46 protein-coding genes, 2 tRNA genes and 1 pseudogene (2 of these 49 running past the window's edge) are annotated in these 57,671 nt (G+C 47.1%); 25 read left to right on the top strand and 24 right to left on the bottom strand.

Annotated features, from left to right (window positions below; genetic code table 11):
* Both COV52_07335 and COV52_07330 read left to right on the top strand, forming a co-directional pair.
* Positions 1 to 505: the 3' portion of an N-formylglutamate amidohydrolase gene (locus COV52_07335; GenBank protein ID PIR10845.1), read on the top strand. It extends 200 nt beyond the left edge of the window; 505 of the gene's 705 nt are visible here — the last part of the coding sequence; the start codon falls outside the window, past its left edge; the stop codon is at positions 503 to 505.
* A 2-nt stretch (positions 506 to 507) separates the two neighbouring features.
* Positions 508 to 1,311: a hypothetical protein gene (locus tag COV52_07330; GenBank protein ID PIR10844.1), complete on the top strand. Its 804-nt coding sequence runs from the start codon at positions 508 to 510 to the stop codon at positions 1,309 to 1,311.
* 18 nt (positions 1,312 to 1,329) lie between these two features.
* On the opposite strand, the gene COV52_07325 is transcribed toward COV52_07330, so the two are convergent.
* The 16 genes from COV52_07325 to COV52_07250 all read right to left on the bottom strand — a co-directional run bounded on the left by COV52_07325 (position 1,330) and on the right by COV52_07250 (position 14,369).
* A tRNA-Glu gene (locus tag COV52_07325) sits at positions 1,330 to 1,405 on the bottom strand.
* A 27-nt stretch (positions 1,406 to 1,432) separates the two neighbouring features.
* A tRNA-Ala gene (locus COV52_07320) sits at positions 1,433 to 1,508 on the bottom strand.
* Between the two features lie 153 nt (positions 1,509 to 1,661).
* Positions 1,662 to 1,868, bottom strand: a complete 207-nt coding sequence (locus COV52_07315; GenBank protein PIR10843.1) for a hypothetical protein — start codon at positions 1,866 to 1,868, stop codon at positions 1,662 to 1,664.
* A gap of 24 nt (positions 1,869 to 1,892) precedes the next feature.
* Positions 1,893 to 3,689, bottom strand: coding sequence for a hypothetical protein (locus tag COV52_07310; protein PIR10842.1), 1,797 nt, complete (start codon positions 3,687 to 3,689; stop codon positions 1,893 to 1,895).
* Positions 3,690 to 3,767: 78 nt separating this feature from the next.
* Entirely contained in the window at positions 3,768 to 4,145 is a 378-nt protein-coding gene (locus COV52_07305; GenBank protein PIR10841.1) for a hypothetical protein, read from the bottom strand.
* 95 nt (positions 4,146 to 4,240) lie between these two features.
* On the bottom strand, positions 4,241 to 4,771 hold the full coding sequence (locus COV52_07300) for a hypothetical protein (GenBank protein PIR10840.1): 531 nt from the start codon (positions 4,769 to 4,771) through the stop codon (positions 4,241 to 4,243).
* Positions 4,772 to 4,786: 15 nt separating this feature from the next.
* Complete coding sequence (locus COV52_07295) at positions 4,787 to 5,269, bottom strand: pantetheine-phosphate adenylyltransferase (GenBank protein ID PIR10839.1); 483 nt, start codon at positions 5,267 to 5,269, stop codon at positions 4,787 to 4,789.
* A gap of 151 nt (positions 5,270 to 5,420) precedes the next feature.
* Entirely contained in the window at positions 5,421 to 5,882 is a 462-nt protein-coding gene (locus COV52_07290) for a 23S rRNA (pseudouridine(1915)-N(3))-methyltransferase RlmH (protein ID PIR10838.1), read from the bottom strand.
* Positions 5,863 to 6,213 carry a ribosome silencing factor gene (rsfS, locus tag COV52_07285; GenBank protein ID PIR10837.1) on the bottom strand — a complete coding sequence of 117 codons (351 nt, stop codon included), beginning with the start codon at positions 6,211 to 6,213 and terminating at the stop codon, positions 5,863 to 5,865. The genes COV52_07290 and rsfS overlap by 20 nt, the downstream gene beginning before the upstream one ends.
* A 30-nt stretch (positions 6,214 to 6,243) precedes the next feature.
* Positions 6,244 to 6,840, bottom strand: a complete 597-nt coding sequence (gene nadD / locus COV52_07280; protein PIR10836.1) for a nicotinate (nicotinamide) nucleotide adenylyltransferase — start codon at positions 6,838 to 6,840, stop codon at positions 6,244 to 6,246.
* Positions 6,837 to 7,835 (bottom strand): DNA polymerase III subunit delta, encoded by a 999-nt coding sequence (holA, locus tag COV52_07275; GenBank protein PIR10835.1) that lies wholly within the window; start codon positions 7,833 to 7,835, stop codon positions 6,837 to 6,839. Before holA ends, nadD begins: the two co-directional genes overlap by 4 nt.
* On the bottom strand, positions 7,832 to 8,347 hold the full coding sequence (locus COV52_07270; protein PIR10834.1) for a hypothetical protein: 516 nt from the start codon (positions 8,345 to 8,347) through the stop codon (positions 7,832 to 7,834). The genes holA and COV52_07270 overlap by 4 nt, the downstream gene beginning before the upstream one ends.
* Positions 8,348 to 10,840, bottom strand: coding sequence for a leucine--tRNA ligase (locus tag COV52_07265; protein ID PIR10833.1), 2,493 nt, complete (start codon positions 10,838 to 10,840; stop codon positions 8,348 to 8,350). It abuts the gene before it with no gap.
* Between the two features lie 79 nt (positions 10,841 to 10,919).
* Positions 10,920 to 12,044: a hypothetical protein gene (locus tag COV52_07260; GenBank protein ID PIR10832.1), complete on the bottom strand. Its 1,125-nt coding sequence runs from the start codon at positions 12,042 to 12,044 to the stop codon at positions 10,920 to 10,922.
* A 116-nt stretch (positions 12,045 to 12,160) separates the two neighbouring features.
* Positions 12,161 to 13,660: an apolipoprotein N-acyltransferase gene (lnt, locus tag COV52_07255; GenBank protein ID PIR10831.1), complete on the bottom strand. Its 1,500-nt coding sequence runs from the start codon at positions 13,658 to 13,660 to the stop codon at positions 12,161 to 12,163.
* A gap of 1 nt (position 13,661) precedes the next feature.
* Entirely contained in the window at positions 13,662 to 14,369 is a 708-nt protein-coding gene (locus COV52_07250) for a glutathione S-transferase (GenBank protein PIR10830.1), read from the bottom strand.
* 270 nt (positions 14,370 to 14,639) lie between these two features.
* Here COV52_07250 and COV52_07245 point away from each other — a divergent pair, with 270 nt between their 5' ends.
* From COV52_07245 to COV52_07225, 5 genes are all read left to right on the top strand, one after another.
* Complete coding sequence (locus COV52_07245) at positions 14,640 to 15,122, top strand: YajQ family cyclic di-GMP-binding protein (GenBank protein ID PIR10829.1); 483 nt, start codon at positions 14,640 to 14,642, stop codon at positions 15,120 to 15,122.
* Between the two features lie 268 nt (positions 15,123 to 15,390).
* Positions 15,391 to 16,881 carry a hypothetical protein gene (locus tag COV52_07240; GenBank protein ID PIR10828.1) on the top strand — a complete coding sequence of 497 codons (1,491 nt, stop codon included), beginning with the start codon at positions 15,391 to 15,393 and terminating at the stop codon, positions 16,879 to 16,881.
* Positions 16,878 to 18,407, top strand: a complete 1,530-nt coding sequence (locus tag COV52_07235; protein PIR10827.1) for a hypothetical protein — start codon at positions 16,878 to 16,880, stop codon at positions 18,405 to 18,407. The genes COV52_07240 and COV52_07235 overlap by 4 nt, the downstream gene beginning before the upstream one ends.
* A 62-nt stretch (positions 18,408 to 18,469) precedes the next feature.
* Positions 18,470 to 19,471 (top strand): hydrogenase expression protein, encoded by a 1,002-nt coding sequence (locus COV52_07230; protein PIR10826.1) that lies wholly within the window; start codon positions 18,470 to 18,472, stop codon positions 19,469 to 19,471.
* A gap of 12 nt (positions 19,472 to 19,483) precedes the next feature.
* Positions 19,484 to 19,813 carry a hypothetical protein gene (locus tag COV52_07225; GenBank protein PIR10825.1) on the top strand — a complete coding sequence of 110 codons (330 nt, stop codon included), beginning with the start codon at positions 19,484 to 19,486 and terminating at the stop codon, positions 19,811 to 19,813.
* 233 nt (positions 19,814 to 20,046) lie between these two features.
* Here the strand turns inward: COV52_07225 and COV52_07220 are convergent, their stop codons facing one another.
* Together COV52_07220 and COV52_07215 are read right to left on the bottom strand one after the other, a co-directional pair.
* Positions 20,047 to 30,747 (bottom strand): hypothetical protein, encoded by a 10,701-nt coding sequence (locus COV52_07220; GenBank protein PIR10824.1) that lies wholly within the window; start codon positions 30,745 to 30,747, stop codon positions 20,047 to 20,049.
* A gap of 292 nt (positions 30,748 to 31,039) precedes the next feature.
* On the bottom strand, positions 31,040 to 32,437 hold the full coding sequence (locus tag COV52_07215) for a signal recognition particle protein (GenBank protein ID PIR10867.1): 1,398 nt from the start codon (positions 32,435 to 32,437) through the stop codon (positions 31,040 to 31,042).
* Positions 32,438 to 32,573: 136 nt separating this feature from the next.
* Here COV52_07215 and COV52_07210 point away from each other — a divergent pair, with 136 nt between their 5' ends.
* Genes COV52_07210 through COV52_07200 form a run of 3 tightly spaced genes read left to right on the top strand, consistent with a single transcriptional unit; the run spans position 32,574 to position 35,885 of the window.
* On the top strand, positions 32,574 to 33,830 hold the full coding sequence (locus COV52_07210; GenBank protein PIR10823.1) for a magnesium/cobalt efflux protein: 1,257 nt from the start codon (positions 32,574 to 32,576) through the stop codon (positions 33,828 to 33,830).
* 55 nt (positions 33,831 to 33,885) lie between these two features.
* Positions 33,886 to 35,349 (top strand): hypothetical protein, encoded by a 1,464-nt coding sequence (locus tag COV52_07205; protein ID PIR10822.1) that lies wholly within the window; start codon positions 33,886 to 33,888, stop codon positions 35,347 to 35,349.
* Positions 35,346 to 35,885, top strand: a complete 540-nt coding sequence (locus COV52_07200; protein ID PIR10821.1) for a hypothetical protein — start codon at positions 35,346 to 35,348, stop codon at positions 35,883 to 35,885. Before COV52_07205 ends, COV52_07200 begins: the two co-directional genes overlap by 4 nt.
* Positions 35,886 to 35,952: 67 nt before the next feature.
* Here the strand turns inward: COV52_07200 and COV52_07195 are convergent, their stop codons facing one another.
* A complete protein-coding gene (locus COV52_07195; GenBank protein PIR10820.1) occupies positions 35,953 to 36,588 on the bottom strand; it encodes a hypothetical protein in 636 nt (211 codons plus the stop codon).
* 304 nt (positions 36,589 to 36,892) lie between these two features.
* On the opposite strand from COV52_07195, the gene pssA reads away from it, so the two are divergent.
* The 14 genes from pssA (at position 36,893) to ftsA (ending at position 52,296) form a co-directional block, all read left to right on the top strand.
* Positions 36,893 to 37,663, top strand: a complete 771-nt coding sequence (pssA, locus tag COV52_07190; protein PIR10819.1) for a CDP-diacylglycerol--serine O-phosphatidyltransferase — start codon at positions 36,893 to 36,895, stop codon at positions 37,661 to 37,663.
* Positions 37,660 to 38,580, top strand: coding sequence for an ABC transporter (locus COV52_07185; GenBank protein ID PIR10818.1), 921 nt, complete (start codon positions 37,660 to 37,662; stop codon positions 38,578 to 38,580). Before pssA ends, COV52_07185 begins: the two co-directional genes overlap by 4 nt.
* Positions 38,573 to 39,349, top strand: a complete 777-nt coding sequence (locus COV52_07180; GenBank protein PIR10817.1) for an ABC transporter permease — start codon at positions 38,573 to 38,575, stop codon at positions 39,347 to 39,349. Before COV52_07185 ends, COV52_07180 begins: the two co-directional genes overlap by 8 nt.
* Positions 39,350 to 39,396: 47 nt before the next feature.
* Entirely contained in the window at positions 39,397 to 40,881 is a 1,485-nt protein-coding gene (mviN, locus tag COV52_07175) for a murein biosynthesis integral membrane protein MurJ (GenBank protein PIR10866.1), read from the top strand.
* A 186-nt stretch (positions 40,882 to 41,067) separates the two neighbouring features.
* Positions 41,068 to 42,504, top strand: coding sequence for a UDP-N-acetylmuramoyl-L-alanyl-D-glutamate--2,6-diaminopimelate ligase (locus COV52_07170; protein ID PIR10816.1), 1,437 nt, complete (start codon positions 41,068 to 41,070; stop codon positions 42,502 to 42,504).
* 2 nt (positions 42,505 to 42,506) lie between these two features.
* Entirely contained in the window at positions 42,507 to 43,592 is a 1,086-nt protein-coding gene (locus COV52_07165; protein PIR10815.1) for a phospho-N-acetylmuramoyl-pentapeptide-transferase, read from the top strand.
* Between the two features lie 10 nt (positions 43,593 to 43,602).
* Positions 43,603 to 44,928 (top strand): UDP-N-acetylmuramoyl-L-alanine--D-glutamate ligase, encoded by a 1,326-nt coding sequence (locus COV52_07160; GenBank protein ID PIR10814.1) that lies wholly within the window; start codon positions 43,603 to 43,605, stop codon positions 44,926 to 44,928.
* Positions 44,897 to 46,105: a putative lipid II flippase FtsW gene (gene ftsW, locus COV52_07155; protein ID PIR10813.1), complete on the top strand. Its 1,209-nt coding sequence runs from the start codon at positions 44,897 to 44,899 to the stop codon at positions 46,103 to 46,105. Before COV52_07160 ends, ftsW begins: the two co-directional genes overlap by 32 nt.
* 94 nt (positions 46,106 to 46,199) lie before the next feature.
* Entirely contained in the window at positions 46,200 to 46,793 is a 594-nt protein-coding gene (locus tag COV52_07150; GenBank protein ID PIR10812.1) for a hypothetical protein, read from the top strand.
* A 144-nt stretch (positions 46,794 to 46,937) separates the two neighbouring features.
* Positions 46,938 to 48,002, top strand: coding sequence for an undecaprenyldiphospho-muramoylpentapeptide beta-N-acetylglucosaminyltransferase (gene murG / locus COV52_07145; GenBank protein ID PIR10811.1), 1,065 nt, complete (start codon positions 46,938 to 46,940; stop codon positions 48,000 to 48,002).
* The gene (locus COV52_07140) at positions 47,999 to 49,432 is read left to right on the top strand and encodes a UDP-N-acetylmuramate--L-alanine ligase (GenBank protein PIR10810.1); all 1,434 of its coding nucleotides are present in this window, start codon (positions 47,999 to 48,001) and stop codon (positions 49,430 to 49,432) included. The genes murG and COV52_07140 overlap by 4 nt, the downstream gene beginning before the upstream one ends.
* 31 nt (positions 49,433 to 49,463) lie before the next feature.
* Complete coding sequence (locus COV52_07135) at positions 49,464 to 50,345, top strand: D-alanine--D-alanine ligase (protein PIR10865.1); 882 nt, start codon at positions 49,464 to 49,466, stop codon at positions 50,343 to 50,345.
* Between the two features lie 18 nt (positions 50,346 to 50,363).
* Positions 50,364 to 51,080 carry a hypothetical protein gene (locus COV52_07130; protein ID PIR10809.1) on the top strand — a complete coding sequence of 239 codons (717 nt, stop codon included), beginning with the start codon at positions 50,364 to 50,366 and terminating at the stop codon, positions 51,078 to 51,080.
* On the top strand, positions 51,061 to 52,296 hold the full coding sequence (gene ftsA / locus COV52_07125; GenBank protein PIR10808.1) for a cell division protein FtsA: 1,236 nt from the start codon (positions 51,061 to 51,063) through the stop codon (positions 52,294 to 52,296). The genes COV52_07130 and ftsA overlap by 20 nt, the downstream gene beginning before the upstream one ends.
* Positions 52,297 to 52,337: 41 nt before the next feature.
* Here the strand turns inward: ftsA and COV52_07120 are convergent, their stop codons facing one another.
* Positions 52,338 to 52,892, bottom strand: coding sequence for a hypothetical protein (locus COV52_07120; protein PIR10807.1), 555 nt, complete (start codon positions 52,890 to 52,892; stop codon positions 52,338 to 52,340).
* Between the two features lie 198 nt (positions 52,893 to 53,090).
* Here COV52_07120 and COV52_07115 point away from each other — a divergent pair, with 198 nt between their 5' ends.
* The gene (locus tag COV52_07115) at positions 53,091 to 54,272 is read left to right on the top strand and encodes a cell division protein FtsZ (protein ID PIR10806.1); all 1,182 of its coding nucleotides are present in this window, start codon (positions 53,091 to 53,093) and stop codon (positions 54,270 to 54,272) included.
* A gap of 212 nt (positions 54,273 to 54,484) precedes the next feature.
* Here COV52_07115 and COV52_07110 read toward each other — a convergent pair whose 3' ends face one another.
* The 4 genes and pseudogenes from COV52_07110 to COV52_07095 form a co-directional block, all read right to left on the bottom strand.
* Positions 54,485 to 55,795, bottom strand: coding sequence for a hypothetical protein (locus tag COV52_07110; protein PIR10805.1), 1,311 nt, complete (start codon positions 55,793 to 55,795; stop codon positions 54,485 to 54,487).
* A 460-nt stretch (positions 55,796 to 56,255) separates the two neighbouring features.
* The gene (locus COV52_07105; GenBank protein PIR10804.1) at positions 56,256 to 56,861 is read right to left on the bottom strand and encodes an alkyl hydroperoxide reductase; all 606 of its coding nucleotides are present in this window, start codon (positions 56,859 to 56,861) and stop codon (positions 56,256 to 56,258) included.
* A gap of 29 nt (positions 56,862 to 56,890) precedes the next feature.
* Complete coding sequence (gene grxD / locus COV52_07100) at positions 56,891 to 57,202, bottom strand: monothiol glutaredoxin, Grx4 family (protein ID PIR10803.1); 312 nt, start codon at positions 57,200 to 57,202, stop codon at positions 56,891 to 56,893.
* Between the two features lie 400 nt (positions 57,203 to 57,602).
* Positions 57,603 to 57,671 (bottom strand): annotated as a pseudogene (locus COV52_07095) (hypothetical protein); it runs 975 nt beyond the window's last position.

Here is a 57,671-nt window from a genome sequence, read left to right as displayed (position 1 = left end):
TTTGCTCATTGATCTCAATCGCTCTTTGAATCACAAGGCCGTTTTTTCCGAGTTTTCTAGCAGCTTATCGCCTGAAAAAAAACTTAGGCTTGTTAGTGAGGTCTATCAACCTTATCGTGATACGGTTTTATCTGAGGTTGTAAGGCTAAAGAACCCTTTGCATATTGCTTCTCACACCTTTACACCGGTTTTGGGTGGTCAGATTCGCGATAACGATGTGGGGTTTTTATATGATCCAAGGTCGATTGGTGAAAAAGCTTTTTGCGAGCGATGGCGCGCGAACCTTTTAGTTTTAGGATCAGATTTAAAGGTTCGTATGAATTATCCCTATTTAGGCACGAGCGATGGCTTGCCCACCGCAATCCGAAAAAGCCAGCTCAATCCAAACTATATGGGTGTTGAGCTAGAGGTGAACCAGCGGCATTTTTCGCGAGATGGGCGCTGTCAAACAAAGATTATCAGCTTGCTTAAGCAGAGCCTGGTTAGCACGATGGAGGAATATTGATTATGGAATGTTTAAGCTATGCTCTTGCGGAAAAATTTGATTTAGGGTCGGTTGAAAAAGCTTTGAAGGAGAAGTATTCCATCATGATCGATCGCCACGATCGAGTGCTTGAGGTCATTTTTAAAGATCGAAAAAGTTCGCTTTATGTGTTTTTTAATGGAACGCTGATCACTTGGGGGTTTAAGCGTTATGAATTGAAACCTATTCTGGCTATTTTACAAGCCGCTACGACAAGCTGGTTTAAAGCCCCTGTGTTTGATGGTTTTAGCTGTCGATTTTCCGATAAAACCAGGATATATCCGCATGATTATTTCAATGTGGAGTGTATTACGATGGAAAGCGATGACGATGATTTGAAGCTCAGTCTTGCGTATGGTATTTCTTTGTCTACTAAACTTAAGGCTTATGAGAATGATCTTGAGGCCGTGATCGAAAAATATAATCCGATCGTGGCAACCTTGAGTGGCTCGGGTGAGCTGGGCTTGTCTCAACGCAAAATTCGCCAAATTATTGGTGATATCTTGATGTTTAAAAGCCGCATTAATCTAAATAGTAGTTTTTTGTATATGCCGAAGTTTTTTTGGCAACACCCTTCCTTGGAAGAATATTTTGTCATGGTAAAACGGTATATGGATATCGTGGAGCGCGCAAAAGTGGTAAATCACCAGCTTGATACCTTAAGCGAGATTTTTATGATGTGTAACAGTTATTCGGAAAATAAACATTCTCATCGCCTAGAGGTCATTATCGTCTTTTTGATTTGCCTAGAGATTATTTTTTACTTATTAAATTTGCATTTGTCTTAATAGGCTTGCGTTTTTAAATGGCGTCCCCTAGGGGATTCGAACCCCTGTTGCCGCCGTGAAAGGGCGGTGTCCTAGGCCTCTAGACGAAGGGGACCCTAGGTTGGTTTCTGCGATCGCTTACTGGTGGAGCTAGGCGGGATCGAACCGCCGACCTCTTGCATGCCATGCAAGCGCTCTCCCAGCTGAGCTATAGCCCCGATCGAGGGTGAGAATACTAAGGCCAAAAATCGTTTAAGTCAATGACTTTTTGCCTGTTTTTTTATTCTTGTCACAGGCCTGCTAGGTTTGTTTCAGCAAAGAAGCAGGGGGCTTCTTCGGGCCTTGCAAGAAAGTGTGCCCCGGTGGCTATCCTAAATCTCGCCTTCCTGAGCTTCACTGTTGAGGATTAATACAGCTTCTTCACAAAGCCCCATCATGGACTCCCTGTCGTCTAAGTTTTGGTGTGTTAGATCGGGCTGCTCTATTTGTATCGATCTAATGGCGTGCCGAAGTTTTTCATTTTGATTGCCGACAATGCTGAGCAACTCATTTTGGATTTTTAATGTGTTTTTTTGCATAAATTAAGATCTTTTCGTTTTTTATTACAAACCCCGCCTCGGTGTTTGAGGCGATTGGGGTGCTGCAGCGCTTGGTGGCGTTTCTGGCACTGCTTGTTCTGGTGTTGTTTCTGGGTTATCCAGTCTTTGTCGCCTTGTCGGATTTTCTTCCGTTCCCTCTAAGTCACTGGCGGGTCTTGCCCAGCCAATCCTCGGCATGTGCTGGGCTTGAGCGTGAGACTGGCTGAACAGAACCCTTGCAACCCTAGCGGCTTCACCTTTTGGGAAGGTGTAATGACGCGGTATTTCAGTTGAGTTTCTTCCGGTAGGAGGCCTTAAATTATCTTGCCTTGGAAATAAAGCGGTGAGAATGGGTCTGTTGTTTGCGGTATTAGCATTTGCTACTGCGACGGTAGATGCTTGCGTGGCTTGAATTAGGCGTGCTTGTTGTGTTGCAACAGCGCTAAGCTCTGCAAGTATACTGCGTTGAGTGGTGACTGTTGCTCGCGCCACTTGCGGCGGTGGAGGTTGTTGTGCTTGCTGCTGCTGTGTATCTTGGGCAATGTCGTCGTCATCGTTGCTGTTTTCAAGACTGCTTTCAAAAGAGCACGGGGATTGAGGGCGATCGCTGGGTGCTGTTGTTAAGGTGGCGGGGGCTTCTTGATGCCTTATTTCAAAATATAAAGTGTATAGTTCGCGTGCCCAGTAGGCGATGAGGTTAAATGCATTAACCAGGGTTTCGCTAGCTGTATTTTTGTAAATCTCAGTGAGTATGTCTTGCATGGCTTTTAGCAAGTCGTTAAGCAGGTCTTTGTAAATATCTAAAGTGTCTGGCTCAAGCAGGGATGCCTGTATTATGATTTCTTGCATTCGACGGCAGTCGTTGATTTCATTATACATGTCGGTAGTGTTCTTATGGCGTTGTATCGCCGGAGGCGTGTCTTTTGATTTTAATCTGATGAATAACTCACTTAGCTCATTATAAATACAAGCTCTCTGTGATTCGGGAATGCTTTTTCTGTTAGCCGTGTTTTTGAGGTGTGAGTGAATAAGGCTAAGAAGAATTTTTTGAAGCGTATTGTTTACGGAGTTAATAATGCTCTCCTGATTTTTCAATGTAAAGACTATTAGCGATGCTCTTGTGATTGAGGCTTGTCTTACTAAGTTACTTCCTCTGTGTCGGTTATCGTCTCTCCATAGCCTTAGGCCCAGTCTATTTTGTTCTAAGGCGGTCAGTTCTTTATGCAGTGCTAAGCTGGCGTTGATATTTTCATTTGGGTTTTCAAAGCGCCTTCGAAGATTGGCTGTTTTAATGGTGATTTCATGGTTTTTTGCCAAAAAATAATCGACAGCCTTGTCTTTAGCCCGCCTGAGTCTCGCTGTAAACGCATTAAGTTTTTCTATGCCTGCATTATTTTTGTAAGCGTTCATTAAATCACTTGTGCTTGTCGTCTTGACGATAGTCAGTAACGCTTCTAGCTCAGCTTTGTCTTCGTCTTTTAAATCGTTAAGTTTGTCTAGTATCATTTGTATTGATAGGCTGTACAGTTTGAGTTTTAGTTCGCAATTTACTGCCAAGACGGCACTCTCGATAGCGGAAAGTTGCCTGTAATCTTCTGAGAGTTTGGTTGAGTGTTTGTCTAGTAAGCCTGCTCTAAGTCGTATAGTTAGGATGTCTGTTTTGAAGCTTTTATATTCTTCGGTGATAGCCTCTATCCGAGCTATATAACCTTCTATGCCGTCTTGTAGCTCAATTTGTTTGCTTAAAGTCTGAAATTCGTTTAGGAGCTTTTCAATATTGCTTTTTACTGCGTTAATAGCATTCGTGGAGGGGTTTGTCATGTCGATGATCCTTTGTTGTATTTTTATTTGAATCAGTTTCTTTTAAGCTAGTCGGGATGAACAGTTTTTGTATTAAATTCACATTGAGTGCGTCGACTCTTGCTGTAGCGTTATCGCCTCGTCGCTTTGTTGCCAAGGGGTGGTGCCTTCTTCTGAGTCGTATGTTTTTAGTCCACTGAGCGCCTCTGCCAGCTGGTCGCCATCAAGCATTTCTTTGTGAACACTTTTTAAGGTTGTTGTGATCGCACTATGCCCTGGAAGACTTCTGAGCCTTGCTTGTGCCGCCATTTGCCTGAGCAAATACGCTTTTTCGAGCTTGAATTTTTCTTTAAACGCACTGTCTTTTTGGGCAAGTGCTTCTAGCGTTTTAAGCGATGTGAAAATGGGCTGTTCTATCAAGGTTTCGATGGCAATAAGCTGATCGTTGATAGCACAAGTATCATGGGTAAAGAACATTATTTTATTATTGTTATTATTATTATTATTTGTTATCGGTGCGCACTCTAACAAACTAGGCTAAAAATGTCTAGCCTCAATTGAGGTTTGATGGGTTAGTTAAGGCTTGCTAACCAGCGCCTAAGGGGTATGAATATTAAGACAAAACATAAGCCCACAAGGATACCTACAGCGGACTCGGCAAGCCTGCCGAGCGCATTAAGCCACACGCTTAAGTCCGGTTGCATGGCGCCAGTGGCGTAGATCACGAAAATAGCGATGCTGGATTGTCGAAATCCCTCTCGAAAGCCGATCAGTGAAATGAGCGCGACATTTAATACCAACACCAGCAAAAGGCTGGCGTAACCGTAGCCTAGGCCTGAGACAATGGCGCCCGATAAAACACAGGCGACTAAGCTTGCCACAAAGCGCAGCAATGCGGCTTCAAAGGCACTTTTTTCTTCAGCGTTGATCACAATCGCTGCTGAAATCGCACACCACATGCCGCCAATTAAAGCCTCTTTTAGGCCAAAAGCGGTGGCAAGCAAGGTACCGAGCCACACGCTGATCACGCCTGCGCCACCGGTTTGTACGCAGAGCACGATAGAAAAACGTTTGATGAGTCGGCGAACGGTCATGAGTTCCATCTCGGTGTTTCCTTATTAACGAGCAAGTTTGCTTTGAATGGCGCTATTGACACAGACGGGTACAAAGCTTGAAATGTCGCCCTGATGGCGTGCAATGTCTTTCACTAAGCTAGAGGCGATGTGTTGATAAGCCGTGTCCGGCAATAAAAATAAGGTTTCAAGCTTCGGTGAGAGTTTCTTATTCATAAAGGCGAGTTGCTTTTCATATTCCCAATCGTCTGTGCCTCGCACGCCGCGCAAAATGACATCGGCGCCGTGCGATTCAGCAAATTCAACTAATAAACCTTCAAAGGGTTCAACTCGCACACCCTTGCGTTGAGATAGCGCTTCGTGGGCTAGGTTGACGCGTTCAGCCAAAGAAAATAGTGGGTTTTTGTGCGTGCCTTGAGCTACAGCCACAATGACTTCGTCAAACAAATGGTAGGCTCGTTCGATTAGATTGATGTGGCCCAGCGTGATGGGGTCAAAGCTGCCGGGGTAGACTGCGATCTTGCTCATTGTAAATCCTTGTGTTGATTCGCATGAAGTAGCCACTATCTTACGTAGCCTGGGTTGAAATGCGAAGCATTGATAACCCGGGTTTTAGCTACATCAGTGCGAGTATTGTAGCAGTGAAGTCTGTGTTGGGGTAGCGAGCCTGCGTGATGAATTATTTATGGTAGGGGTGACCTTGCGTGATGGTAAGGGCGCGATAAAGCTGCTCGGCCAGCACGATACGCACCAGGGGGTGGGGCAGTGTGAGATCTGAGAGCGAAATTTTCGCGTCAGAGCGTTTGAGCACATCGTGGGCCAAACCTTCTGGCCCACCAATCAAAAAACATAAGTGTGCACTTTGCGAATCGGTAATGGTCTTTGCTAGGGCCTCGGTGCTTAAACGTTTTCCGCCAATTTCCAGTGTGATCACAAAGCTATTTTTAGGAATGGCTGCAAGCATCTTCTCACCTTCTTTTTTGATGAGGGCAAGGTTTTCACTGTTTTTTTGGCGTTTAGCGAGGGGGATTTCAATAAGGGTTAAAGGCCAGTCAGACTGTAAACGCTTTTGGTATTCTTCAAAACCTGCTTGGACCCAAGCAGGCATTTTACTGCCGATGCTAATCAGTGTGATCTTCATCGCCTTTCACATTTTCCCAGAGTTTTTCCAGTGCGTAGTATTCGCGGGTTTCAGGCAGCATGACATGAACGATCACATCACCTAAGTCAACCAGCGCCCATTCATTCTGGTCTGTAAAATTGCGGTTAAAGGGTCGAGCGCCTTGTGCTTTTGCCTCTTTGGCCACGTTGTTGGCCAGCGCTTGCAGCTGTCGTGATGAGGTCGCAGAGCATATGATCATGTAATCGGCGATAGAGGTGAGTCCTTGGACATTCAGTACTTTAATGTCTTTGGCTTTAACGTCTTCTAGGGCTAGGGTTGCGATATCGCAAAGTTTTTCGGGTGTGAGCATCGTGTTGTCATTCTTTAAAATTTGCGCCGATTATACCTGGCTGTTGGCGTCCCTGTAAAGCGCGTGATTTTTGATGTAGTCGATCACCGCTTGAGGCAGGGCTTGTTTGAGTCGCGCATCATCTCGGGATAGCTCGGCGTGACGTATATCGGTGGCTGACAGCGTGCTCTCATTGTCATTAATAATGATGGCTTTGTATTGCGCGATCAGTTTTGGGTGAGCCAGTGTGTACCCTGGTCGTTTAATGATAATCAGGGTGTTTTGTTGAATGATTTCCTGCCAATGGTGCCAGCGTGTGAAGTTTTCCCACACATCATAACCCATAATGAAAGCAAATTTTTCGTTTGGGTAGTCCTTGTGTAGGCTTTTGAGGGTTTCGTCCATGTACGAGGGAGTGCTTCGTGTGATTTCGCGGTCGTCAGCTTCAAACAGGGGCTCGTCACGAATGGCGAGTTTTACCATGGCTAGGCGATCATCGGCTTTTGCCATCGCTTCGGCTCGGTGCACAGGTGTTTTGCAGGGGATAAACAAGACACGTGAGAGGTTTGCAGCTTCCAAAGCTTTGTGTGCAATGGCTAGGTGCGCGCGGTGAATTGGATCGAATGTGCCACCTAAGACGCCTATCATACTTGCACGCCTTGTAGCTTTAAACACAGTATAAGTAAGCCTTGCCACACATCGCCGCGCGCCGCGCCTTTGATGCAGGCATCGATTTGCTGGGCATCGCTGATCGCGTCATAGAGCACGCCTTTTTTCGCCTGCTGAAAAAAACGGCGCATCAAGGCTTGTTTTTGGGGCCAAATTTTTTGTGATCTGAAATAGCTATCGATGGATTGACCGGCGTGTTTGGCTTGCACAATGCCAAGCAGTAAATGCACTTCACGATTGATTGCCCAGAGTATCAAGATGGGGTCTTGGCCTTCGAGCTTTAAGGTGTTCAATATGCTGCCCGTGCGGGTAATGTCTCCGGCATATATTGCATCGACCAAGGCAAACACATCAAAGCGTGCATCATGGCTTAATTGCTCTTTAACAGCCTCCGGCGTGAGCGGCGTGACAAAGCTGAGTTTTTGTAGCGCTTGTTTGGCCGCCAGCAGGTTGCCTTCGGTGTGCTCAGCAATCATGCCGATCATGTCGTCGGATAAGTCTAGCTTCAGTGCTCTGGCGCGCGTGCGTAGCCAGGCTTTGAACTCTTCGGGCTTGGGTGGCCAAAGAGTCAGTGAAAGGCCCGCGTTATCCAGTGCTTGGTACCATTTCGCGTTTTGTTGTGCTTTTTCGAGTTTGGGTAATCTCACGATTAAGAAAATGGAGGCTTCGGCTTGCTTGGTGTAATCGCTTAAAAAGCCTTGCCAGCTTTTGTTGGGCTTGTCGTTAAAGCGAAGCTCAACGATTTTTTGTGTGCCAAACAGGCTCAAATTGTTCAGTAATGCATTCGCCTCAGCGATGTCAGATTTGTTGTCTACGCTTAGCTTGTCGTGCTCATCAAAACCTTGTGCACGTGCGAAATGTAGGGCGGTGTCTAGTGCTTCTTCATGAAGGCAAGGCTCATCGCTGCTGATGGTTAACACGTTTGGGGCGTGTGCCTTCAGCGCGGCGCTCAGTTTTTCGGGATAAACCTTCATCGCTTCAGGCTAGCCTTTGCCGCCTTGACAAGGTCGGAAGACTCAAGGTAGAAAAAGAATTGGTTTAGAACACTGCGTCTTAATACAGAGATGGTCGACTGTAACTGCGAAGTGTTATTGATGATTTGGCCTGCGTAGAGTGTCAATGATTGCGAAACACTGAATTCACGTGAATCAATTGTTTTGTGCGTTTTGCTGTTGATAAACGTAAAGCTCGCGTTTTGAACGACAGTGTAGTCACGCGAAATTTGCGACGAGCCTGATGTGGCTTGTGAGTATGTCGCGCTTGGCAGCTCAAGCTTTAGAGTAATCGGCGCTTTGGGGTTGATGTTCACCCCCTGAAGTTTTAAATTACTTCGAACAAGCTTGCTGAAGTCGCCATTCGGGTCATTGCTTTCAAGCTTTAACGTCTTAAAGACAGGCGGCGCTTGTGTGCTATTGGCTAAGTGAAAACCGCAGGCTGCGAGCAATAGGCACGCGCCTGCGATCAGAAACTGCCTGATGCTTTTCATCTAGGCATCTCCCACCACAATGCTCACCAGTTTTTTGGGCACGACAATCACTTTCTTAACTGCTTTGCCATCGATAAACTTTTGCACGTTGTCAGAGGATAGTGCGCAACGCTCGATGGCTGCGTTATCTGCGTCGGCGGCCACCTCGATGGTGTCCCGCACTTTGCCGTTAACCTGCACCGCTAATTTTAAGCTGTCTTGCTTTAACGCAGCGTTGCTGGCTTTTGGCCATTTGGATTTTGAAATGACGCCGTAACCTAATTGTTTAAACAAGTAGTGTGAGATGTGCGGACAGATAGGGCTTAAAATACGCAACAAAATGCTCACGCCTTCCCAAAGGATCGCGTTTTTAGCTTGTGTGTCATCGGTCTCGATATCGGGCAAAGTTTGCAGGGTGTTGAGCATTTTCATGCAAGCCGAAGCCACGGTGTTGATTTGCAGGCGCTGCATATCAAATGTGGCTTGTTTTAAACAGGTGTGCACTTCACGGCGGATATCTTTTAAACTACTATCGATGCCATCCCAATGAATGTCGGTGATGGAATCAGCTTTTTGTGCAATGTTTTCTTCGCTGATCGTGTCCTCGTGCTGATACGCAAATTGCCAGACACGTTTAAGGAAGCGGTAAGCGCCTTCCACACCTTTGTCGGCCCACTCCAGTGATTGCTCAGGTGGGGCGGCAAACAAACTAAAAAAGCGTGCCGTATCAGCACCGTATTGCTCTATGATGGCTTTCGGGTCGACCGTGTTGCCTTTCGATTTTGACATTTTCGTGCCGTCTTTGAGCACCATGCCTTGTGTAAGCAGGGCTTTAAACGGTTCGCTGCTTTGGAAAAAACCTTCGTCGCGCAGTGCTTTGAACAGAAAGCGTGCATATAATAGGTGAAGCACAGCATGCTCAACGCCACCGATGTATTGATCCACCGGCATCCAGTATTTGGCGCGCTCATCGAGCATGGCTTTGTGTTGATCGGGGCAGGCAAAGCGTGCGAAATACCAAGACGATTCCATGAAGGTGTCGAAGGTGTCTGTTTCGCGCTTGGCCGGTTTTTTACATTTCGGGCAGCCGGTTTGATAGAAACTGGGGCTCGCTTTTAAGGCTGAACCGCTTTCGGGCAGTTCAAGGTCTTCGGGTAGAACGACGGGAAGCTCGCTTTCCGGCACAGGCACGGCGCCGCAGCTTTCGCAATAAATGATCGGGATCGGCGTGCCCCAATAGCGCTGGCGAGACACCCCCCAGTCACGCAGGCGAAAGTTGGTTTCGCGCATGCCGGCATGGCTGCTTTCTAGCTGCTTGGCAATAGCGTCTTTAGCTTTTGTGCTGTCTAGGCCGTCGAATTCGCCAGAGTGAATCAGTTGACCTGGGCCGGTGTAAGCAGCTTGGCTGAAGTCGTGTTCTTCGGGCGCTGAGATAACGGGTACGATCTCTAGATTGTATTGTTTTGCAAATTCAAAGTCTCGTGCGTCGTGTGCGGGTACGGCCATGACCGCGCCGCTGCCGTAGTCGGCGAGCACATAGTTAGCGACCCAGATCGGGATATCTTGCCCGGTCAGTGGGTGTTTGGCTTTTAACCCTGTGTCCGCCCCTTTTTTCTCTTGGGTGGCTAGGTCAGCCTCGGAGACTTTGGTGTGTTTGCAGGCTTCAATGAGTTCTGCGACAGCAGGTTGGCTGAGGGCTGCGTGTTTGGCCAAGGGATGTTCTGGGCAAAGGGCGATGTAGCTTACGCCAAATAGAGTGTCGGCCCGTGTGGTGAAGACGTTCAGGGGCGCGTCTTGACTGGCGACGGTGAAGCTGACACGCACACCTTCAGAGCGGCCAATCCAGTTACGCTGCATGGTGCGCACTTGCTCGGGCCAGTCTTCAAGTTCAGATAAATCTTCCAATAATTCATTGGCATAGGCGGTAATCTTAATAAACCACTGAGGTATTTCGCGCTGTTCGACGAGCGCGCCAGAGCGCCAGCCACGGCCATCAATGACTTGCTCATTGGCCAGTACCGTGTTGTCCACCGGGTCCCAGTTAACCACGGCATTTTTTCGATACACCAAGCCTTTTTCATAGAGTTTTAAGAACAGCCATTGCTCCCAGCGGTAATACTCTGGGTCGCAGGTTTTAATTTCGCGACTCCAGTCGTAAGCCAGGCCCAAGCTTTTGAGTTGCTCACGCATATGGTCGATGTTGTCACGAGTCCATTTTGCGGGCGACACGCCGTGTTTTAGGGCAGCGTTTTCAGCCGGTAAGCCAAAGGCATCAAAGCCCATGGGCTGAAGTACGTTTTTGCCCTGTAGACGTTGGAAGCGTGCGATGACATCCGCCAAGGCATAGTTTCGCACATGGCCCATGTGCAAATAACCGCTAGGATAAGGGAACATGGCCAGGCAATAAAACTTCTCTTTGCTAAAGTCCTCGGTGGCTTTAAAGGATTGTTTTTCTTCCCAAAGTGTCTGGATGGTGGCTTCTATGGCCTGGGGGTTATAGTGTTCGTCTATCATGACTTTGCGGCTTGTTAATTAAGAGCTCGCAAGGATACTCTTTTCAAGCCGCAACGACAAGGGGCAGGCGCTGGCTCGCTCAGTCTGAACCGGTTGAGCTTGGCGAAGGTCTGCTGCCTATGGGGGAACCTGTTGTGTGGTTTTGTGCATCCGGTGTATCTGATCTATCTGAGGCAAGAGAGCCGCGTCTCTCGTTAAAAAAACACATGCCTGTAAATGGCGAGAACTCTGGGGGTGGTGTGGTTTCATAGAGCGCAAGTCGTGCTTCAAGTGTACTTAGCCTCCTTTTAAGTTCTTCATTTTTTTGCTGTTCATTTTTCTTGCTCTTGGTGAGTTCATCGACCTGCTGAATCAGTGTTAAAATGAGGCCGTCATAGTTTTCGCTGTTTGAGTTGGCCGGTGGTGGTCGATCAGCAGGTGAAGCAGAGTTATTTGGCTTTGTTTTATGCAGCTCATGATGTGTTGGGTGCGCATTGTTTAAAAGCTTTTTTTGCTCTGAAAAACGTCTTTTTAAAGAGGTGTGCTGACTTTGTAATGTGACGACTTGGAGAATCCACGCCTGGTTTTGAGCGGCGGTGATGGCGAGCTCAGTTGCGTGTGTTTGTTGCAGGGCTGCTGTGGCTTCCTTGTGCTCGTGTTGGCTGAGGCTGTATGCCTGCTCCAGGCGTCTAATTTTGTGTAGTGCTTGAGAGTTTTCTGCTCGGAGTTCAGTTAATCCCTGTTCTAGTTTTTCTATGGTGCTCTGGGCCTGCTCAGTCTGAGCTTGCGCAGCCTGAGCATTGCTTTCGTTCGCGCTGTTTAAATTGCGTTCTACTTGTGCTAACTGAGCTTCAAGCGTGCTGATGCGTTGATTTTTAGCGGTGAGCTCTCTTTTAAGCGCTGAGATTTCAGACAGCTGTCTGTTAGACCTCACTAGGTGCTCGTCTGCCTCGCGAGTTTGTGTGGCTCGTGAATCGTCGAGGCGCTTTTTAAGGTGCTCGATGGTTCTATGGAGCTCGAAAGGGCTTTCTGTATTAGCTTGGACACCTGTCGCGGCCGGTGGAGGCGCTTGGCTTCGAAGCGCGAGGGCTCTTTGCCCGAGCTGTTCTCGCCGTTTTTCTTGCACTAGACGGTCTTGATCCGCTGTGAGGGCCTTGTACCTTTGTTCAGCTTTATTTGCGTCTATTTGTCTGCGTTTTTTGCCCGTCCCACGGTGCTTTGTCATGCTCATATACCTCGTTGTTTTATTATTTTGGATGTGCATCATGCGATTGAAGTTGCAAGGTCATGTTGCTTTTTAGGCTGTGCCCGCAAACTATCTTACGGTTTGGCGTGCTCGGGTCAAGCGTTTTTGCGTTTGCGTCGCGTGAAAAGGCTCGCGATAAATACGATCACAATGAATAACATCACCGGTGAATTGCCCCAAGCCACCCAGGGCGTGGCGCCGCGATAGCCGGTTAATGTGCCGGTGAGAATGGCCGTTTTAAAGCGCGGTGCGCGTTGAGTGATCTCGCCTTTCGGGCTGATCACCGCGGTGATGCCGTTATTGCTCGCCGCGAGCAGCGGTCTTGCCGAGGCGATGGCTTGCGCGCGTGAAATTTCGATTTGTTGGCTGGCCGCGGCTGAATCACCAAACCAAGCATCGTCGCTGATCACCAGTATGATATCGGCGCTTGGTAAGTCGGTGCGTAGCAGTGAGCTGTAGGCAATTTCATAGCAAATGAGCGGTGCAATGACGAGGTTGCCCACAGTCAGCGGTGCTGGGTTGGCAGGCCCCGGCACAAAATTCGACATGGGGATGTTGAAAAAATTGATGAGCCCGCGCAGATAGTTATCGTAGGGTAAGTATTCACCAAAGGGCACCAAGTGGCGTTTGAAGTAATAGCCGGTGTGCTGGCCGAGCATGAGTAGGCCATTGTAATAGTCTTCTTGGTGAGCCACCGGCATGCCCGTCATGAGGGTGGTTTGGTGATCTTTAGCCAGCGTATGGAGCTGGTATAAGTAACCACCCGCATAGCTTGCCGGAATAGGCAGGGCATTTTCCGGCCAAACCACGAGCGTATTGTGCTTGAAGTATGGGGTACTGATGCGGCGGTATTTGGCCAAAATGGCATCGACGTGGTTCGGGTCCCAGCGCAGGCTTTGGGCGATATTGCCTTGCACGAGTGCGAAGTTCATCGGTTTGCCAGGCAGCTGGCCACTCCAGCTGATGGTGCGGCACAGGCCGCCGAGAGCGAATATAATTATAAATAAAAACAATGAAGTAATTCTTGTTTTTAATGTGATCTGTGATTCAATGATTGACACCAATAAGGCGCTGCACAGCGCGACAATACCGCTGGTACCCAAAACACCAAAGAGCGGCAAATAACCCGCCAAAGGGCTTGCGACTTGACTCGTGCCCAGCTGTAACCAGGGAAAGCCTGTGAGCACCCATTCAAACAGCCAGGCAAAAAAGAGCCAGCTTGCTGGAAAAAGCAGCACAAACCAAAGCGCTAAACGGCTGCGGTTCAGCCAGTGAAATAGGACGCCTTGCACACCAAACCAAAAGCCTAAGAAGATCACAAACAGTGCGGTGAGCAGGAAGGCGAGCACGGCATTGGTGTTGCCAAACTCATGTATACTGATAAAGACCCACCACACGCCTACGGCAAAAAAACCTAAGCCAAATAGCCAGCCGCTGATGAAGGCTTGGCGGGCATTTTGTTTAAGCCAGACGTGTAATAAAACCGCAGGGCACACGATGGCCAGCGGCCAGATACCGTGTGGTGAAAAGGCAAAAGGCAAAAGGCAGCCTGCGATCAGCGCAGATAAAACGTGTGAGATCGTCAGGCGTTTCATGCTAAGCCTTGTCTGCCCAGTAACGTTGGTTCATGCGTTGGCAATAAGCCGTTAAATTCGTTTTTGATAGCGCATGGGTTTTGATTTCAGATTCAATGGGTACGTTCATCAGGCCCACTAAGATTGCATGTACGCAAGCGTCGATACTGGAAGGCTGCTCACCCATGAAAAAGGTTTTGTCGCCGAGAAAATCGGCCAGGGCGTCGATGTCTTGCTGGCACAAGGTGATGATTTGCTCGTGGGTGAGGCGACCAAGGCCCGCGCCATTGAGTTGTGCGCGCACATTTTTCTGCAGCTTTTTAGGGATGAAAAGACGCAATGGCCAAGGCAGTACACTAAACCAATCTTGGCAAAGTCGCGAGAAATTCTCAGGCATGATCCATCGGCTATACACCATGCCCCAATATAGATGTTCTTCGATCATGCGGCCAAAAGCGTGCGCCGTGGCTTTTTCGCTGGCACTTAAGTGACCATCTAGCGGCTGGCCATGAGTGTTTTCCAGGTGAGTGATGATCAGGCGACTGTCGACAATCAGCTTGCCGTTGTCTTTGATGGCAGGCAGTTTGCCGTTAGGCATCTTGCGCGGGTCATTGGTGTAGCCGTTTTGATACGGGATGCTCGCCATTTTGAGGTAGGTTTCAAGCTTCATGCAAAATGGACTGGCATTGGGAATATTCCAGGCCGGGTAAAATTGAATGAGTTCAATCATGGGCGACTCCTGTGTGTGGCGAACAGTGTATGTCTGCCGGCAGGTGAGTGCAAGCGGCTTTAAAGGCGTTTCTCTATGGAGAGATTAGCGATGATCAGCTTGAGTCACTGCTTGCTGAAGGTTGGCATGAGCCGTATTTTTACCCGAATACGCAGCTATTTAATCTGATTCATGAGCTGCTTGCTCAAGATCGGGGGCAATAGACCCCCGTCACCTTGATGTTCACGCTATTTCGTTTACACTGAGCGCAGATTGTAAGGAGGGAGCACTATGCCATCATTTGATATTGTGTCAGAAATCGATCATCACGAATTAACGAATGCTGTGGATCAGGCGAATCGCGAAGTGAGTCAGCGGTTTGACTTTAAAGGCACGAATGCGAGTTTTGAGCACACGGATAAAGAAATCACATTGAAGGCGCCCAGTGATTTTCAGGTCAAGCAAATGCTGGATATTTTGGTGGGTAAGCTGATTAAGCGTGGGCTGGATGGTCGTTGTTATGAGGCAGGTGATATCCACACGAATTTAAGTGAAGCCAAACAAGTGTTGACCTTGAAGCAGGGTATCGATCGCGATCAGGCGAAAAAACTCACGACATTGATTAAAGACAGCAAGCTTAAAGTGCAGGCGCAGATTCAAGGTGAACAAGTCCGCGTGACCGGTAAAAAACGTGATGATTTGCAAGATGTGATCGCGATGTTGCGTGAGGCGAAAATTGATTTTCCCGTGCAGTTTGATAACTTTCGAGACTAAACCCGGGTTATCCTCGCTGCTTTTTTTTGCTCAAAATTCGGCACATTTTTTATATCCTTAAGTAAATGGCGGCGCTTGGAGCACGCCGCATCTTCGGGTTGACGGCCTGGTAAAATCTGGTATCGTGTTTTTTCAATCAAGCGGTAATGTTCCAGTGATTCACACAGACGTCCTACAGTCTTATTGTTATTGGTGGCCTGCCAGGGCCTAATTTTTTCGTATCCGCGTTTTCTTTCATTTTTTATTAAACGACTTTGGGACAATTGTTATGTTGCTTAATCTTTTAAGGTCTCGATTGAGGCAAAACCCGCCAGGCTTTTATGTGGTGCTCTACACCGAGATGTGGGAGCTCTTTGGTCGTTTTGGTATCACGGCCTTATTGGTGCTGTATCTTACGCACACCTTTAATATTGCTGACAGCCACGCGTTTAGTGTTTACAGCACCTTTATGGCGCTGATTTTTGGCACACCCATTGTGGGCGGTTATTTGGCTGATCGCTACTTTGGCTCGCGAGTGGCCATTATTTTGGGGGCGAGCCTCATGACGATCGGCAATGCCTTAATGGTATTGCCTGCGCCAGACGTGGTGTATATTGGCCTGGCCATTGTCACCGTGGGGTATGGCTTGTTTTTACCCAGCTTGCCGCCTTTACTGAGTGCAATGTACAAAAATAATGAACATAAGCGTGATGCGGGTTTCACCTTTTACTATTTAGGTAAAAACGTCGGTGCGTTGTTGGCGCCGATTGCTTGCGGCTTTGTGGGTGAGCATTTTGGCTGGAACTATGCCTTTATCTTAAGCAGTGTGGGGATGGCCTCGGGTTTGCTCGTTTTTATCTTGGGGCAAAAACACTTGCAGGCGTTTTTCCGCATGCCCAGTGCCACAGGGCAGGTCACGCCACACAAGCGTTTCAAATCGAAAACCTTGGTGTATGGCTTGCTGGCCTGCATGGTGCCGGTGTGCTATGTGATGTTGTATAAAAATTTAGACACGAGTTTGATGGTGGTCTCGTTTGCCGTTGTACTACTCATGATGGCGCGATTGCTTATCAAAGGTACGCAGGCTGAGCGCAAAAACTTGCTGTTAATATTGATCGGCATTATAGGTGTGATCGTGTTTGAGGCCATGCTGAATATGGGCGGTACCACGTTGAATTTGTTTATTCAGCGTATTATTGATCGCAAGGTGATGGGTACGACGATTCCGACCTCAGCGTTTTATGCTTTGGATCCCATTTTTATGTTGATCATCGGTCCGTTCTTGGCAACACTTTGGGTGAATTTATCCAAGCAAAAGCGCTCACCCTTGGTCACGGATAAGTTTGCCTTGGGTATGGCTATGCTGGGTTTGGGCTTCTTGATCTTCGTTTTCGCGGCGAAATCAGCCTTGGTTCACGGTCATGCTTCACCGTTTTTTGTGGTGGTAGCGTATTTTGTCTTCCCGATGGGTGAGTTGTGCATGGTGCCGATCAGTTTGGCCTTGGTCACGAAGCTCGCGCCCAGGGGCAAGGAGACACTGTTGGTCAGCATCTGGATGTTATCGAATGCCGTTGCCGGATTTTTAACCGGCGTGCTGTCAAAATATGGTCAAATCTCGTTCAAGCTGGACTCTCAAGCGGCCATTTTTAAAGCCTGCCATATCTATGAAACGCTGTTTTTGAACTCAGCCATTGCGCTTTTCGCGTTTGCTGGTATTTTTGTCGTGTCGCGAAACGTGGTGCGGCGTTATCTTTTAAATAATGAGGAGTTAAACCCATGAGAATCAAGGCCTTAGTTGCTGCTATTAGTTTAGCCACCGTGAGTACAGCGGTGCTGGCGGCCGATGGCTCAAGCAAGGATGCGGCCGCCCTAAAAGAAGTGACCCAAGAAATGCAGGCCATGCAAAAGCAAATGGCTGCCTTGCAACAACAAGTGGGTACTTTAAAAGCTCAGCTGAAACATCGGCAACACGTCAACCGTGCTCGACATAACACCACAGATGTGAAAACAGAATACGGTCACCTTAAGGGTGCTCAGAAGCATTATGTGGTGAACACGCCGGGTTATGTTCATTTTGGTAACTCTGTGGTATTGGCGCCAGCGACAGGTGTGCCGGCTCACTACGACGGTTCTAGCTTTATTATTAATGCGCCAAGTATCAATGAAAATATTGAGTTACTTAACCGTACGAAGAAGGCGATGGAGTACTACAAAAAAGAAATGGGTGAATGGCCATCCTTGCCGCGTTTGGTGTTAAGTGGTGACGTTGTGGGTATCGCTCAGTACTCAAACACGTACCAAGGTAAATCCAACAGCGATATCGATTTGACGGGTGCGGACTTAATGGCGCAAGCTGTCGTAACGCCGTGGGTCTCGGGTTTGATGGAGTTTTCGTATGATAACTCTGCGGCTGTGGATACCGATCGTGGTTTAGATAATTCACGCATTTACTTAAATCAAGGTTACGTGACGATTGGTAACTTTATGAAGTCGCCGATTTTTGGCTCCTTGGGTCAGTTGTATGTGCCATTTGGCCGCTATTCAAGTATCATGATCAGCGATCCGCTCACCAAATATTTGGGTAAAACCAAAGCGCGTGCGCTGGAAGTGGGTTACCGTTCACAACATGACAACCGTCCTTACGCCGAAGCCTTTGTGTATCGCGGTGCGGCCTCGACAAGTTCTGACCCGCGCATCAATAATGGTGGTGTGGATGTGGGCTACAATGGAAAAGTCGGCAAGTTTACGGCGAACGTGGGTGTGAGTGCGGTACGCAATATGGCCGATGTTGATGGCATGCAAGACACGGGTTCTTCAGCTGCCTTTACAGGCTTTAATCAAAGTTCAACGGCTGAGAATATTGATCACGTCGTGCACGCGGCTGATGTGCACACGAACCTGGGTTATGGGAATTTCACCGTTTTAGCTGAGTACTTAAGTGCCTTGCGCCGCTTCTCTGCGAATGATATTTCTTATAATGGTCGTGGTGCGAAGCCAAGTGCGTACACAGTCGAAGGCGATTACAACTTCCACATGTTAAATATGCCGGTGACTTTTGGTTTGAGCTACGGTCGTTCATACCAAGCGTTGGGCTTTAATATTCCTGAAGCACGTTATTTGGCTGCTTTGCAGTTGGCGATTCGACGTTACACCTTGTTAACGTTTGAATTCCGTCATGACACTAACTACGGTAAGAGCAGTTCGGCCACACACAACGAAGCCGGCACGATTCAAACCGCCTACGATCCGTCTGCGCTTGGTAAGAGCTCGAATGCGATCACTGCACAGTTAGGTATCTACTTCTAATCTTAGGCAAAACCCGGGTAAGGCCCGGGTTTTTTATGCCTTGATCACAAAAGGAGGTTCGCATGGCTAAAGCATTACCATTAGGCAAAATTCATAGCGATTTTCTCGCGGGTTTGCTAAAGCAAATCCCACGCATTGATGACAGTGTGATATTAGGCCCGCAAGTGGGTTGTGATGCGGCCGGCTTAAAACTTCAAGGTGAATATTGGAGTGTCACCACCGACCCCATCACGTTTGCGCCCGATAAACAAGCGGCGCAATACAGTGTCGCGGTGAATATCAACGACGTGGCGTGTTTGGGTTGTCGCCCTAAATATTTTTTATCCAGTATCTTACTGCCAAAAGGTTACACTGATGTGGCTCTGCAAACCCTTTGGCAAAGCTTGATACATACCTTGCGCACTTATCGTATTCAAGCGGTGGGTGGGCACACCGAAGTCACTCGCGCAGTCAATACGCCGGTGATTATCGGTCAGATGATAGGCAAGCTTGAAGCCCCCGCGTTTTTTGATGCGCATAATGCTAAGCCGGGCGATCGGGTTTTATTGTGGAACCCCATTGCGATCGAAGGCACCGCGCTGTTGGCATCAGCTTGTCGCGAGCGTTTAGCCGAGCACATTATCGATGAGCAACTCAATACAATGGAAGGTTTGCTCGAGCGTTTTGGCTTGTGTGTGTTACCGGCGGCCGAAAAATTGTTTAATGCCGATGGCGTGGTGAGTTTGCATGATCCCACAGAGGGTGGTTTGGCCACGGCATTGCATGAGCTGGCCGATGTGGCACAGTGCGGCCTAGAAATTGATGAGCAGGCGATTCCCGTGTTGTCAGAAACACGCCAATTATCTGACTGTTTGGGTTTTGACCCACTGGGGTTGATTGCTTCAGGGTGTCTGCTGATTGTGTGTCGAGAAGATAAGGTGGCCGACATTCAAGCTTTATTTCAAGGCGAGCTGTTGGTTGAAATTGGTGTGTTGACAGAAAGCAGTAAACGCTCTTTAATCAAAGGCAAGACGCGACGCGCACTGCCGCGTTTTGATCAAGATGAAATTGCACGATTTATTTAAGGGGTAAGGCTTATGAAACCATGGATGCTTATTTTTACGTTGGCGTTGGCTGCGTCTGTTGCGGTGGCTGCTGCGCCAAAGGATGCAGCGCAAGCGCCGACTTCAGCACAAAGTGCACCGGTTATCACCGAGCAGCCAGCTCAGCAAAACCCATTCTCGTATTCTTGGGATTGGACCAAAGAAAAGGCCAAGACCGTGGGTGAAAACACGAGTGAGGCGAGTAAAACCGGCTGGCAGTGGACCAAAACTCACGCCAAACGCGTGGGTGAGGGCTTCAAGCAAGGCTGGCACGCGTTTTCCAACACAGTGTCTGGCAAGCAAGACAATGATAGTGATAAGTAGCAATCGTCTTGGGTAGCCTGGAGTGAGCGAAGCGATAATCCGGGTTTGATTTCTCCCGGATTATCACGCCTTCGGCGTTCAATCCAGGCTACTTTTTATCGCTAACGTCAATGAGCGCGGCAATCTTTTGAATTAACCTGGAGATTGCCGCGTCGCTTCGCTCCTCGCAAAGACGGTTGCTACCTTACGAAAACGGAAACCCGCTGCCGCCACCTGCAATGTATAGCGAATGTCTAAGGGATAAAATGGTCAACCACGCTCGTACCGATGCGGTTGACGACTTCACCTGCTGCTGCACCGCTAGCAAAATTAACCACGGTCAGCAGCGGACCTTGAGTGGAAAATTGGTGCGCAAAAGTGGCATAAGGCAAGAAGCGCGTTACTCCATCGCATAGATACGCGGCTTTAGAATAACCCTGCGCCTTTAATTTGCTTGAAAACCAGTTGAACACTAGAGCCCCTGCTGAAAAACCGATATTGACGACGGCCATTTGCACCGTGTCACTTAATGCTTTGAGCAGGCTTTCTGTGGGGCCAGCAGAAAATTCATCGCCAAGGTGTGAGCAAACCCTTGAAACGAAGAACAAGCCTAAACCCGCTGTTTTCCCAATAATGGTTGCCCAAGGGCGCGAAACACCTTTCTTTTCGGCGGCGTATCCAGCCACATTTCCTGTGGCAAATAATGCACTGTTGAATCCTGAGCGCGCAGCAGATTGCGCGACGGTTTCAAACATGGTCGGTGGGAGATATTGGCAAATTTCTTGCGCTGATTTTGCTTCAAAATCTAAATCTTCAAATAGGCCTCCAGCCCCTATGATGTTATGACGAGCGCCATCTTCAGAGCGGCAAAACATGGGGTGAGCGTACAGTTTGATCCAGCCTGCGGTTTCTCCCACTTCATCTTGAATATTGACGATAAAAATAGGTTGTCCGGTTCTTGGGTCTTGCCCAGCAAGCGACGTTTGGCTGCGATAGCTTGAAGTATGTTCAGTCCTTGATAAGAAGAGTGTTAAAGCCGTGGTTTGATTCGCAGCGAAACTTAAGGGTTTGCGGGCAGGTTCTAACGCGGTGCTAGCCGGTTGAGGTGTTGGGCGATCCTGCCTTTCAACCAAGGCCGTTTGACTGTCTCCTTGCATCCAAAGTGAATAATCCTCAACAGGTACGGTGGTTGATAAAACAGTGGCAGTCGGTAATTTACTATTGATTGCAAGTGTAGTGTCTATGTCAGGTGCATCAACGAAATCTGGGGCTGCATTAGCTAATGCAGCTAACTCCTGATCGCTAGGTTCTTTCGCGTTAACAAAGCTGCCGTCCAAAAGAGGTGCGACATACTCTTCAAAATGTGCGCTACTTTGTCGTGTTCGTCCAAAGTTACGTGTCAGAAAAGTAATAAATTCTGGGAGCGCATGTCGTGCTTTTACCCAGTTAATGGCTTGAGCCCAGTGCTTTTCAGTGTCGAGGTGCGTTTCACCATAAAACATACGCACAAACAAAAATAAAGCCTCTAATTGTTCTTTTAATGGGTCTGGTAGGCGAAAGCTGTTCGTATGTGAAAAAGATTCAATATTGGTTTGGTGTATTGCGTTAAAGAGCGCTATAGCACGCTGAGAATTCTGCCATTTTGGGGTGTGTAAAAGTGCTCTGAGGACAGCGGCTTCATGGGCCGAAATCAAGGCGACTATAGGCTCATGAGGATTAGTCGCATCGACTAAAACTTCAACACCTGTTTTTGTCAGTTCTTCAGCAAAGATATTGCTAGGATCAAAATAATTAGTCGTCTCTAAAAAACGATTTGAAATATATACATTCTCTGGAAATAAAACCTGGCTTGCGTTACGCATTTTTGTAAATTCAATAGGTGATTCCCAGTAGTCTGGATTGAATAGAGCTTCCATTGCCCAGCTGGTTTCTTCGGCGGCTTGGGTATTGGTCGCAACTTTTTGTTCTTCTTCTTGCTGTTGATTCACCCGAACAGTTTGTCGATTTCTTTGATGTTGTTGAGCACTAAGGTCGTCGTTCAGTAGCGCACCTGCAGGTAGCAGGTCAATACGGGGATTGTTTAAAAGCTTGTCTAAAGCCTCATTTTTTTCTCCTATTTTGTTGCTTTTGTTTTCCGTTGTTGGATTTGTTTTGACACCTTCGTAGCCTGGTATGTTGGGGTTTTTCATCAATGCTCGTGCTTTTCTTGCGGCATGCATCATTTTATTTAAGGCTTTTTCGAGTTCCGGAGGTAATATCGCACCCTCAGGGATTAAGCTATTAAGGGTATCGTCAACTAAAGGATCTTCTATAACCTCTATTTGACTTAAAAACTCAATTTGCTCTTGGGCGCTGTTTAAAAATACCTCGCGCGTTTTAACCCAACGAGTTGGTAAGCCATAACGCGCTTCTGCCGTGAGTGGATTTTCACGATATTGTCTTTTAAGAAGCAGGGCGAGATATTCTTTTCTCTTGGGGTCGAGAAGAGATAACATGTTTTTCTGAAGTTCCTCGAATGACGAACCCTTTCCGACACTTTCAATTTCCTGTTGAATAGCAGAAAATAGGGTATCTTCTTGATTATTGATCGAGGTTAATATGATCCAAACCATTAGGTGGTCCAGTGTGATGACTGTTTCAGGGTATATATCTAAGAAGCGCCGAATTTCTCGCGCAGTTGATTGGTCAATCACTAGATGAAACCCATGCCCGAGCTGGATCTTTTGTGTATTGGTTTCTTCAACCAGGCTCATTAAATAACGGCGCATTCGACCAATTGCTTGTAGTAGATCAGCAATATCATGCACTGATTTAACCACAACTAAAGCTTCTGTGCCGTCGGGGTGGGTGATATCAATTCCACGCACAAAAGGATTGGAGTAAAAGGTGATCGAATTTTCTGGATAATCACCCAGTGCTTTTGGTTCTTTATCAAAACGATATAAAACCATTTTTTCGCCCGTTTCATCATCCAAAAAAATAGCTGCCTGAACATTCTGTGATCCTGTCATGCCGAGTATACGTTGGGCTATTTTTAAGTTGGGTTCATCTAAAATGCCTGCTGCATCAATTAAAACACGTTTGCCAGAAGTGATCTGAGTGCACCAATGATCCAGCAAGGCTTCTGTTGACAGCTCAGAAAGCACATGAGTGGCTTGATTGTTTTTCTGTCGGAGGTAATGAAAAACCTGGCCAAGAATTGTTGGGTTTAAAATGATCTCCATGCGGGTCGGTAAAGGCCCCAGTGTGGCAGAAGCGCCATTAAGTATTGGGTTAACAAGGTCATAGGGTCCGTTATAAAATTCTAAGGGGTAAGTTCTTAACTCAGTGCTGGTATAAGCAAGCAGGAAATGATTAATAACCTCAGCGTTCATCGAGAAAGCATTCATCAGCAAATGAATGTCATCTGGATTGCTTAAATCAAATAGAGATAATTTGAGTTTATGGTTTAGTGTGGCAGTGTCAACCGTGGTTACCCACGTATTAAAAAGTCTTTCTGATTCAACCTCCGCATGATCGGGGACGAGTAGCTTCTCTCTTTTACGTTGTTCTAATAGATCAGTAAATAAACGCACTAGCTCATCTTGACGTAAACCATAATCATAGTGATCCAATACAGTAAAAAGAATCGTAATCAGAGGATCTTTAAAAAAAGTGTCACGTCCTATAGGCTTTGTATCTTCTCGAGGCTGAGATAATGTGCTGTTCTCATCATAAATCACCTCCACTTCAGGGGAGTCTTTTTTTCTGACAGAAGTCACATATCTGCCAAAATCTTTTCCGGGTTGTTTGGAAAGGCAATGAGGTAGGCCAAGGTTGACAGCTGCCTTGCCTAAGGCGAGAAAGGATCGAAGGTTTTCTATTTCCTTTCTTTCTTCTTGAGATGTCTCTGGAGAAAACGATGAGAAAATATCTGTCAAAGTAAAGGCTCTTTCAGTGGTAGGCTTATCATGAAGATATTGAACAATATGGGTTTTGTGTTCAGCTAAGTAAGCTTTCAGCTTTAAAGAGGCATTATCACAAAGGTAATTAAAATATTTTTCGATTAAAATCGGTCGTAAAGTTTCGTGGTAAAAAGCTTTATGTTGAAGATAAAAAACAACGGGGGTATGGTCATTTTTGCGTGTTTTTAACTGAATACCTTGCTCATGCCTTGCTTGTAACAAAGCAAGGATGTCAGGATCTTTAAAGAAGCTTAGGAATGTTTGACTGATTTTCCAGTAATACAAGGGCAAAATCTGTGGCGCCCCATGAGTTAATTTTGTTTCACTACAAGGTGAAAGAAGGCGGTCTATTTCATCGGCAAAGACAACACAATCCCCGAGTAGCTTAATGACTTCTTGATGTGTTTTATAATCACACTCATATTCATCGTGCCCCTGGCAGTCAAAAATAATTTGTGTATAAGCAATTTTTAAAAATTGCCAGTATTCATAACTCATCACAATGGCTTCTTTGCGTAAAAGGACATCCTGTAAGTGTTCGAGCTCTTTTTTGATATCGCTGACGCCGGGGAAAAATTGAAAAGTCGCCGCACCTTTGCCTAATGGGTAAAGCTGTAATCTGAGCTTTGCAATCGTAGAATCTACTAGTGTGTCTGGCACAAGAATAATTAGTGATTTTTGGGCTTGCTGCCGTGTAAGTTCAACTAGAACCGGGAGGAGGGTGGACTTGCCATCACCCGTAACAGCCTGGAAGAACTTGGCATCTTCCTGCCTAACGGCATGAAAGAGCTGATACTGTGCGGGTCGAAGCATAAACCCTTCTCTGGCTTCGAATGCTAAGAGTAAGTGTGCAAAAGGCTCGGTTAATTGGTAGTGGCGTTGTTGTTTAATGATTCCACCAATCTCTTGTATCATGTCTTCAAGTTGCTGTGGATTTTGATTTGTCAATTTATCGAGTTTTTGTGTCGCCAAATTGAGTTGTGCGAGAGTCACCAGAGTATATAGATACTCTGCAATTAAAACATGTAACGCCGGTATTTTTTGGTTAATATTAGGTGTTTTTGGCAAAACACGCTTATAAGTTTCTATGTCTGCTTCATTAAATAATCTAATTAAAAAGGCATCATCCAGTGGTTCATAAAAGCCAAGCTCTCTTTCGAGCGTATGCTCAGTAAGGCTTGGGATATAAGCCTCTCCCGTTTGACGAAAAAATTTTTCAATGGCCTCAAGCAGCTTCTTTCGTGTTTCTTCAAGTTGCGCAGTAAAATCAAGTAGCGTTTTGGCTAGCTCGGACGCTGTGTTTTTTAGTGTCAAGCGAGGGGCTTTTTCTGTTAAAAATCTATGAGTTGATGCTTCAATTTCTTGAAGCTGTGTTTGGGCCATCGGGTGTTCAAGCATAATGCTTTCTGCTTCTGAGCCTGACGTGATCAATCTGGCAAGTGATACTTGACTTGATTCTTCATGAGGGATTTCTTGAAAATGTTCCCTAAAAATATTTTCCAATGGGAAGGTAAAGCTTGGAAAGTTGACTGTAGCCAATACAGTGCCATTAACAGGGCGGCGATGGTTTTGAGAGTGTCCTCTATCAATATCGACGTAAACTATTGAGTGCTTCTTTTCTAGTTGGGTCATCAGAATATTAATACTGCTGGTCCTACCCAAAGGCTGTGGCTTTATATACGCTGCAGGAATGGCTTGTTGGGACTTCAATGCCTCATATCTAAGGCTAAGCATAGGATTTTGAAGTAATAAAATAGAAGCTTTACGCATTGTTGTTAACAAAAAGAGCTCTTCTTCCGCGCTGAGTTTTAAGTCGGTTGAGATATAAGTGATTGAATCAATATAAGCTAAATAAGCCTCTACTAATTTTTGGTCAAATTCATGTTGGTGCTTGTAGTTAAATGAATGAAGAGAAATGAGTGATTGTTGGTTGAAATAAACAAGATAAAGCTTTAGGCGCAAGGTTATTGCTTCTGGCTGCATGAGAGTTGAAAAAGGTTGCTGAAAGAGTCTTGTGAAATAAGGAAGCGCTTCGGTACTAATGCAGGGTCTATCCTGATGTAAATAGACCAAAAGCCTATTTGCTTCAAAGTATTGCTGATCGGCTAAATAGATGGCAAACAAGTGAAATAACGCTTTTATATCGTGAGCTTTATGAAATAACTGGTGATCACTGTTAAGTGAGTAAGCAAAAAACTCCCTTTTTTTTGGCGGGGAGCTTATTAACTTGAGTTCATTGCTTAACTTTTCATATCCGTTTCTTTTTAACAGCGACTTAAGCCAGTATATCTCATCAAATGTAAAACCTAGGTTTTGATAAAGTTGATTTTGGCTGTACTCATGAATATTGATGGCTAAGATTCTTTCAACTGTACCTCGGTAAATATAGTCACGTTCTGGATGCCAAAGATTAGTTAGGATGGCTTGTAAATGCGTTACATAATTTGGTCTGAAATCTGCAAGTGCAAAGATTGGGTCATATTGAATTAATTGCATTTGACCTGTATAGCTAGTTGATTTGATCGAATCATCTGGCATTAATACATAATATTTTCCTGTTGTATTTTTTACGACGAGATAATTAGTAAAAGTTCGGAAAAGAGTTCGAAATTCTTGCTGATTCGAGACCGTTAATGCCTCTGAAAAATAGGGGTGATTTAAAATTACAATTTCTTCGTTATCTTGCTGTGTAACCGTGAACCGTAATCCAAGGTGGGGGAAATACATACGTTTCGCATGATAAATCCCTTCGCCCGGGCAAAAGTTTCTAAACAAAGCATGAGGTTCGGATTGGATGGCAGACCCATCAGGCTTCCCGTTTTCGTCAACAAAATAAACATCGACGTTTGAATTGCCTTTTTCGCCTGACAACAAATGTTCTGTTTCAATTGATATACGTTGGATGTCTTGATCAAGGGAATGTTGGTCTCGTTCAAGACCCAATGCTCGTGATTCTGAAATATTCGGGCTCACCTCAGAAAAGAAAGCAACGAAGTTTTCTCCTCCCATGGTTGAGACAAATCGAACCTCCTTCGTTCCGTCGGCCTTACGCACAGCAAAATATTCAAATCCGCTTTTTAACGAAGGGGGTAATCGACTTTGTGTAATGACTGAGTGAGGGATGACCTGCCAAATGTCTTTTCTTTGACGCTCTTGAATAATCAGCCCTTTATTGGCCTTAAAAGTAATTAACTCCTGAATCGAGATGGGTAGGTTATATAAATGATCATTGATAAATTTTTTTCGTAACGCTGATTTATAATGCCTGCGCCTTTCACTCCAAGGAAGTGTGCTCTGATATAGGTCATCATTATTCCAAAGGAGTTTTAAGATATTTTTTTCTTCATCAGGTTTTAGGGGTTCTTTGAGATGAGTGAGCGCTAACACATATTGATAGTTTTGGATTTTATTAAAAAATTGGCTCACTTTGGGAAAATAATAAATAGTATAACGTTGGTCTGAGTAAATTAAAATTTCCCCATCAAGAAAGCTTTGCGCAGGGGCAATGAGCATATGTGGGCGATGTTCAAAAAACCGCAAATAGTCTGTGTGTGTTGAAATTTCTTGGGGCAACTGTCCAAAAGGAAGGTGATTTCTTGTGAAGCGCCCAGAGCGCGAGTCAAACTCACACGAGGGAACGCTCTCGGTTAATGATTCGCATAAGGTTTCATGTGGTTCGCTTTCATTATACCTAATATTAAACCGCGCATCTGGGCCAAAAAAAGATGATAATAATTGCAAAACTAAGGGTTTAAGCTCCACATTTAAATCGAAATGCTGCTGGTAAAACTCATGCATGACGGTGACTATAGTGAGATTTTCTTCTAAGCCAAGCTCGATATTGCCTACTTCTAAAGCTTGAATCTCGACTCGTTTCAAATAAATTTCTTGATATGATCCCGCATAAACCAACAGAGCCAGTTGATCAATCAGGAAGCTCATTCGCTCAGAACTTGACAATCGTTCGTCTTCTAAAAATCTGGAAATTTTCTGAACCTGACAGAGCGCAAGCGCGTGAAAATTTCTAATATCGTCACCCGAAGAAGCTTTTAATTTTTCGATCTGATCCAGCGTGACTTTTAGCCACCACAGGAACTGCCGATAAATTTCTCTATGGCGACTGTTTTGAGAAAAATCATCTAAGACGTTCTCAAGAAAATCATGCAGAGACGGTAAGAAAGCAGTGGATAAAGAAAGCTCTTGTGCTAAGAGACCGGGGTGTTCACCCGTCGCTAAAATCGGTTGGCGAATTTCTGAGAAAACCGCGGATAGGTACTCTAATAGCCTAACATTTTCACAAGCAATAGGGTGCGATTTAAGAAAATTTAATAGTCTTACCATCTGAAGATTTGGCTCCTGCCGAAGTTGTTGGAGCTCTAAATGCAGGCTGTGCGGCAGGCTGATTTCTTGTCCTGCCAGGCGATACGTGTCCAGAATGGTTTGATTTTCAGGTGGAAGATCTTTATCTATAACTAATCTAGAGGAAAAACGACGCGGAATAATTTTAAACGCAACGGCATCGATTTTGCGATTTTCTGTGCTTTCTTGTTTTAAACCTAACAAAAGATTCGGAGATAAACCACTCAGTTTGTCTAAAAAAAAGAAGCGTCCATGGATGAAAAACGATCCGCTTGGATCATGCTTTAATCCTTGTTTAACCATCAAGGATAAATATAATAATCGTGCATAACGGGGTTGAGGCGTGTCTTCTTTTGTAATGGCTACCGTATGTAGATTGCCAAAGAAATCGCCCAGTGATTTGATAACTGATGTCTCGTGAAAATTAGTCAGCATCCGAAGATCTAAGTTCGTTGCAAGGTCTTCTTGTTTAAGTGAGGTTTCATTGGAAAAATTAAATACAGGCCGGCTGTTTCCTTCGCTTAAAGCTTGTAAAAAATATAGTGATTGATGATAACGTTTGATTAGGGGGGCATCAGTTGCAGAAAAGTTTGCCAAGAAAGATTGAAGTGAGCGTGGGTCTTGATCGGTTTCGATAAGGATGAAAAATACACCCTCTTTAAGATATTGACTCAGTGGGCTTGTTTCGCGCAAGTTTAGACGCACTAATACGGCATAAGCTGATACAAAAATGATGTATTGGTTAATGAGTGGTGCGATCTGTAGCGCGGATAATCCCGTATACTTTTTGACTAACAAACTAATGCGGGCGGAAAAAAATTGGTAGTCACTTAGTATTAGCTCAAATAAAAGCACTTCAATCTCAGCAAGGTTATTTTCCGGAACCTTTGCCCAAAAATCATGTTCATCACCCTTGATGGGCGCTGGGAGTGCGCGAAAAAAATCAGCCAAAAGAATGTGCTGAAGATGTTGGGCGTTATCTGAAAGTTGGTTGCTTAAAATTTCTCGACAAGCTGTTATTTCCTGCAATTTTCGGTGTAAATTCTCTGGAGACAAATCTGAAAAGGTGGGGTAAAAAGGCAAAGAGGGGGCGCTAGGAGCCCTGAGCACTTCTTGAGGAAATTGTATTACGTCAACATAGGAGGGAAGCTGTGGCGGTGTCGTGGGCGCAATGTTAGTGTTTTCCAGAAAATCGAGCTCTTTATTGAACACCTTGATAGCATTCCTGTTTAACCAGGCCACGGTGTCTTGATAAACTTCTGCTGATATTTTTTTATTTGTATAAAGCGCTTTAGTTTCCAGAAAAAATTGTTTTAAGGAGCTTTTGAGTAAAAAAAATGGTGCTTCTTCAGGCGTCTCCTGGCTAACCTGTCCATCATGCGTATTCTCTGCTTTTTGGCTCTCTTGAAAGATGTTAAACGCCTCTGCCAACAATTGTTTTTTTAGCAGCCATAAAATTTGTTCGAAGCACTCCCTGTCAGCGCTTAAAACCTCTGAAAAATAGTAAGCTTCAATAGCTTGATACCAACAATTTCCTGAGAACTGTGGAGTGATTCTTCCTTCGATTAATGCGGAAGCAGAGTCAGCTTGGTCAAATTGATCATGCGAAGCTTCAACCTTTTCACACTTGATATGAACGATTTTTTGGCTGAGAGAGTAAAGGCGGCTTTCGTTTAGCAACTCTTTAAGAAGCCCGGCTTCTTCAGGGGTAAAGGCCATCGTTTTATAGTCATTACGATTAATGTTAATAGCCTGAATTCTTTTAAACAAGGCCTCTTGCTGATTGTTTAATGTTTTTTGTAGTGTTTCGGTGAGTGTTTTTAATGTTTGAATATCCTGAGCGGAAAAGTTCATTAGTGCATATGAAGTAACACCTGGATGATCGCTATTTTTTAGCTCAGTAAGCTCGCTTGGTGATAGGCAGTCATCATATTCGAACTTGAATAATGAAGAAATTTCCGGGATCTGTGGAACAAGATAAGTTTTAAACAGGTGAGTCCTTTCTTTAGTTGAAAAAAAACAACTCGACGGATAGCATTTGATTTCTGAAGAAAGATATTCCCAAAGCGCATCAGGCAATATGTTTTGTACTCTCGAAACCCAGGGTGTTGCATAAATTTCACTTCCCAAAATAACTCGCTCACCTTGCTCAAGGCCCGCCCCAGTGGTTAAATAATCAATCGAAAAAGTGCCGCCAGTTTTTTGAATTCTGGCAAGCATCGTATGACCCGGCAAGCCAACGAGGCTATACCCTGTTGGTATAATTAATTTATCTCCATCTTTTAGCTTTTTCACTTCCTCCCTGATGTTTTCCATCATTTTTTCAAAAAATCTTTTCTTTTCTCTTGGTTGGCTTTGTTGGACGAAAGCGAGCTGGTGCGCGATTTCCTCTGTTGTTTGAATATTTTGTACCGCTGTTTTTATATTAGAATAATGCTTTCCTAATTTTTCGTAAAAACCTTGCGCCGGCGCCTCGATGCGTTCTTCTAATAAGTTTACCAAAAACAAACGCCAGAGTTTTAAAGCAATCCTCGTGTTTCCACCCTCCCAAGAGGTGCCTCTGGTATACATAGGTGCAGTGACACCTGCAAGAAGTTTTGCTATTTCAGAATGGTCAAATTCGTGAGTAAGGCAGGTTTGTATTTTTGTCATAGTGGAAAAATCTTATTTTTAAATGGGCTAGGGTATCCAGAAAAGAAAATGCACCCCCGTGTTTGATTGATTAGCATTAATTGAGTAGAAGATCTCTTTATGTTTATCGCGAAGAGCTTAACAAAAAAAGTTAGGGGGCAATCTTGGGTAGCAACCGTCTTTGCGAGGAGCGTAGCGACGAAGCAATCTCCAGGTTGATTCAAAAGATTGCCGCGCTCACTGACGTTCGCTCGCAATGACGTTAGCGATAAAATGCAGTCTGGGTTGAGCGAAGCGATAACCCGGGTTTCGATCATGAAAACGGAAAACCGCCGCCGCCCATCGGTGGCATGCCGCCACCTTGCCCCATCATGCCTTGCATCTGGCGCATCATTTTCATGGCGCCGCCTTTTTTACTGAGCTTTTTCATCATTTTTTGCATTTGAGAAAATTGCTTCAGCAAGCGGTTAACGTCTTGCACCTCCGTGCCGGAACCCGTGGCGATGCGTTTTTTACGTGAACCGTTGATCACATCCGGAAAGCGACGCTCTTTGGGTGTCATGGAATGCACAATGGCACGCATGCGCGCGAACTTTTTATCGCTGAGTTGTTGTTTGACTAGCTCAGGGTCAATGTTAGGAATGCCGGGCAGTTTGCTGATCAGCGAGCTCATGGAGCCCATTTTTTCCATTTGTTCCATCTGTTCTAAGAAATCTTGCAGGTCAAAGGTTTTACCTTTTTTAAATTTCTTCGCGGCTTTTTGCGCTTTGTCTTTATCGATTTTCTGTTCGGCTTCTTCGATTAAAGAGAGCACGTCACCCATGCCTAAAAGGCGAGAGGTAATACGATCGGGGTGGAACACTTCAAAGGCGTCGGTTTTTTCACCGGTACCGATGAATTTAATCGGTTTGCCTGTGATTTGACGCACAGACAAAGCAGCACCGCCTCTAGCATCGCCATCAATTTTGGTGAGCACCACGCCGGTGATTTCTAAGGCGTCGTTAAAGGCTTTAGCCGTGTTGGCCGCGTCCTGACCTGTCATGCTATCGACCACGAACAAGGTTTCCGTGGGTTTGATGGCTTTATGCAGCGTTTTGATTTCATCCATCATGTCGTGATCGATATGCAGGCGACCGGCTGTATCGACAATCACCACATCGATTTGTTCGCGTTTAGCGCGCGCGATGGCGCGCTCAGCAATCTTCAAAGGCTTTTCGCTGGTTTCGCTGGGCTCAAAATGCAGGTCTAAATCATTCGCGAGCGTTTCGAGCTGTTTGATCGCCGCAGGGCGGTAGATATCCGCGCTCGTGACTAGCACGGATTTTTTATACTGATTTTTCAAAAAACGACCGAGCTTGGCGGATGTGGTCGTTTTACCCGAACCTTGAAGGCCGGCCATGAGGATGACGACAGGTGGGGCGGCGTTGAAATTAATGTCAGCCTGCGTGCCACCCATGAGTTCAGTCAGTTCGTCATTAACAACTTTGATCAGCGCCTGGCCCGGGGTGAGGCTTTGCATCACCTTTTCGCCTAAGGCTTTTTCTTTAACACGTTCGATAAAGTCTTTGGCCACCGGTAGGGCGACATCGGCCTCGATGAGTGAAACGCGCACTTCGCGCAAGGCATCTTTGATATTATCTTCGGTTAAACGGCCACGGCCAGTGAGGGATTTGACGGTCTGGTTTAAGCGTTGGCTTAAATTATCGAACATGGTGCGGCTCTCTTGGCTGAAAAATGAGGCCATTCTACCGGTTTGAGCTTTTGACTGCAATGCGAATGGGGTTCAATCCGGGCAACATTTGTGCCATCATGAGTGCAGTTCATTGGGGGCGTGGCTTGTGGTACACATGGGGTTGGTGATGACATTGCTGGTGGCGATTGTGCTGCTGGTGATTATCTCGGGTTTTTTCTCAAGTTCTGAAACCTGCATGATGGCGCTTAACCGCTATCGCTTGCGCCATTTGGCCAAGCAAGGTAATCGTGCGGCCAAGCGTGTGGAAAAACTCCTGGAAAGACCTGATCGTCTGCTCGGGGTGATTCTCATCGGTAATACTTTTGCCAATATTTTGGCGTCGAGCTTAGCAACTTTCTTGGCGGTGTATGTGTTTGGCAACGCCGGTATTGTGGTCGCCACGATATTACTGACCTTGGTGGTGTTAATTTTTGCAGAGATTGCGCCGAAGACTGTGGCGGCCATGTACCCCAGCCGTTTGGCCTTTTTTTATTCTCTGCCGCTGACCTGGGTGATGTGGTTGATTTACCCGATCGTGTGGTTGGCCAACACGATTGTGAATGGTTTCTTGGGGCTGTTTCGCATTCGCGTTAAAGGTCACTCTGAGGGCGCAGAAAGTTTGGATCCCGACGAGCTGCGCACCGTGGTGGATGAATCCCCCGATGCGATGTACGGCAAATCCAAAGACATGCTCTTAGGTATTTTGGATTTGAATAAAATCAAAGTGGAAGATGTGATGTTGCCGCGCTCGCACATTATCGGCATTGATGTAAACCAATCCAAAGCGGCGATTATCGAAACCTTGATTCGCGCTGAGCACACTCGTTTCCCCTTGTATCGCGATAATCTTGACAATGTGCTTGGTATTTTAAATTTGCGCGATGCGCTGCGTTTGCTAGGGCGAAACCGTTTTACGAAAAAAACGTTGGTGCGCGCTTTGCACCCTTCCTATTTTATTCCCGAAGGCACACCGTTGATCACGCAATTAAGCAAGTTTAAGGGCCGCCGACGTCGTAGTGCCTTGGTGGTGGATGAATACGGCGATATTCAAGGCATGGTCACACTCGAGGATATCTTGGAAGAGATTGTGGGCGAGCTCGATAGCGATGTGGCCGCGATCAAGCAGTCCATTACGCCGATTGAGGGTGATGCTTACATTGTCGATGGTAATGTCTATTTGCGTGAGCTGAATAAATTCATGCAATGGACCTTGCCGATCCGCGAAGCCAAAACCTTAAGCGGCTTAGTCGTAGAAAAACTGCAAGCGATTCCTAAGCAAGGCGATAAGGTCACTGTGGCCGGCTATGAGCTTGAGGTGATTTCAGTGCAGCACCGTAAAGTGGCGCGGGTGAGGGTGGTGAAAACGGCCTAAGGCGTTATAATGAGCAGGAAGTTTATTATTTTAAAGAGGTGTTTTCTTGGCAGGAGTGAATAACCGAAAAGAAGGAAGCCGCGCTATCGTTGCGTTTGATACCGATGATCTAGTGACGAGTATCGCCAACGATTGGGCAAAGCAGCTTGAAAGTGTTGAGGTGCATGTTCAGACTAGTCTGCCCGTTGTTTCTGAAGCTCCGAATTATTCTTGGTCTAAGGCTGATCATTTGACGCTAGTGGGGCATGGCTCGCCTGACAGATTTAGCACAGCTTTCCGTCTGCATCCGGATGAGCTTGCGGGCTTTCTTGCTTTACACTGGTTGCCAAAAAATGATAAAAGTGTTGAAAAAACCCTTGATATTTTTGCCTGCGGTGTGGGGCTTATTATTTCCGGTACTAATTACGCTCGTGAGGTTGCTGAAGGCTTTCGTCAAAGGGGCTATGACAATATCACTGTTTGCGCGGTAACGTCAAAATCCTTATCTGTCAGTTTGGATGCTAACGACGTGAGGGATTTTATACTTCGCCGGTATGAAGACGAAATAGCCGTTACTGCTCGTAAAATCGATGGCGCTGATTCTCTTAGGCAGTTTGATGACGCTAAACGTAAGCTTGGCGTCATGGAGGCTGAATTAAGGCAGCTTAGAACACAACGCTATGAGATTGAAAATGAGCTTGAAATGCTAATGCCGGACTCACCTGAGCTTGGGTCTAAAACATCAGCCCTTGAAAAGGTAGTCTCAGCTATCACGAAGCTGGAAAATGAGGTTGGGTCAGCGAAGCAAGTTATCGATGAAAAGTACCCTGAGACGGTGCTTGCATCGTTTGCTGATCTTGATGCGCCCTTTAAGCTTAGTGCTAATGCTGTAAGCTCTTCGAACCCATTTGCTTCGCAGCAGTTTGGTAACACCTATCACAGAGCAGGGCGTCTTGTAGCCTACCTTGATCAAAAAGCCTCAACGGAAGGTTTGAATGACTCAACGCGTCGTTTTGTTGAGGATTTAAAGCCCAGGCTTGATGCTGCTATGAGAACTTCTCAAAAGCGGGGTGTTGATGCAATCTCTGGCGATATTGGCAAGGCGCTTGCTAAAAATCCCAAGTATCGTCGGCGAGCAGACTCAGAGCTCACTAAAAGGGTAGACGCATATTTCGAGGTTGTATCATTTGCTGTGATGCTAATTGAAGCGCGTATCAGTGAAATCTCTGCGGAAAGGAAGCGTGGCCTCATTAGTCGTGCTCAAAACTATAAGCTTGAAAAGTTGGGAGAGCTAAAAGCAAAAATTGAGACACTTGATATGAGCGGTGATCGGAAAGAAGCAATGAATAGGTTGAAGGCAATTGTTCAAACCGCTCAGAGCAATAGACTTTTAACACGCAGATTGGTGCTGCGTGGGGAATCGCGTACGATGCAAATGCTAAAACGTGTTGAAAGCCGGATCGATCAAGAGCTTAAAAAAAATCCTGATAGCTCTAATCCAGGCCCTAGCTTTATGAACCGAGGAGGCTATCAACAATGAGGATTTTATTTTTAAGGGCAAAAGATAAAGGGTTGGCTGCCAGTCATTTTTCCTCTGTTTCTTTTGTTGTATATACCCGTAACATGGACTTTAGTGGTCTTGAAGACAATGAGCCTTTGTTGATTTTAGCTTTAGGTAATGAGTTCGTTTCTCGAGACATGTTTGATTTTCAGTTTTTGATTAAAGCGTGCTATCGCAACGGTCTTGCTTCCCATGTTGCAAGGGAGGTTGTTGTGTTAATGAACGACGGCGGGGGTGATAGTCATTTTTTGTCATCGCAGCTGGCTAATTTGGCTAATGCCTTACCAGAAGGTAGTCGTGTGTATGGTAGAAAACGCAGTTTACCTGGTGAAGAAAAGTTAGAGTACTGTGCGGAAGGTAATGGCATTTGGGTTCTTCGTGCGACTTATCGGGATCACTCTCAAAAAGAGCTTTTCCGTGGTACGTCTGATGAGTTGGTTCGGTTTTTACAAAACCCCGAAAACTGCCATATCTCAAGCGCTGCCATGCGAGAGCAGTTTGCTGCGTTGAGGTGATTTTTTCGCTCGTCAAATTTTTCAGAAAAAAGCCGGGTTGTTGCCCGGCTTATTTGCGTTGCTGGTGTTAATAACTGCTGGCGGCGGCATCTAGATCTGATTGCGCGTCACCGTCTTCAGAATAACCCGGGTTGTCGTTCGGGCCCCATTGTGTCCCAGATTCATAAGTGCCTTGTGAGCCTTTGGTGTTTGTGTTTTCACCATAGTTACCTGGGTTTTGTGGGTCCACAAAGGTGCTTATCGTGTTGCCGGGTTTTTTCGTCGGCAGGCTAACGTTGAGTAAGGCATTATCTGAGCCACCATCACCTGTGATTGATACATCAACATCGCTTTTGCTTAAGCGCTTATCCATGGCTTTTGTTTGTTGTTGGTCCAGGACCTGACCTTTGGGGCCTAGTGTTGTTTGCACATAAGCGAAGTGGCCATCTTTCTCGAATTTCGGCTCCATTCTAATTTCACCCACAGCCACGTTGTTCTTCAAAATCTTCACGGTTTCAGTGTAAAACTGTTCTGTGACTTTTTTCTTTGTTTTCTTGTCGTAGTAAGTGTAGGGTTTTTGTCCTGCAACGAGTTCAACAGAGTAACCCTTGCCGAAGGTGCTTGTCTGGTTCATTGCTCGAGTATTGTCGGCTGCCATGCTCATCAGCGGTAGTGTGGTGAGCACAGTGGCAAGAAGAAGTTGACGTGTTTTGTGGGTTTTCATGATGGGTCCTGGTGGTGGTAATGATTGCTAGATTATAGGGTAGCTTTCAAAGGTGTCAAAAAATGACCCAAATTAAGATTTCCTTAAGCTTTGTTGCCTAAAATTTAGGCTGGTCAATAACAATAAGGAAAACCGTCATGGCCAGAGGTTTAGCGATTTCTCTTTCAGCGGGCTTGTTTTTGGGTATTATGGTCAGTGCAGTGATGCTCTTTGGCGCCCTGTATTGCCTGGGCTAATCATATTTTACTCGCCCCTAAAGTTTGGTATAGTGAGCGCCTTTCAACGGATCAGTAGAGTGGCGTGAATGACCGATACCCCAGAAGAAAAAAACGACGCTTGGCGAGCCAAGAGTATCTATTTATTACCTAATTTATTCACTACGGCTGCCTTGTTCGCCGGCTTCTATGCCGTCGTGGCGGCCATGAAAGGCATGTTTGATGTGGCATCGATCGCCATTTTCATTGGCATGATTGCCGATGGTTTTGACGGGCGTGTGGCGCGCATGACCGGCACGCACAGTGCTTTCGGTGCCCAATACGACAGTTTGTCCGATTTGGTGGGCTTTGGTGTGGCGCCGGCCTTGGTCAGCTACAGTTGGGGCTTGCATTATTTGGGTAAGCTGGGCTGGCTGTGTGCTTTTTTCTATTGCGCGGCCACGGCGCTGCGTTTAGCTCGGTTTAACTCCAGCACGGCACAATTTGATAAGCGCTATTTCTATGGCTTGCCCTGTCCATCGGCGGCGGCGGTGATTGCGTCAAGCATTTGGCTGCTCGATTTTTTAGGTTGGCATAATTCGCTGCTGTGCGGACTGCTTGGCGCTTTAAATATCGCCATGGGCCTGTTGATGGTGTCCAATGTGCGCTATTCAAACTTCAAGTCACTGAACCTCAAGGGCAAAGTGCCCTTCATGGTTGTGTTGCTCATGGTGTTGGCCTTTGTCATGGTCGCGCTTGAGCCGCCAGGGGTGTTGTTTATCGTCTTTGGTGCGTACGCTTGCTCAGGCCCGGCATTATATTTTTTAAATTTAACAAAAAAATCAAAAGCCGTGAAACCCTCTGAAGGTGATGACGCATGACTTTGGCACTCGATATTCAAACGCTCAAAAAAACCTATGCCAGCGGCACGAAAGCACTCAAGGGTATCAATCTTCACGTAAAGCAAGGTGATTTTTTTGCGCTTTTAGGCCCGAATGGGGCGGGAAAATCCACAACCATTGGTATCATTTCATCCTTGGTGCGAAAAACCAGTGGCAAGGTGTTACTTATGGGCGTGGATATTGACCGTGATGCGGCTAAAGCGCGCCGACAAATGGGTGTGGTCGCGCAAGAATTTAACTTGCCGATTTTCGATCGTGTGATGGATATCATCATGCAGCAAGCGGGTTTTTACGGCGTGCCTACACGTATCGCGAAACCGCGTGCGGAAAAAGTTTTAAAGCAGCTTGGTTTATGGGAAAAACGCAAAGCCGTGGTACGTGCTTTATCGGGCGGTATGAAGCGTCGTGTGATGATTGCGGCGGCCATGATTCATGAGCCGAAATTATTGATTCTGGATGAGCCGACGGCCGGTGTGGATATCGAGCTTCGTCGCGGTTTGTACGAGTATCTGGAAGAACAAAATAAAAACGGGCTAACGATCATTTTAACCACGCATTATCTGGAAGAAGCCGAGCGTTTGTGTAACCAAATTGCGATTATTAACCATGGTGAAGTGGTGATGGATATTCCCAAGCGTGAGTTATCCCAGCGTGTTTGCCAGCAGCGGTATGTCTTGGATGTGGCCGGTGATCTTTCTCAGGCTTTGCCTCATGGGGTGAGCTTGCGTGATGAACACCGCTTGGAAGCGGTGGTGAGCAAAGGCGAGAGTTTGAATGATTTGGTGGCAGCCTTGTCTTCTAAGCATATTGTGGTCGAATCGATTGCGCCGACTGAAAACCGCCTGGAGCAAGTCTTTCTTGAACTTACAGCTCAAGGGGGTTCTACAAATGTTTAATAAAGCGACTTGGCTCGGCATTAAAACCTTGGTGATGCGCGATGTGGATCGCTACCTTAAGCGTATTTGGATTCAAACGTTTTTGCCGCCCGTGGTGACTTCGTTTTTGTATTTTATGATTTTTGGTCGGGTAATTGGCTCACGCTTAGGGCACATGGGCGGTACGCCGTATATTCTCTACATCGTGCCAGGTCTGATCATGATGCCAGTGATCACAAGCGCTTACAGTAATGGCTCCTTCGTGTTTTTCTCATCGAAATTTCAGCGCAGTATTGAGCTGTTGTTGATGTCGCCGATGTCAAACAATGCGATTCTCTGTGGTTTTTTAGCGAGCTCGATGTTGCGCGGCATCATCGCGGGTGTTTTGGTGTTTATCGTTTCGCTGTTTTTTGTGCATTTTACTGTGGCGCATATTTTCTTAAGCTTGTTCATTATGGTGCTGACGTCTTTGTTCTTTGCGGGACTGGGTTTGGTTAATGGTATTTTTGCCAAGTCCTTTGATAGTGTGACCATTATCCCAACCTTTGTGTTAACCCCGTTAACGTATTTGGGCGGTGTGTTTTATTCGGTGGATTTATTACCGCATTGGGCGCAAGTGATCACACACTTCAACCCGATTTTTTACATCGTCGCCTCGTTTAAATACGCTTTGGCCGGTATTCCTGGCGCGCATTTGCTCACATCCATTGTGTTGTTAATTGCGTTGAATATTACGGTTTATTGTGTGGCTTTGAACACCCTTAAAAATCATAGTGGACTGCGTCCGTGAAAAAACGCGGCTTGCTTCGCTCCACATCTTTGGTCTCAGGCAATACCATGCTCTCGCGCATTTTGGGTTTTGTGCGAGACATGATTTGGGCGCAAGCCTTTGGCGCGGGCCCTGCGTTTGATGCCTTTATTATCGCCTTTCGCTTGCCCAATTTTATGCGCCGTTTGTTCGCCGAAGGCGCCTTTGCTCAAGCTTTTGTGCCGGTGCTGGCTGAAAAGCAAACCAAAACCAGCTTGGACGACGTTAAAACCTTTATCTCGCATATGAGTGGTGTGCTCACGGTCGCGCTGGTGATCACAGTGATTATTTTCTTTTTCTGCGCACCCCTGTTGATTTCATTATTTGCGCCAGGCTTCCATTGGGACGGTGTGCGCTATGAGCTGTCCACGCACATGTTGCGTGTTACCGCGCCGTATTTATTATTTATTTCCCTGGTCGCCCTGTCTGGTGCGGTGCTTAATACGTATGGCAACTATGGTATTCCTTCGTTTACGCCAGTGTTGTTTAATGTGTGTTTGATTTTAGCCGCCGTGTATTTGGGGCCACATTTTGCGATACCGGTCGAAGCATTAGCCTGGGGTTTGTTGGCAGCCGGTATTGCTCAGTTTTTCTTTCAGCTGCCGTTTTTGTGGCAAAAGCGTTTGCTGGTGATGCCCAACCCGCGTTTGCATGATCCCGATGTGAGGCGCGTATTAAAGCTCATGGTGCCGGCTTTGTTTGGCGTGTCGGTGGCTCAGTTAAGCGTGTTAATTGATACTGTCTTTGCTTCGTTCTTGCCAAAAGGCAGCGTGACGTGGTTGTATTTTTCTGAACGTTTGATGAACTTTCCCTTGGGCGTATTTGGCGTGGGCATTGCCACTGTGATTTTGCCGTATTTGTCGCGCGGTGCGGCTAGTCAAGATCAAGAGCGCTACAATCAAACGTTTGATTGGGCCTTGCGCCTGCTGCTGCTCATTGGTGTGCCATCCTCAATTGGCTTGCTAATGTTGGCGGGTCCCATGATCGCGACTTTGTTCGGTCACGGTAAGTTCACGCACCACGATGTACTAATGTCCACGCGAAGCTTGATGGCCTTTGCCGTGGGCGTGCAGGCGTTTATGCTGGTCAAGGTGTTGGCTTCCGCGTTTTATGCACGGCAAAACATTAAATTTCCGGTGAAAGTCGCGGCCTTTTCGATGCTGTGCAATATGGGGCTAAATTTTGCGCTGATCGGCCCGCTGGCGCACGCGGGTCTTGCGCTGGCGACCTCGATCTCAGGCTTTATCAACGCCGGTTGCTTGTTGGTGTTCGCACTAAAACGCGGCATTTACACCCCGCAAGCCGGTTGGGCGAAATTTTTTCTTCAATTGTTTGTGGCCAATGCGATCATGATCGCCGCTTTGTTTTTCTTAACACCTGCGATGTCGCAATGGTTAGTTTGGCATTGGCCTGCACAAGCTGAACATTTAACAGAATGTGTGTTTGCTGCGCTATTCATTTATGGTCTGGCCTTATTTTTAAGCGGTGTGCGATTGCGGCATTTTAGAGTTTAAACTTATGAAAGATACGTTTGATTTTTTCGCCGTGCTGAATATTTCCCTCCGGCTTTGCCTTGCCGGGGACGCTTTTCGCCATCCTGGCCGCTCTGTTCCGGCATCCTGCCTCCACAAGCCCCGGCAACGCAAATCCCTCGCGAAATTGCGCACGGCTAAACGCTGTGAACCTAAGCGGATTTTACTGTGAAACTCAGCCAACTGTTTCAACAAGTGTTTGAACACGATCACGATGTGGCATTGTCGCAAATCAAAACGGATTGCCGTTTGGTTGAGCCGGGCGATGTGTTTATTTGCTTAACGCCGAATGCAGAGAATGCTAAACGTTACAGCTCGCATGCGATAAATCGCGGCGCGTTGTGTGTGATGGCTGACCCCAAGCAGGCTTTGGAAAAACAATCTGCGATCATTGAATGTCCGGGTTTAATTGAGCAGGCGGCTGATATTGCGTGTCGTTTGTATGATGACCCTAGTCAAAAACTTAAAGTGCTCGGTGTCACAGGCACGAACGGTAAAACCTCGGTGTGTCACTTGCTGGCACAAGCATTGACCCACCTTGGGAAGAAATCGGCGGTGTTGGGTACGGCGGGCAACGGCATTTGGCCGGATTTAATCGAGTCACCACTCACGACACTGGGCGTGTTTGAGCTTCAGGCTAAGCTCGCCGAGTATGTGGATGCCGGTGTGGATTACGTGGCGATGGAAGTGTCATCGCACGGTTTGGTGCAAGGCCGTGTGCGCGGTGTGCAATTTGCTGTAGGCATTTTTACGAATTTAAGCCGCGATCATTTGGATTTCCACGGCACCATGCAGGCCTATGCTAACGCTAAGCGCTCATTTTTTGATTGCCCCATGCAGCTTGCCGTGATCAATGTCGATGATGAGATCGGGCACGAATGGATAGAGGCTTGGCCAAAGAACGGGCCTAGACTTTTGCGATATGGTTTGGATCGTGAAGCCGACGCGAAACTCAGTCTACAAAACTTGGCAACGCTGCCGCAGCGCTTTGAGTTTGAAGGCTGCACTCAGCGCTTTGCATCACGCACCCTGCTCATAGGCCGTTTTAATCTTTACAATCTATTGTCGGTGATCACTGCCTTGGTGTCCCTCGGTTTCGAAGGCGAAACACTCAGCGAACTCATTCCATCTTTAAAACCGCCTTTGGGTCGTATGCAAGTGTTTCAAGTCGAAGGTAAACCCTTGGCAGTGGTTGACTATGCGCACACACCAGAAGCGCTATCTTCTGTATTGACCGCTTTGCGTGAATTTACACAAGGCCGCTTGTACTGCGTGTTTGGTTGCGGGGGGGATCGCGATGCCGGCAAACGTCCCTTGATGGGGGCGATTGCACAAAAGCAGGCTGATGTGGTGATTTTGACGAACGATAACCCCCGGGGGGAGTCGCCAGAGGCGATAGTCTCTGATATCCTAGCCGGGTTTTCGGGTTTGAAGCCGTCAGTGATGTTAGACCGCCGTGAGGCTATTGCTTTCGCCCTTCATGAGGCAAAAGCAGGTGATATTGTGTTGATTGCCGGCAAAGGCCATGAAAACTATCAAATCATAGGTGATGCGCGTTATGCCTTTAGTGACGCGGCCTGTGTGAGCGCAGCATTGGAGGGGTAGTCGTGTTACTTTGGTTGGCACAGTGGTTGGAACACTATTGTCATTTTTTCTCAGTGATTCATTATTTAACGCTGCGCATGATTCTCTCAAGTCTGACGGCATTGTTTTTTGTCTTGTTCGTTGGGCCGCGCATTATTCGCCAGCTTCGCCATTTTAAGGTGGGGCAAGTCGTCAGAGACGATGGCCCGCAGTCGCATTTATCCAAAACCGGCACACCCACCATGGGCGGCATTATGATTTTGCTGGGCGTCACATTATCGACAATACTCTGGGGTAATCTCAATGAGCGCTATGTGGATTTGTGCTTATTGGTGATGCTCGCTTATGGGTTTATCGGCGGAGTCGATGATTTTCGAAAGCTGGTGTTAAAAAATCCCAAAGGTTTGGCCAGTCGTTGGAAGTTTTTCTGGCAGTCGGTGGTCGCGCTTTTAGTCGCAGCGTATTTATACTTTTTTGTGAAAGCTTCAGCGGATGCCAGTTTGGTGGTGCCGTTTTTAAAGCACTGGCCGGTTGTGTTGGGTGTCGGTGGTTTTTTTGTTTTAACGTATTTTGTGCTGGTGGGCGCCAGTAATGCGGTGAACTTAACCGACGGTTTGGATGGCTTGGCCATTCTGCCGGTGGTGATGGTGGTCGCAGCACTGGGTATTTTTGCCTATGTCAGCGGTAACTTTTATTTTGCCGAATATTTGCATGTGCCGTTTGTGCCCGGTGCGGGAGAGCTTGTCGTGTTTATCGGCGCCATAGTCGGTGCGGGTTTGGGTTTTCTCTGGTTTAATAGCTACCCGGCTGAAGTGTTTATGGGCGATGTGGGCTCACTGTCTTTGGGCGCAACTTTGGGTGTGATTGCCATTATTGTGCGCCAAGAAATCGTGTTATTTATCATGGGTGGTGTGTTTGTGGTTGAAACGCTGTCCGTTATGTTGCAAGTTGGATCATTTAAGTTGCGCGGCAAGCGTATCTTTAAAATGGCGCCGATCCATCATCATTTTGAATTAAAAGGTTGGCCAGAACCGAAGGTGATTGTCCGTTTTTGGATTATTACCTTTGTGTTGGTCTTGTGTGGTTTGGCCACATTAAAATTACGATAAAGTTTTTACCATGGTCGATTTTTGCATTGTTGGTTTAGGCGTTTCTGGGCTTGCAGCGGCAAAGTATTGCCTTCGTCAAGGTTACAGTTTTTCCATTACGGATTCACGTGATCAGCCGCCAGGCCTTGAGACAGTGCAGGCGCTTTCGCCGAATACGCCGTTTTTTTTAGGCGGTTTTTCGTTGGATGCCATGCTGGATGCCAATGAGGTGATCGTCAGCCCGGGTGTTTCATTGAAAGAGCCCGCTTTGCTTGAGGCAAAAAAACAGGGTAAAACCCTATTGGGCGATTTGGAATTATTTGCACGGGTGGCAAAACGCCCCGTGGTCGCCATCACCGGTTCAAACGGTAAAACCACGGTCACGAGTTTGATCGGCGAGATGGCCAGAGCGTGTGGTCAGCGTGTGGTTGTGGCCGGCAATATCGGTACGTCAGTGCTGGACAGTTTGGCACAGGAAACGCTGCCCGATTTGTATGTCTTGGAGTTGTCCAGTTTTCAGCTTGAGCGGATAGAAAGCTTAAAACTGCGTGTGGCTGTGTTTTTGAATTTATGCGAAGACCACATGGATCGCTATGACAGTTTGGCAGATTATGCAGCCGCGAAACAACGCATTTACCAGCATGCACAGATCTGTGTGTATAATCGAGAAGACCCGTGGACCACGCCGCCTGCTGGCAAGCAGACTGTAAGCTTTGCTTGTGATGAGCCCAAAGAAGGTGAGTTCGGTTTAATTGATCATGACGATAAAACCTATTTAGCCAAAGGCACTCAGCGTTTAATGCCGAGTAGTCGCTTGTTTTTAGAGGGTAGGCACCATGTGGCCAACGCCTTGGCTTGTCTGGCTGCAGGCGATGCTTTGGGTTTGGATATTGCCACGATGCTCGATGTTCTGCGTAAGTTTCGCGGTATTCGCCATCGTTGTGAATGGGTGCGCTTAATGCAGGGTGTGACTTGGTATAACGATTCCAAAGGCACAAACGTGGGTGCGACCTTGGCTGCGATTCAAACCTTGGGTGAAAAAACGAAGGGTAAGCTGATTTTGATCGCAGGCGGGCAGGGTAAGGGTGCGGATTTTTCTCCTTTGCGCCCACTGGTTAAACGCTATGTGCGAGAAGTGATTCTCATGGGCGAGGTGGCGGATCAGCTTGAGCGCTTGTTTGCAGATGTGGTGAAAACGGTGCGTGTGAATTCAATGGATGAAGCTGTGCAAGCTGCAGAGCTTGCGGCTGTCCGTGGCGATAGCGTTTTGCTCTCGCCAGCTTGCGCGAGTTTTGATATGTTTAACAATTACGAACACCGGGGTGATGTTTTCTGTGAGTCTGTCAAAGCCTTATAAGCGCGATTTTCGCACAGCAAAGCCAAAGCCGGGTTTGCCACAATTTCATACCGATAAATATTTTGTGTTCGCGATCGTTGCCTTATTGCTCTTTGGATTGGTGATGGTGTCTTCTGCGAGCATGGCCATTTCTGAGCGTTTGTACCATTCACCGTTTCATTTTTTGATGCGCCAGTTGGTGTATGTGGTGCTCGGTGTGTGTGCGGGCCTGTATGTTTTGCGTATCCCGGTCGAGCGCTGGCAAGCAAAAAGTGGTTTGCTGCTGCTCATTGGTTTGTTTTTATTGCTCGTTGTGTTGGTGCCAGGGTTGGGCCGTCATATCAACGGCAGTACACGTTGGGTCGGTGTTGGCCCTGTGAACTTGCAGGTATCTGAATTTGTGAAACTTGCGATGGTGATTTTTATGGCCGGTTATTTAACTCGCCGCAATCATGAATTGAAAACCACAATGGTTGGCTTTCTGAAACCCATCTTCATCTTAGGCATTATTGCCGTGCTCTTGTTAAAAGAACCGGACTTTGGTGCATTGTCTGTGGTCGCGGTGACCGTGTTATGCATGATGTTCATTGCCGGTATGCGAGTTTGGCCTTTTGCGGTGTTGGCGGCATTAATCGTTGCAGCGTTAGCAGTGATTGCGATTTCATCGCCGTATCGTTTGGAGCGTTTAACCACGTATTTAAATCCTTGGGCGCATGCCTATGGTAGCGGCTACCAGCTCACACAATCATTAATCGCTTTTGGTCGCGGAGGCATTTTTGGTGTGGGTTTAGGTGGCAGTGTGCAAAAGCTTTTTTACTTGCCTGAAGCTCACACCGACTTTTTGTTTTCGGTTTTGGCTGAAGAGCTAGGTTTGATTGGCATTGTGGCGACGATGTTATTGTACGTGCTATTGGTTTGGCGTTCACTGCTCATTGGCCGGCGTGCACAGGCCGCCGGTTTGAACGAAGGCGCGCTGATGGCTTACGGTTTTGCGATTTGGATGGCGATCCAGGCGGCTGTGAATATGGGCGTGACCTCGGGTTTGCTGCCGACCAAAGGCTTAACGTTGCCACTGATGAGCTATGGTGGCAGCGGTATTGTCATTGATTGTATCGTGATGGGCATGCTTTTGCGCATTGATCACGAAGCGTTTCAAGAAGGCCCGATGGCCGAGCACCGCATGGCGAAACAGCGTTGATCCTGCTTCCTTAATATTTCCTTAAGCTTCTGGCTTTATCGTTTTGCCTACGCTTGGTATTTCACTAGGTCTGTTTAAATAGAGAGGGAGTTTTATGTATTTTTTTGTGCGACCAGAGACTAAGGACGGGCTGAGCAAACTGTTAACATGGTCTGGGGTTTTGGCTGTCGCTGATGGCTTGTCAACTCTTGCGGGCTTTGCTTTTGATCAATTGACCGCCGACAATAATAAGGGGATATCAAACGATCTCATTTCAGCGGGAGAGTTGGCTGCTTCAGTGGTTTCTCTTGCGCTTCTGGCTATTGTTTTTGGTCGGGTTATGTACGCAAGAAAACACAATACCGAAAATACAGCGGAGGTGAAAAAGTACGATTATCCTGTAAATTGGTCGTTGATCATTCTATTTTCCATTATAAGTTCTATTACTGGTAGTAGCCTTTTATTTGAAAGTAATCGGCTGCAGTTTGGTGGTACACCAAACTTTTCCTATAACACGGCCGGTGTGGTTCTGTTAGCCATGAGTAAACTCTTTGCTCCTACAATTTCTTCAGCTCTTAGAAATCATATTGTTGATGCTCCAGCCGCTGCTCAGCCGGCAGCAGCCCCGCAACCGCCAGTTAGGGATGGTCGGAACGGTCAGGAGATGCAGGAGATTCATAAGAACGCTGCTTACCGCGCAGCTGTTTAACACTGTCAAGGTATTGCGCTTAGGCTTGCCGTACCCTGTTGCTTAAGGTTACCGCATGGCGAAAGAGCGCTGATCTTTTTTGGTGCCTCATTGAGCTGCCCAAGCGCTTACGTTACTATAGCGTGAGTCAATGAGGGGTGCGCGATGACGGTTGTGATCACAGGTGGCGGTACGGGCGGCCATATTTATCCGGGTATTGCTTTGGCGAAACGTTTACGTGAGCAGGGTGTGGCTGTCGAATGGCTGGGTGCTGAGCGTGGTCTGGAGAAAACCTTGGTGCCAAAAGCCGATATCCCACTGCATCTTTTGCATTTAAACCCGGTTCGCCAGGGCGGTATCATCGCCCGATTTCATGCCTTGTGGCAATTATTTCAAGCCGTTTCTCAAGCGCGCCGCTTACTGCGCCACATCAAACCCACGCTAGTCATTGCGATGGGCGGCTACGCCAGCGCAGCCGGTGGTCTTGCGGCGAAATCTCTCGGTATTCCTTTGGTGCTTCATGAGCAAAATGCCGCAGCGGGCTGGACTAACCGTTTGTTGGCCAGATTGGCGAAGAAAGTGTTTTTAGGCTTTGAGGGCGCATTTTCTGGGTCTAAAGTGATGACCGTGGGTAATCCGGTGCGCGATGTATTCAAACGTTTACCATCACCAGATGAACGCTATGGCAAACGCCAGGGGCCGATTCGGGTTTTGGTGTTTGGTGGCAGTCAAGGTGCGCGCATATTCAATCAACGTTTTCCTGTTTTGTTTGAATCCTTAGCCAGAACTGCGCCCATTACGGTGGCGCATATATCGGGTGCTTCCTCGTTTGATGCTGTGAAAGCGGCCTATGCTAGTGCGAGTTTCGACGTTGAGGTCAGTGCCTACCGCGATCAATTGGATCAAGACTTTGCCTGGGCCGATTTGGTGATCGCCCGAGCGGGCGCCATGACAGTGACGGAGATCATGCACACCGGTGTTGCGAGCCTTTTAATTCCTTTGCCCTTTGCGGTGGATGATCATCAAACTAAAAACGCACAGTGTTTAGTCAAGGCCGAAGCAGCTGAGCTGGTGGCCGAAAAAAGCTTTGATGATGAGGTAGTGCTAAATCGTTTAAAAACCCTTTGCCAAAACCGCGAGACTTTGCATATTATGGCCGCGCGCGCGTATGCCATACGCCCAAAAAACACTGAAGAACAACTACTCAATGCAATACAGGATTACCTATGAACCATTTTAAAACCTTGTTGGGTGCGCCAGGCTGTGAACGCATCAAACGCATTCATTTTGTCGGTATCGGCGGCTCAGGTATGTGTGGTATTGCGCAAGTCTTATTAAATGAAGGCTATCAGATTTCAGGTTCTGATCAGCGCGCGGGTGATGCAGTGCATGCTTTGTCAGCTCAAGGTGCCGTGATTCATATTGGTCATAAAGCCGAGAATGTGCACGGTGCGGATGTGGTGGTTCAATCCACTGCCATTGCGCACGATAATGTGGAAATTCAAACGGCTCGTGATTTGCGCATTCCCATCGTGCGTCGAGCTGAAATGCTGGCTGAACTCATGCGTTCACGCTACGGCATTGCGATTGCCGGTACACACGGTAAAACCACGACCACGAGTTTGGTGGCAACCGTGTTAGCTGAAGGCGGTATGGATCCGACCTTTGTGATTGGCGGTAAACTCAATAGTGCGGGTGCGAATGCCGGTTTGGGTCAGAGTCGTTATATGGTGACAGAAGCTGACGAAAGCGACGCCTCATTTTTACATTTATTACCGATGATGACGGTGGTCACAAATATTGATGAAGACCATATGGACACCTACGGCGGCGATATGGCAAAGCTTGAACAGACCTTTTTAGATTTTTTGCATCACTTGCCGTTTTATGGTCTGGCTATCCTGTGTATCGAAGACAAAGGTGTGCGCGATGTGATCGCTCGTGTGGCGCGCCCAACGTTAACGTATGGCTTAAGCAATCAAGCCGATGTGTATGCGACAGATATACACTACGAAAACGGTTTGACCTGTTTTACTGTTCATCGTAAAGATCGTGAACCTTTAAATGTACAATTTAGCATGCCGGGCCGACACAATGTCTTAAATGCACTGGCGGCGATTGTCGTCGGCACCGAATTGGGTGTGAGTGATGAGGCCATGGTGCGAGCATTAACACAATTTTCCGGTGTGGGGCGCCGTTTCCAGCGCTTGGGTCGGTTTGACTTTGGACGGGGCATGGTCGATATGGTCGATGAATACGCGCACCATCCTCGCGAATTGGCCGCAACCATTGCGGCTGCGCGCAGTGCATACCCGGATAAACGTTTGGTCATGGCTTTTCAGCCGCACCGTTTTACCCGTACGCGCGATTTGTTTAATGATTTTGTCGATGTCTTATCAACTGTGGATGAGCTTTTGTTGTTGAATGTCTATACCGCAGGTGAAACTGTGATTGAAGGGGCGAACAGCGATGCCTTGGCCAGTGTCATTGCGGATAAAAACGCTGGCTTTAAACTTCGTCGTATTACCTCAAAAGATGCTTTGTTTGATGAGTTGTCGAGTGTGGTCGGCGAGGGCGATTTGTTAATTTTAGCCGGCGCAGGTGATATTGGTTTATGTTCTGTGCGCTTAGCAAATTTGGCGGAGACAGTGAATGCGTGATGTGAAAGCGTTTGGCAAAGTCGCGGTGCTGATGGGCGGTACCAGCACGGAGCGCGAGATTTCTTTATCCAGTGGGCAAGGGGTTTTGCAAGCTTTGCTCGATGCTGGCGTGGATGCGCATAAGCTTGATGTCGGCCAAGACAGTATTGATGAACTTAAAGCTGGTCAATTCGATCGTGCGTTTGTCATTTTGCACGGCCGCGATGGCGAAGACGGTAAAATTCAAGCTGTGCTTGAAACCTTGGGTATTCCGTATACCGGTAGTGGTATCGCCGCCAGCGCGTTGGCGATGGATAAATACCGCACGAAGTTGATCGCGCAAGGTGCGGGCTTTAAAACACCGCGCTTTTTGTTTTGGCAAAAGGGTATGACGTTATCCGCACTGGATGATTTTCATTTTCCACTGGCCGTTAAGCCTGTGCACGAAGGTTCCAGTTTTGGTGTTTCACGCGTGAACGCCATTGAAGAACTTGAAGCGGCAATTGAAAAAGCCAGCAGTTATCATGATGATGTGTTGATTGAAGAGTGGATTATCGGTGGAGAGTACACGGTGCCGATTATTGCGGGTCGTGCGCTGCCATCGATTAAAATCAGCACGCCCAATCGAGAGTTTTATGATTTAACGGCGAAGTACACAGTGTGTGGCACCGTTTATGAATGCCCGAATGATTTAACGGCTGACGAAGAAGCTTTTTTGGGTCGCCTAAGTTTAGAGATTTTCGAGCTGTTGGGTTGCCGCCATTGGGGGCGTGTGGATTTCATGCGTGACAAACAAGGTGAGTTTTACTTGATCGAGCTCAATACGGTACCGGGCATGACGCCCACCAGCTTGCCGATTAAGTCCGCCAAAACGGTGGGTATGACGTACCAAGATTTGGTGTTAGACATTTTAGCGTGTACATTGACTCAATAGGATTAGTGTATTGTTACTATGGCCATTAAGGAAAAACGCTCAGTCATTTTGTGGACACTGCTCATTGTGGTGGTGTTGGCTTTGGCGTATTTGACCGTTCGTTCTTTGACCACTGATACCCATTATTATGTGCAGCAGGTCAGCGTTGAAGGTGTGCCGCAGGATCGTCAAGATCGCTTTAAAACCCTGGTTAAACCTTTGCTGAATCGGCCTTTACTGAGTTTAGATATTGACCAGGTGGCTCAAGAAATTTTGGCAGAACCGTGGGTGTCAGAAGTGACCGTTCAGCGCGTCTGGCCTGATGCTTTAACGATTATTGTTCAACCCCAAGAGCTGGTGGCTCAATGGAATGATCAATACGCCTTAAACCGTTTCGGGGAAGTGTTTAGTGTGGCTAAACCGCTCAAAGGTACGGTTAAGCTTTACGGCCCGGATAAAAGCCAGGTTCAGAGCTATGCCATGTTTCAGCAGTTTCAAACGTTACTGGCCCAAGAGCAGTTGGTGATCAGCTCGGTTAAGCAAGCCGGAGACGGTGAGTGGGGCTTAACGCTGGACAACGGCATGCAGATTGAAATCGGCTCCAAGCATGTCTTGACTAGATTGCAGCGATTTGTAACAGTGTACCCTAAGGTATTTAAGAGCAATAAAGCCGCAGATGGGCGCTATGTCGATTTACGATACGCGCATGGCATGGCGGTGAGTCGAGGACAAACGAATGGCAAAGAAACAGGCTGAACGTGATTATATTGTCGGTATCGATATCGGTACGTCGAAGATTGTCGCGATTGTGGGTGAAGTGGGCAAAAACAATAAGGTCCACATTTTGGGTATTGGTTCCCACCCGTCAAAAGGCTTGAAGCGCGGTGTGGTGGTTAACATTGAAACCACGATTCAGTCCATTCAACATGCCGTCGAAGAAGCCGAGCTTATGGCCGGTTGCCAAATTACGTCGGCTTATACCGGTATTGCCGGCAGTCATATTCGAAGTTTTAATTCACACGGTATTGTTGCGATTCGTGGCAATGAAGTCACACAAGCTGATGTTGATCGTGTGATCGATGCAGCACGTGCGGTGGCCATTCCTGCGGATCAAAAAATTCTGCACATTTTGCCCCAAGAGTTCATTATCGATAACCAAGATTGTATTCGCGAACCGGTGGGTATGTCCGGTGTTCGACTAGAAGCGAAGGTGCATATTGTGACGGGTGCTGTCAGTGCCGCACAAAATATTATTAAATGCGTAGAGCGTTGCGATTTGCAAGTGAACGATGTGATTTTAGAGCAGTTGGCATCAAGCTATGCGGTCTTGAGCGAAGATGAAAAAGAACTTGGTGTCTGCATGATAGACATCGGCGGCGGCACGACCGATATTGCCGTGTTCACTGAAGGCGCGATTCGCCACACGGCTGTCATTCCAATCGCAGGTGATCAGGTCACGAATGACGTGGCCATTGCGCTGCGTACGCCCACGCATCATGCTGAGAAAATTAAAATTGATCATGCCTGCTGTTTGCTGGAAGAGGCCAGCGATGAAGAAAACATCGAAGTGCCGTCTGTGGGCAGCCGTAAACCCCGTATGGTGTCGCAAAAGGTCTTGGCCGATATCTGCGAGCCGCGTTATGAAGAATTATTCATGCTGGTTAAAGCTGAGCTTCGCCGAAGCGGCTTCGATGCCTTAATTCCTTCAGGTTTGGTGATGACGGGCGGTGCCTCTCAAATTAAGGGCGGTATTGAATTGGCTGAGCGTGTTTTCCAAGTGCCTGTGCGTTTAGGCGTGCCGGAGCAAGTCACGGGATTGGTGGATGTGGTCAAAAATTCCATTTATGCCACCAGCGTGGGGCTTTTACTTTACGGGCACCAGCAACGCTTTGATCCTAGCGTTGCGACTATCCGTGGCGGTAAAACTTCGCTATGGAAACGCATGCGTGGTTGGTTTCAGGGTAATTTTTAATCTTTCATGCTCTATAGAAATGGCGCCAATGGGCGCCTTTTTTATCTCTTACGTTTCCAGAAGTAAGGGACAATGGCCATCAATAAAAAAAGCTTAGCCGTGAGAATGCCGAGAAAAGGCGTGATACCTAAAGCCAATCCATTTTTCAATCCAACGAATGAGCTTAATACGCTAACACCTGGAAAATAAATGAAAAAATTTGAAATGAAGAAGCTTGCTGCGATGCGAATTCTGGATTGGCAAAAACCTTGTTCCATCAGTTTACCAGCTACGAAGGCGGCCGGTAAAAAGCCAAAAATATAACCTGCAGATGGGCTCATAAAGATAGCCAGTCCGCTCGTGCCCCCGGCAAAAACGGGTAAGCCCATCGCGCCTTCGAGTAGATAAGCGGCAACCGACCAGGTCGCGACGCGCGAGCCGAATACAAAGGCGATTAAGAGTATGCTGAAACTTTGTAGCGTAATTGGTACGGGTTGCAACGGTAAGGTGATTTGCGCTGAGATGGCGATCAAACAGCTATTCAGTAATACCAGGCCAAATTGTTGAATGGCGAGTTTAGGACATAAGATTGGCTGAAAAGTGCGGCTGACAGACATAAACGCTCCCTGAAGTGATTCTGACCGGAGCTTAGCATAAATCAAGTGTGGTCACAGTGAGTTTTTCTCGTGATTCAGTGAAATTTTGTGATGAAAACCTGCCATAATATTTGTTCAAGAACAAGCCCAAAACCCTTTGCAGGCAACAAAAATCTTGTTAGTATCGATACTTAAAGGGTTTCCTTGAAGGGGTTCGTTATGTCGCAAAAGTTCCAGCTCGTCGATAGTGTGCCACAAAGTGCTGTGATCAAGGTCATTGGAGTCGGCGGCGGTGGTGGTAATGCCGTGCAGCACATGGTGAGTCAGAATATTGAAGGTGTGGATTTCATCGCGGCGAACACTGATTCCCAGGCCCTTAAAGCCTCTCATGCAAAAACAGTGTTACAACTTGGTGGCGAAATCACCAAAGGTTTGGGCGCAGGCGCTAACCCTGAGGTTGGTCGCCAGGCTGCCCAAGAAGATGAAGAGCGCATCAAAGAAGTGCTTAACGGTGCCGACATGGTCTTTATCACAGCCGGTATGGGCGGTGGTACGGGTACCGGTGCCGCGCCAATTGTCGCAAAGGTGGCGAAAGATTTAGGCATTCTTACTGTGGCTATTGTGACTAAGCCATTTTCCTTTGAAGGTAAAATGCGAGCGGGCGTGGCTGATCAAGGCATTAAGGCGCTGGCTGAACATGTCGACTCCCTCATTACAATCCCGAACAACAAATTGTTGTCTGTGTTGGGTAAATCTGTTTCTTTGCTTGATGCGTTTAAAGCAGCCAATAATGTGTTGCTTGGTGCGGTGCAAGGTATTGCCGAGTTGATTACACGTCCAGGGTTGATTAACGTCGACTTTGCTGACGTGCGCACTGTCATGGCTGAAATGGGCATGGCAATGATGGGCACAGGCACAGGTTACGGCGAGCATCGCGCGAAAGATGCAGCTGAAGCAGCGATTTCAAGCCCATTATTGGAAGATGTGAATTTAAGCGGGGCCAAAGGTATTTTGGTGAACATCACCGCAGGGCTTGATATGTCGATTGGTGAATTTGAAGAAGTCGGCGATGTTGTTAAGAATTTTGTCACCGAGTCTGCGACGGTGGTCGTGGGTACTGTGATCGATCCAGAATTGACTGATGAAATGCGTGTGACGATTGTGGTCACAGGCTTGAGCGATGCCGGTCAGCGCGCACGCTTACGTGTGTCGGTGGATGAGCCGATTGAAGTCGCGGCTAAACATACGAAATCTGATGGCAGCTTGGATTATGAAAATCTCGATAAGCCCACGGTGATTCGTCGTGAAGCGCCTAAACCGGTGGAAGAGCCAGTATCTCAAGACGTGGACTATTTGGATATTCCTGCTTTCTTGCGTCGCAAAAAGAAAGAAAACGCTTAGGGCCTAAGCAAATCTGTCTATTTTTATTTCCCCGGGTTATCTCTCGCCGTAGCTGCTTCGCAGCAAAGGCGGATCAACCCAGCCTACGTTTGTTCCGTGTAGCCTGGATTGAACGCCGAAGGCGTGATAATCCGGGCTTTTATTTCCCCGGGTTATCGCTTCACTCAACTGGCTACACAAAACGTTCGTATCAGTAGCCTGGGGAATAGAAATTACATCATCAATGACAAGCGAAGCATGGCCACGTTGTCATGATTGTTCGTGCCGCCGTGGTTGGCTTTGTAATCGTAGTCTCGATAAAGCTGCACGCTCGTCGCTAAATGCTTCATGAGGTTTACGCCGTAGCTGACGCTGATACGTTTTTTCGGTAACACCGTCGGGTCAGTGGCGTTAACGCCTGTGGCCGAGTTGTGTGCTTGGCTCGTCCATTGGAAGCTGACTTGCGCCTGGCTATTATGGCCTGCGGTTTTAAAGCTGTATTCAGCATTCACATCACCCGCTGAAGGTTTCGCACCAACCAAGTTACCCGAAGACTCTTGGTAAGCGTATTGTAATGAACTAAAGCGTTGTGTCGCTGAAATTACTTGTGCACCAAATTCAAACGGACCGGCGTACACGTTTAAGTAGCCGCCCACGCCTGGTACACGATTGCGGTAACCGCCTTGTGTTTCGATTAAGCTTCTGATGCTGTCCACATCGGCCATGTTGGCAATGTATGACATACCGATATCAAAGCTCATTTGTTTGACTAAGCGTTGAATACCGATGTTGAAACCGCCGTTTTTGATATTCGTGCTATTGCTGTCGCCGTATTTATGCTCGCCGCTTAAGGCATAAGCGCTGCCGTAAAAGCCGGCATCAGTCACAAAGCCCAATTGCGCAATCGGCGCATCGGTTTGGCTTAAGCTCTGCGTTAAGGTGTTGGTCAGCGGGTAACGTTGGTAGCGACCAAAGGGTGCGTACTGTTGGCCAACGCGGACAAAGTAAGGCGTTTGAGCAAAGTTGGCCACGGTAATAAACGCTTGGTCCACTTTTACATGGTGGTTGGCGTCCAAGTAAGGGTCTGCGTTTCTCACGGCAGGGCTTTGACCGTTTTGTGATAAGAGGCTCACGCGACCTGACACCCAGTGACCAAAATGCGCGCTGGCCGCTAAGTTCGCGGTGCCAAGATCCAAGAAACTAGACGATGTTGTTTCACGATTACCCGCGCCGAAATACGGCTTGGAGTAATAGCTCGCGTCCATGTTCACAAGGCCTGTGACAGAGACGTATTTTTGCCAGTTAAAATGCGCTTTAGGTTCGCCAGCATTGTTGTCCATTTTGGCTAAACGCGCTTTTAAGAGCGCGATTTGCTCTTTGATTTCGGCTGGCGTTGAGTTGCTGCCATCGGCTTTTTGAGCGCGTTGTGCTTTGGCAGCGCTGGTTTGTTTTTTTGTTTTGGGTGCGGTTTTGGCGGTGGGCGCGGCAACGGCAGCAATGGATAATGAAGTTAAAGTAATGGCTAATAATTTTTTAGCAGGCATGGTCTTTCAATCCCTTGGTTGGCAACTTAAATCGAGGGTCAAGGATACGTTGAGAGTAGGCGATGATCAAGAGAAAAATAATGGGATTGAGCGTGTATTAGAGAAGTAGCTACCGTCTTTGCGAGGCGCGAAGCGAGGAAGCAATCTCAAGATGAATGGACAAGATTGCCGCGCTCACTGTCGTTCGCTCGCAATGACATTATCTAAAATGTAGCCACCGCCTTGGGTAGCAACGTCTTTGCGAGGCGCGAAGCGACGCGGCAATCTCAAGATGAATGGACAAGATTGCCACGCTCACAGTCGTTCGCTCACACTTTTTACCCGCACTCGCCAAGCTGAAGACTTGCACGATGGTGTTGTGTGGCCTTAGCCAATAAAAATGCGCGGATTGCCTGGGCCATTTTACGCTTTGGTGACCAGTATCGGGTTCAGGCTGCTTAGGCTGCCGGCCCACATTGTCTTAAAGCTTAGCGCTTTCTTCGGCTAAATAGCTCGCCACACCGGCAGGTGAAGCGCCCATGCCTTTTTGGCCTTTGTTCCAGCCGGCTGGGCAAACTTCGCCGTGTTGTTCGAAGTGATCAATCGCATCAAACAAGCGCAGTAACTCGTCCATATTTCGGCCAATGGGCAAATCATTGACGATTTCAGAACGAACCACACCGTTTTTATCGATCATGAATGTGCCGCGAAAGGCCACATTACCATCGGGTGTTTCTACACCATAGGCTTGGCAAATCGCGTGGTTCATATCCGCTGCCATCGTGTAGCGAACAGGGCCAATACCGCCTTTGTCGATCGGTGTGTTGCGCCATGCGTTGTGTGTGAAATGCGAGTCAATCGACACGGCAATCACTTCCACGCCGCGCGCTTTAAATTCTTCCATGCGGTGATCCAGTGCAATCAATTCTGACGGACACACAAATGTAAAGTCCAAAGGGTAAAACACGATCAGTGCATATTTGCCTTTCGTGTGTTGTGCAAAGTTAAAACCCTCCACAATTTCGCCGTTGCCCATTACGGCAGCCGTGGTGAAATCAGGGGCTTGACGTCCAACTAAGATGCTCATATTTCAATCTCCTCTCGTTAATAAATGGGTTATTTGGCTTGGTCAACAGCCGTTTGTAATTCGCCAGCTTGGTACATTTCCATCATGATATCACTACCACCGATAAGCTCACCGTTGATGTAGAGCTGCGGAAAGGTCGGCCAATTAGCATAGTGCGGTAATGTTTTTCGAATATCTGGGTTGCTCAAGATATCGACATAGGCAAATTCGGCGCCACAGGCTGAGAGCAACTGAACTGCACGCGCGGAAAAACCGCATTGTGGCATTTCAGGGCTGCCTTTCATGTAAAGAATAATCGCGTTGTCTTTGATTTGTTTTTCGATGGTTTGAAGGGTATCCATAGCGCGGCTCTTTATTATAGATTAGCGATCATTCTAGGCAGGGCCTTTGGGCTTGTCAATGCTGAGGCTCCATGTGCGTCAAACCAAACTAAACGAGAATGACGCGGTTTGATTGGGCTCAGCTAATTAGCGTTAGCGCTTAAAAAAAGGTGTGCTCTCCGTTGGCTGCGCATTTAGTGTCGCTATCGTTTGCTTTAATTCCTCAAGTGCTTGTTTACCACCTAACATTTCCGTTACTAAGTCGCGTGTTCTGTGGCTCACAACGCCGGCTAATACTTCGTTCAAGATATCTTTAGATGATGCCGTTAGGTCAGTTGCAGTTTCATTTACCGCCTCTTTAATGATTTCAGCATTAGTTTGAACTGTAGCATCATCATCGCTAGACAGCGAGTCGCTAGTCTCAGGATGTGTTTCGGCCGTCCCTGCCCCCGAAGCACCCTCGACAGCTAATTTGCCGCGGCCGTCCCCG

Source organism: Gammaproteobacteria bacterium CG11_big_fil_rev_8_21_14_0_20_46_22, assembly GCA_002796245.1.
Classification (GTDB): Bacteria; Pseudomonadota; Gammaproteobacteria; order UBA12402; family UBA12402; genus 1-14-0-20-46-22.
Note: the sequence above shows the minus strand (reverse complement) of the source record. Positions and strands in the feature narration are given on the sequence as shown.

What these genes read in the sequence shown, in the direction of transcription:
- ftsW (PIR10813.1), top strand. Translation starts at nt 44,897, where the DNA reads ATGTTTTCTGTGAGTCTGTCAAAGCCTTATAAGCGCGATTTTCGCACA.
- COV52_07270 (PIR10834.1), bottom strand. Translation starts at nt 8,347, where the DNA reads ATGAAAAGCATCAGGCAGTTTCTGATCGCAGGCGCGTGCCTATTGCTC.
- COV52_07305 (PIR10841.1), bottom strand. Translation starts at nt 4,145, where the DNA reads ATGTTCTTTACCCATGATACTTGTGCTATCAACGATCAGCTTATTGCC.
- COV52_07120 (PIR10807.1), bottom strand. Translation starts at nt 52,892, where the DNA reads ATGTCTGTCAGCCGCACTTTTCAGCCAATCTTATGTCCTAAACTCGCC.
- COV52_07105 (PIR10804.1), bottom strand. Translation starts at nt 56,861, where the DNA reads ATGAGCATCTTAGTTGGACGTCAAGCCCCTGATTTCACCACGGCTGCC.
- ftsA (PIR10808.1), top strand. Translation starts at nt 51,061, where the DNA reads ATGGCAAAGAAACAGGCTGAACGTGATTATATTGTCGGTATCGATATC.
- COV52_07265 (PIR10833.1), bottom strand. Translation starts at nt 10,840, where the DNA reads ATGATAGACGAACACTATAACCCCCAGGCCATAGAAGCCACCATCCAG.
- COV52_07160 (PIR10814.1), top strand. Translation starts at nt 43,603, where the DNA reads ATGGTCGATTTTTGCATTGTTGGTTTAGGCGTTTCTGGGCTTGCAGCG.
- COV52_07300 (PIR10840.1), bottom strand. Translation starts at nt 4,771, where the DNA reads ATGGAACTCATGACCGTTCGCCGACTCATCAAACGTTTTTCTATCGTG.
- COV52_07230 (PIR10826.1), top strand. Translation starts at nt 18,470, where the DNA reads ATGGCTAAAGCATTACCATTAGGCAAAATTCATAGCGATTTTCTCGCG.
- COV52_07235 (PIR10827.1), top strand. Translation starts at nt 16,878, where the DNA reads ATGAGAATCAAGGCCTTAGTTGCTGCTATTAGTTTAGCCACCGTGAGT.
- COV52_07245 (PIR10829.1), top strand. Translation starts at nt 14,640, where the DNA reads ATGCCATCATTTGATATTGTGTCAGAAATCGATCATCACGAATTAACG.
- COV52_07200 (PIR10821.1), top strand. Translation starts at nt 35,346, where the DNA reads ATGAGGATTTTATTTTTAAGGGCAAAAGATAAAGGGTTGGCTGCCAGT.
- pssA (PIR10819.1), top strand. Translation starts at nt 36,893, where the DNA reads ATGACCGATACCCCAGAAGAAAAAAACGACGCTTGGCGAGCCAAGAGT.
- COV52_07330 (PIR10844.1), top strand. Translation starts at nt 508, where the DNA reads ATGGAATGTTTAAGCTATGCTCTTGCGGAAAAATTTGATTTAGGGTCG.
- COV52_07185 (PIR10818.1), top strand. Translation starts at nt 37,660, where the DNA reads ATGACTTTGGCACTCGATATTCAAACGCTCAAAAAAACCTATGCCAGC.
- COV52_07140 (PIR10810.1), top strand. Translation starts at nt 47,999, where the DNA reads ATGAACCATTTTAAAACCTTGTTGGGTGCGCCAGGCTGTGAACGCATC.
- COV52_07135 (PIR10865.1), top strand. Translation starts at nt 49,464, where the DNA reads ATGGGCGGTACCAGCACGGAGCGCGAGATTTCTTTATCCAGTGGGCAA.
- lnt (PIR10831.1), bottom strand. Translation starts at nt 13,660, where the DNA reads ATGAAACGCCTGACGATCTCACACGTTTTATCTGCGCTGATCGCAGGC.
- COV52_07180 (PIR10817.1), top strand. Translation starts at nt 38,573, where the DNA reads ATGTTTAATAAAGCGACTTGGCTCGGCATTAAAACCTTGGTGATGCGC.
- COV52_07315 (PIR10843.1), bottom strand. Translation starts at nt 1,868, where the DNA reads ATGCAAAAAAACACATTAAAAATCCAAAATGAGTTGCTCAGCATTGTC.
- COV52_07215 (PIR10867.1), bottom strand. Translation starts at nt 32,437, where the DNA reads ATGTTCGATAATTTAAGCCAACGCTTAAACCAGACCGTCAAATCCCTC.
- COV52_07130 (PIR10809.1), top strand. Translation starts at nt 50,364, where the DNA reads ATGGCCATTAAGGAAAAACGCTCAGTCATTTTGTGGACACTGCTCATT.
- grxD (PIR10803.1), bottom strand. Translation starts at nt 57,202, where the DNA reads ATGGATACCCTTCAAACCATCGAAAAACAAATCAAAGACAACGCGATT.
- nadD (PIR10836.1), bottom strand. Translation starts at nt 6,840, where the DNA reads ATGATAGGCGTCTTAGGTGGCACATTCGATCCAATTCACCGCGCGCAC.
- COV52_07240 (PIR10828.1), top strand. Translation starts at nt 15,391, where the DNA reads ATGTTGCTTAATCTTTTAAGGTCTCGATTGAGGCAAAACCCGCCAGGC.
- COV52_07195 (PIR10820.1), bottom strand. Translation starts at nt 36,588, where the DNA reads ATGAAAACCCACAAAACACGTCAACTTCTTCTTGCCACTGTGCTCACC.
- COV52_07310 (PIR10842.1), bottom strand. Translation starts at nt 3,689, where the DNA reads ATGACAAACCCCTCCACGAATGCTATTAACGCAGTAAAAAGCAATATT.
- COV52_07225 (PIR10825.1), top strand. Translation starts at nt 19,484, where the DNA reads ATGAAACCATGGATGCTTATTTTTACGTTGGCGTTGGCTGCGTCTGTT.
- COV52_07250 (PIR10830.1), bottom strand. Translation starts at nt 14,369, where the DNA reads ATGATTGAACTCATTCAATTTTACCCGGCCTGGAATATTCCCAATGCC.
- murG (PIR10811.1), top strand. Translation starts at nt 46,938, where the DNA reads ATGACGGTTGTGATCACAGGTGGCGGTACGGGCGGCCATATTTATCCG.
- rsfS (PIR10837.1), bottom strand. Translation starts at nt 6,213, where the DNA reads ATGCTCACACCCGAAAAACTTTGCGATATCGCAACCCTAGCCCTAGAA.
- COV52_07260 (PIR10832.1), bottom strand. Translation starts at nt 12,044, where the DNA reads ATGACAAAGCACCGTGGGACGGGCAAAAAACGCAGACAAATAGACGCA.
- COV52_07150 (PIR10812.1), top strand. Translation starts at nt 46,200, where the DNA reads ATGTATTTTTTTGTGCGACCAGAGACTAAGGACGGGCTGAGCAAACTG.
- COV52_07290 (PIR10838.1), bottom strand. Translation starts at nt 5,882, where the DNA reads ATGAAGATCACACTGATTAGCATCGGCAGTAAAATGCCTGCTTGGGTC.
- COV52_07110 (PIR10805.1), bottom strand. Translation starts at nt 55,795, where the DNA reads ATGCCTGCTAAAAAATTATTAGCCATTACTTTAACTTCATTATCCATT.
- COV52_07295 (PIR10839.1), bottom strand. Translation starts at nt 5,269, where the DNA reads ATGAGCAAGATCGCAGTCTACCCCGGCAGCTTTGACCCCATCACGCTG.
- COV52_07220 (PIR10824.1), bottom strand. Translation starts at nt 30,747, where the DNA reads ATGACAAAAATACAAACCTGCCTTACTCACGAATTTGACCATTCTGAA.
- holA (PIR10835.1), bottom strand. Translation starts at nt 7,835, where the DNA reads ATGAAGGTTTATCCCGAAAAACTGAGCGCCGCGCTGAAGGCACACGCC.
- mviN (PIR10866.1), top strand. Translation starts at nt 39,397, where the DNA reads ATGCTCTCGCGCATTTTGGGTTTTGTGCGAGACATGATTTGGGCGCAA.
- COV52_07115 (PIR10806.1), top strand. Translation starts at nt 53,091, where the DNA reads ATGTCGCAAAAGTTCCAGCTCGTCGATAGTGTGCCACAAAGTGCTGTG.
- COV52_07210 (PIR10823.1), top strand. Translation starts at nt 32,574, where the DNA reads ATGGGGTTGGTGATGACATTGCTGGTGGCGATTGTGCTGCTGGTGATT.